Annotated in this window: 49 protein-coding genes and 2 pseudogenes (1 of these 51 running past the window's edge); 7 read left to right on the top strand and 44 right to left on the bottom strand. The window is 72.9% G+C overall.

Annotation, left to right across the window (positions count from 1 at the left end):
• The 8 genes from ACFQLX_RS08800 to rpsB all read right to left on the bottom strand — a co-directional run.
• Nucleotides 1-1645: the 5' portion of an ABC transporter permease gene (locus ACFQLX_RS08800; RefSeq protein WP_386413580.1), read on the bottom strand. The gene continues 29 nt to the left of window position 1, outside the view; 1645 of the gene's 1674 nt are visible here — the first part of the coding sequence; the start codon lies at nt 1643-1645; the stop codon falls past the left edge of the window.
• Nucleotides 1621-2712 carry a thiamine ABC transporter substrate-binding protein gene (locus ACFQLX_RS08795; RefSeq protein WP_386413579.1) on the bottom strand — a complete coding sequence of 364 codons (1092 nt, stop codon included), beginning with the start codon at nt 2710-2712 and terminating at the stop codon, nt 1621-1623. The genes ACFQLX_RS08800 and ACFQLX_RS08795 overlap by 25 nt, the downstream gene beginning before the upstream one ends.
• Nucleotides 2713-2931: 219 nt before the next feature.
• Complete coding sequence (gene rlmN, locus ACFQLX_RS08790; RefSeq protein ID WP_386413578.1) at nt 2932-4038, bottom strand: dual-specificity RNA methyltransferase RlmN; 1107 nt, start codon at nt 4036-4038, stop codon at nt 2932-2934.
• Nucleotides 4039-4156: 118 nt separating this feature from the next.
• Entirely contained in the window at nt 4157-5248 is a 1092-nt protein-coding gene (locus ACFQLX_RS08785) for a phosphatidate cytidylyltransferase (RefSeq protein WP_386413576.1), read from the bottom strand.
• A 165-nt stretch (nt 5249-5413) separates the two neighbouring features.
• Nucleotides 5414-5971, bottom strand: a complete 558-nt coding sequence (gene frr / locus ACFQLX_RS08780) for a ribosome recycling factor (protein ID WP_386413677.1) — start codon at nt 5969-5971, stop codon at nt 5414-5416.
• Between the two features lie 127 nt (nt 5972-6098).
• On the bottom strand, nt 6099-6860 hold the full coding sequence (pyrH, locus tag ACFQLX_RS08775; protein ID WP_386413574.1) for a UMP kinase: 762 nt from the start codon (nt 6858-6860) through the stop codon (nt 6099-6101).
• 195 nt (nt 6861-7055) lie between these two features.
• Nucleotides 7056-7892 carry a translation elongation factor Ts gene (gene tsf, locus ACFQLX_RS08770; protein WP_386413573.1) on the bottom strand — a complete coding sequence of 279 codons (837 nt, stop codon included), beginning with the start codon at nt 7890-7892 and terminating at the stop codon, nt 7056-7058.
• 105 nt (nt 7893-7997) lie between these two features.
• Nucleotides 7998-8930, bottom strand: coding sequence for a 30S ribosomal protein S2 (gene rpsB / locus ACFQLX_RS08765; RefSeq protein ID WP_386413572.1), 933 nt, complete (start codon nt 8928-8930; stop codon nt 7998-8000).
• Between the two features lie 397 nt (nt 8931-9327).
• Here rpsB and ACFQLX_RS08760 point away from each other — a divergent pair.
• A pseudogene (locus ACFQLX_RS08760) lies at nt 9328-9861 on the top strand (peptidoglycan DD-metalloendopeptidase family protein); the annotation flags it as partial.
• Between the two features lie 173 nt (nt 9862-10034).
• On the opposite strand, the gene ACFQLX_RS08755 reads toward ACFQLX_RS08760, so the two are convergent.
• From ACFQLX_RS08755 to proS, 17 genes are all read right to left on the bottom strand, one after another.
• Nucleotides 10035-10592, bottom strand: coding sequence for a TetR/AcrR family transcriptional regulator (locus ACFQLX_RS08755; RefSeq protein WP_386413675.1), 558 nt, complete (start codon nt 10590-10592; stop codon nt 10035-10037).
• Nucleotides 10593-10911: 319 nt separating this feature from the next.
• On the bottom strand, nt 10912-11748 hold the full coding sequence (gene whiG / locus ACFQLX_RS08750) for an RNA polymerase sigma factor WhiG (RefSeq protein WP_386413571.1): 837 nt from the start codon (nt 11746-11748) through the stop codon (nt 10912-10914).
• A gap of 305 nt (nt 11749-12053) precedes the next feature.
• Nucleotides 12054-13172: a DNA-processing protein DprA gene (gene dprA, locus ACFQLX_RS08745; RefSeq protein ID WP_386413674.1), complete on the bottom strand. Its 1119-nt coding sequence runs from the start codon at nt 13170-13172 to the stop codon at nt 12054-12056.
• Nucleotides 13173-13362: 190 nt separating this feature from the next.
• A complete protein-coding gene (locus ACFQLX_RS08740; protein WP_386413569.1) occupies nt 13363-14976 on the bottom strand; it encodes a YifB family Mg chelatase-like AAA ATPase in 1614 nt (537 codons plus the stop codon).
• Entirely contained in the window at nt 14976-15338 is a 363-nt protein-coding gene (locus ACFQLX_RS08735; protein ID WP_386413567.1) for a YraN family protein, read from the bottom strand. The genes ACFQLX_RS08740 and ACFQLX_RS08735 overlap by 1 nt, the downstream gene beginning before the upstream one ends.
• Before the next feature lie 147 nt (nt 15339-15485).
• Entirely contained in the window at nt 15486-15806 is a 321-nt protein-coding gene (locus ACFQLX_RS08730; RefSeq protein ID WP_386413566.1) for a DUF2469 domain-containing protein, read from the bottom strand.
• Nucleotides 15807-15997: 191 nt separating this feature from the next.
• Nucleotides 15998-16705 (bottom strand): signal peptidase I, encoded by a 708-nt coding sequence (gene lepB, locus ACFQLX_RS08725; protein WP_386413564.1) that lies wholly within the window; start codon nt 16703-16705, stop codon nt 15998-16000.
• A gap of 96 nt (nt 16706-16801) precedes the next feature.
• Nucleotides 16802-17692, bottom strand: coding sequence for a signal peptidase I (gene lepB, locus ACFQLX_RS08720; protein ID WP_386413563.1), 891 nt, complete (start codon nt 17690-17692; stop codon nt 16802-16804).
• The gene (gene lepB, locus ACFQLX_RS08715) at nt 17613-18620 is read right to left on the bottom strand and encodes a signal peptidase I (protein ID WP_386413562.1); all 1008 of its coding nucleotides are present in this window, start codon (nt 18618-18620) and stop codon (nt 17613-17615) included. Before lepB (ACFQLX_RS08715) ends, lepB (ACFQLX_RS08720) begins: the two co-directional genes overlap by 80 nt.
• Nucleotides 18613-19350 (bottom strand): signal peptidase I, encoded by a 738-nt coding sequence (gene lepB / locus ACFQLX_RS08710; protein WP_386413673.1) that lies wholly within the window; start codon nt 19348-19350, stop codon nt 18613-18615. Before lepB (ACFQLX_RS08710) ends, lepB (ACFQLX_RS08715) begins: the two co-directional genes overlap by 8 nt.
• A gap of 50 nt (nt 19351-19400) precedes the next feature.
• Nucleotides 19401-19751 (bottom strand): 50S ribosomal protein L19, encoded by a 351-nt coding sequence (gene rplS, locus ACFQLX_RS08705; protein WP_386413561.1) that lies wholly within the window; start codon nt 19749-19751, stop codon nt 19401-19403.
• A 160-nt stretch (nt 19752-19911) separates the two neighbouring features.
• A complete protein-coding gene (gene trmD, locus ACFQLX_RS08700) occupies nt 19912-20724 on the bottom strand; it encodes a tRNA (guanosine(37)-N1)-methyltransferase TrmD (protein ID WP_386413672.1) in 813 nt (270 codons plus the stop codon).
• Between the two features lie 29 nt (nt 20725-20753).
• On the bottom strand, nt 20754-21320 hold the full coding sequence (rimM, locus tag ACFQLX_RS08695; RefSeq protein ID WP_386413559.1) for a ribosome maturation factor RimM: 567 nt from the start codon (nt 21318-21320) through the stop codon (nt 20754-20756).
• Nucleotides 21321-21502: 182 nt separating this feature from the next.
• Nucleotides 21503-21742: an RNA-binding protein gene (locus tag ACFQLX_RS08690; RefSeq protein ID WP_386413557.1), complete on the bottom strand. Its 240-nt coding sequence runs from the start codon at nt 21740-21742 to the stop codon at nt 21503-21505.
• Between the two features lie 2 nt (nt 21743-21744).
• Nucleotides 21745-22188 (bottom strand): 30S ribosomal protein S16, encoded by a 444-nt coding sequence (rpsP, locus tag ACFQLX_RS08685; RefSeq protein ID WP_386413555.1) that lies wholly within the window; start codon nt 22186-22188, stop codon nt 21745-21747.
• A gap of 320 nt (nt 22189-22508) precedes the next feature.
• Complete coding sequence (locus ACFQLX_RS08680; RefSeq protein ID WP_386413554.1) at nt 22509-23099, bottom strand: hypothetical protein; 591 nt, start codon at nt 23097-23099, stop codon at nt 22509-22511.
• A 289-nt stretch (nt 23100-23388) separates the two neighbouring features.
• Nucleotides 23389-24804 carry a proline--tRNA ligase gene (gene proS / locus ACFQLX_RS08675; RefSeq protein ID WP_386413552.1) on the bottom strand — a complete coding sequence of 472 codons (1416 nt, stop codon included), beginning with the start codon at nt 24802-24804 and terminating at the stop codon, nt 23389-23391.
• 152 nt (nt 24805-24956) lie between these two features.
• Between proS and ACFQLX_RS08670 the strand changes: the two genes are divergently transcribed.
• Complete coding sequence (locus ACFQLX_RS08670; RefSeq protein ID WP_386413550.1) at nt 24957-25805, top strand: methyltransferase domain-containing protein; 849 nt, start codon at nt 24957-24959, stop codon at nt 25803-25805.
• 75 nt (nt 25806-25880) lie between these two features.
• On the opposite strand, the gene ffh is transcribed toward ACFQLX_RS08670, so the two are convergent.
• The 5 genes from ffh to nsdA all read right to left on the bottom strand — a co-directional run bounded on the left by ffh (nt 25881) and on the right by nsdA (nt 33680).
• Nucleotides 25881-27428, bottom strand: a complete 1548-nt coding sequence (gene ffh, locus ACFQLX_RS08665; RefSeq protein WP_386413548.1) for a signal recognition particle protein — start codon at nt 27426-27428, stop codon at nt 25881-25883.
• 118 nt (nt 27429-27546) lie between these two features.
• A complete protein-coding gene (locus ACFQLX_RS08660) occupies nt 27547-30099 on the bottom strand; it encodes a [protein-PII] uridylyltransferase (RefSeq protein ID WP_386413546.1) in 2553 nt (850 codons plus the stop codon).
• Between the two features lie 73 nt (nt 30100-30172).
• Entirely contained in the window at nt 30173-30511 is a 339-nt protein-coding gene (locus tag ACFQLX_RS08655) for a P-II family nitrogen regulator (RefSeq protein ID WP_386413544.1), read from the bottom strand.
• Nucleotides 30508-31872: an ammonium transporter gene (locus ACFQLX_RS08650; RefSeq protein WP_386413542.1), complete on the bottom strand. Its 1365-nt coding sequence runs from the start codon at nt 31870-31872 to the stop codon at nt 30508-30510. The genes ACFQLX_RS08655 and ACFQLX_RS08650 overlap by 4 nt, the downstream gene beginning before the upstream one ends.
• Nucleotides 31873-32210: 338 nt before the next feature.
• Nucleotides 32211-33680 carry a transcriptional repressor NsdA gene (gene nsdA / locus ACFQLX_RS08645; protein ID WP_386413540.1) on the bottom strand — a complete coding sequence of 490 codons (1470 nt, stop codon included), beginning with the start codon at nt 33678-33680 and terminating at the stop codon, nt 32211-32213.
• 485 nt (nt 33681-34165) lie between these two features.
• Between nsdA and ACFQLX_RS08640 the strand changes: the two genes are divergently transcribed.
• Nucleotides 34166-34852 carry a bifunctional DNA primase/polymerase gene (locus ACFQLX_RS08640; RefSeq protein WP_386413538.1) on the top strand — a complete coding sequence of 229 codons (687 nt, stop codon included), beginning with the start codon at nt 34166-34168 and terminating at the stop codon, nt 34850-34852.
• Nucleotides 34853-34933: 81 nt separating this feature from the next.
• Here the strand turns inward: ACFQLX_RS08640 and ftsY are convergent, their stop codons facing one another.
• The 4 genes from ftsY to ACFQLX_RS08620 form a co-directional block, all read right to left on the bottom strand.
• Nucleotides 34934-36148, bottom strand: coding sequence for a signal recognition particle-docking protein FtsY (gene ftsY, locus ACFQLX_RS08635; RefSeq protein WP_386413537.1), 1215 nt, complete (start codon nt 36146-36148; stop codon nt 34934-34936).
• A 106-nt stretch (nt 36149-36254) separates the two neighbouring features.
• The gene (gene smc, locus ACFQLX_RS08630; protein WP_386413535.1) at nt 36255-39824 is read right to left on the bottom strand and encodes a chromosome segregation protein SMC; all 3570 of its coding nucleotides are present in this window, start codon (nt 39822-39824) and stop codon (nt 36255-36257) included.
• Between the two features lie 283 nt (nt 39825-40107).
• The gene (locus tag ACFQLX_RS08625) at nt 40108-40314 is read right to left on the bottom strand and encodes a hypothetical protein (RefSeq protein ID WP_386413534.1); all 207 of its coding nucleotides are present in this window, start codon (nt 40312-40314) and stop codon (nt 40108-40110) included.
• Nucleotides 40315-40660: 346 nt separating this feature from the next.
• Nucleotides 40661-40948 (bottom strand): acylphosphatase, encoded by a 288-nt coding sequence (locus ACFQLX_RS08620; RefSeq protein ID WP_386413671.1) that lies wholly within the window; start codon nt 40946-40948, stop codon nt 40661-40663.
• Between the two features lie 153 nt (nt 40949-41101).
• Between ACFQLX_RS08620 and ACFQLX_RS08615 the strand changes: the two genes are divergently transcribed.
• Nucleotides 41102-41962, top strand: a complete 861-nt coding sequence (locus ACFQLX_RS08615) for a CAP domain-containing protein (protein WP_386413533.1) — start codon at nt 41102-41104, stop codon at nt 41960-41962.
• Between the two features lie 48 nt (nt 41963-42010).
• Here the strand turns inward: ACFQLX_RS08615 and mutM are convergent, their stop codons facing one another.
• The 8 genes from mutM to recG form a co-directional block, all read right to left on the bottom strand.
• Nucleotides 42011-42868 carry a bifunctional DNA-formamidopyrimidine glycosylase/DNA-(apurinic or apyrimidinic site) lyase gene (gene mutM, locus ACFQLX_RS08610; protein ID WP_386413531.1) on the bottom strand — a complete coding sequence of 286 codons (858 nt, stop codon included), beginning with the start codon at nt 42866-42868 and terminating at the stop codon, nt 42011-42013.
• Nucleotides 42869-42943: 75 nt separating this feature from the next.
• A complete protein-coding gene (rnc, locus tag ACFQLX_RS08605; RefSeq protein WP_386413530.1) occupies nt 42944-43687 on the bottom strand; it encodes a ribonuclease III in 744 nt (247 codons plus the stop codon).
• A gap of 21 nt (nt 43688-43708) precedes the next feature.
• Nucleotides 43709-43882 (bottom strand): 50S ribosomal protein L32, encoded by a 174-nt coding sequence (rpmF, locus tag ACFQLX_RS08600; RefSeq protein ID WP_003951102.1) that lies wholly within the window; start codon nt 43880-43882, stop codon nt 43709-43711.
• A 2-nt stretch (nt 43883-43884) separates the two neighbouring features.
• On the bottom strand, nt 43885-44490 hold the full coding sequence (locus tag ACFQLX_RS08595; protein ID WP_386413669.1) for a YceD family protein: 606 nt from the start codon (nt 44488-44490) through the stop codon (nt 43885-43887).
• Nucleotides 44491-44632: 142 nt separating this feature from the next.
• Nucleotides 44633-45793 carry a cell division initiation protein gene (locus ACFQLX_RS08590; RefSeq protein WP_386413529.1) on the bottom strand — a complete coding sequence of 387 codons (1161 nt, stop codon included), beginning with the start codon at nt 45791-45793 and terminating at the stop codon, nt 44633-44635.
• 40 nt (nt 45794-45833) lie between these two features.
• Nucleotides 45834-46313 (bottom strand): pantetheine-phosphate adenylyltransferase, encoded by a 480-nt coding sequence (gene coaD, locus ACFQLX_RS08585; protein ID WP_386413528.1) that lies wholly within the window; start codon nt 46311-46313, stop codon nt 45834-45836.
• A gap of 62 nt (nt 46314-46375) precedes the next feature.
• A complete protein-coding gene (gene rsmD / locus ACFQLX_RS08580) occupies nt 46376-46942 on the bottom strand; it encodes a 16S rRNA (guanine(966)-N(2))-methyltransferase RsmD (RefSeq protein WP_386413527.1) in 567 nt (188 codons plus the stop codon).
• 324 nt (nt 46943-47266) lie between these two features.
• The gene (gene recG, locus ACFQLX_RS08575; RefSeq protein WP_386413526.1) at nt 47267-49477 is read right to left on the bottom strand and encodes an ATP-dependent DNA helicase RecG; all 2211 of its coding nucleotides are present in this window, start codon (nt 49475-49477) and stop codon (nt 47267-47269) included.
• A gap of 236 nt (nt 49478-49713) precedes the next feature.
• Here recG and ACFQLX_RS08570 point away from each other — a divergent pair, with 236 nt between their 5' ends.
• Nucleotides 49714-51552, top strand: a complete 1839-nt coding sequence (locus ACFQLX_RS08570) for an HSP90 family protein (protein WP_386413525.1) — start codon at nt 49714-49716, stop codon at nt 51550-51552.
• Complete coding sequence (locus ACFQLX_RS08565; protein ID WP_386413523.1) at nt 51549-54449, top strand: tetratricopeptide repeat protein; 2901 nt, start codon at nt 51549-51551, stop codon at nt 54447-54449. Before ACFQLX_RS08570 ends, ACFQLX_RS08565 begins: the two co-directional genes overlap by 4 nt.
• A gap of 64 nt (nt 54450-54513) precedes the next feature.
• Here the strand turns inward: ACFQLX_RS08565 and ACFQLX_RS08560 are convergent, their stop codons facing one another.
• Nucleotides 54514-56175 carry a DAK2 domain-containing protein gene (locus tag ACFQLX_RS08560; RefSeq protein WP_386413521.1) on the bottom strand — a complete coding sequence of 554 codons (1662 nt, stop codon included), beginning with the start codon at nt 56173-56175 and terminating at the stop codon, nt 54514-54516.
• Nucleotides 56176-56416: 241 nt separating this feature from the next.
• Here ACFQLX_RS08560 and rpmB point away from each other — a divergent pair, with 241 nt between their 5' ends.
• Entirely contained in the window at nt 56417-56602 is a 186-nt protein-coding gene (gene rpmB, locus ACFQLX_RS08555) for a 50S ribosomal protein L28 (RefSeq protein WP_323377755.1), read from the top strand.
• A gap of 200 nt (nt 56603-56802) precedes the next feature.
• Here rpmB and ACFQLX_RS08550 read toward each other — a convergent pair.
• Nucleotides 56803-57032, bottom strand: a pseudogene (locus ACFQLX_RS08550) (ATP-binding protein); the annotation flags it as partial.

Here is a 57032-nt window from a genome sequence, read left to right as displayed (position 1 = left end):
GGCGTTCCAGCGCCAGCAGCGCGGCGGCGCAGACCAGCATCAGGATGGTGCTGAGCGCCATCGCCTGGCCGTAGTTGTACTCCCCCGCGCGTCCCAGCAGCCGTGCGACGGCCACCGGCAGCGTGGGGTTGTCGGCGCGGGCGATGAAGACGGTCGCCCCGAACTCGCCCAGCGAGACGGCGAAGGCGAAGCCCGCCGCCACCAGCAGTGCCCGCCGCACCAGCGGGAAGTCGACCTCCCGCCACACCCGCCAGGGCGAGGCCCCCAGTACTGCCGCCGCCTCGCGCAGCCGCCCGTCCACCGCGCGCAGCACCGGCAGCATGGTCCGTATGACGAAGGGGACGCCCACCAGGGCCTGCGCGAGGGGGACCAGGATCCACGCGGAGCGCAGGTCCAGCGGCGGCTTGTCCAGGGCGATCAGGAAGCCGAAGCCGACGGTCACCGCCGAGGTGCCCAGCGGCAGCATCAGCAGCGCGTCGAAGCCGCGCATCAGCGGCCCCGCCCGCCGGGCGACCGCGGCGGCTGCCAGCGAGCCGACGACGACGGCCACGAGGGTGGCGACCGCCGCGTAGGACAGGGAGTTGCCGACGGCCTCCAGCGGCGGCACGGCGAAGGTGCCGTCCGCCTCGCCCAGGCGCCGGTAGAAGCCCGTCCCGTAGCCGTCCGGGGTGGCGAAGGAGCGCTCGACCAGTACGGCGAGCGGCAGGAGCAGCAAGGCGGCGACGGTGGCGAGCACCCCCGCGAGCAGCGCGCGCTCGCCCGCGCCGCGCGGCGGACGCGCGGTCGCCTCGGGCGGGAGGAGGCGCAGGGCGCTCTCGCGCCGGCGCACCGTGCGGGCGTGCACGCCCAGGACGGCGGCGACGGCGGCGAACTGGACCACGCTGAGGACCGCGGCGGCCGGCAGGTCGAGGTAGTCGGCGGTCTGCCGGTAGATCTCCACCTCCAGCGTCGCGTAGTACGGGCCGCCGAGGATCTGCACGACCCCGAAGGAGGTGAAGGTGAAGAGGAAGACCATCAGGGCGGCGGCGGCCACCGCCGGGGCGAGCGCGGGCAGCGTCACCTGCCGCCAGGCGGCGAACCGCCCGGCGCCCAGCACCCGGGCGGCCTCCTCCTGGCGCGGGTCGAGCTGCGCCCACAGGCCGCCGACGGTCCGTACCACCACCGCGTAGTTGAAGAAGACGTGCGCCAGCAGGATCGCCCAGACGCTCGTGTCCAGGCGCACCCCCCACAGCCCGTCCAGCAGCCCGCCGCGCCCGAGCAGCGCCAGGAACGCCGAGCCGACGACGACGGTGGGCAGCACGAACGGCACGGTCACCACGGCGCGCAGCAGCCGCTTGCCGGGGAAGTCCAGGCGGGCGAAGACGTAGGCGCCGGGGAGCGCGATCAGCAGGGTGAGGGCGGTGGAGGCGGCGGCCTGCCAGAGCGTGAACCAAAGCACCTCGCGGACAACCCCGTCGCCGAGCACCGTGCCGAAGCGGTCGAGGTGCCAGCTGCCCCCGTCGCGCAGCCCGCGCAGCACGATCGCGGCGACGGGGTAGGCGAAGAACAGCGCGAAGAACGCGGCCGGCACGGCGACGAGGCCGAGCCGGACCGCGTTCGCGCGGATCGTCGTAGCGCGCGTCACCGTACGACGAGCGAGGTCCACGTCTTGATCCACTGCTCCCGGTTGCGGTCGATCGTCGCCGGCGCCAGGCTCAGCGGCTTGTCGATCGCGGTGCCGTACGTGGTGAACAGCTCCGGCAGCGCGGCGTCCTCGCGGGCCGGGTAGACGAACATGTTGAGCGGCATGTCCTCCTGGAAGGTCCGGCCCAGCATGAAGTCGATGAGCTGCTTGCCGCCCTCCTCGTTCTTCGCACCCGCCAGCAGGCCGGCGAACTCGATCTGCCGGAAGCAGGTGCCGGTGGACACCCCGGTCGGTGCCTCCTTCGGCTGCGGCTTCACGTCCAGGACGCCCGCCGGCGGGCTGGAGGCGTAGGAGACCACCAGCGGGCGGTCGCCCTTTCCGGCGCCGGAGAAGCGGTCGAAGTACGCCTGCTCCCAGCCGTCGACGACCTCGACGCCGTTGGCCTTCAGCTGCTTCCAGTAGTCCTGCCAGCCGTCCTCGCCGTACGCGGCGGCGCTGGCCAGCAGGAAGCCCAGGCCCGGGGAGGAGGTGGCGGCGTTCTCGGTGACCAGCAGGTTCTTGTACTGCGGCTTGACCAGGTCGGCGAAGGTCGCCGGCGGGTCCAGCTTCTTCTTCGCGAAGTAGGCGCGGTCGTAGTTGACGCAGATGTCGCCGAAGTCGACGGGGGTGACGCGGTGTTCGCCCTTGTCGAGCTGGAGCCGCTCGGGGATGGCGGCGAGGTCCTTCGCCTCGTACGGGGTGAAGATGCCGTTCTTCAGGCCCCGCGAGAGGAGGGTGTTGTCGATGCCGAAGAAGACGTCCCCCTGCGGGTTGCCCTTGGACAGGACGGCCTGGTTGACGGCGGAGCCGGCGTCGCTGCCCTTGAGGACCTTGACCTGGTAGCCGCTCTGCTTCTCGAACTCCTTCAGCACGTTCTTGGAGACGGCGAAGGAGTCGTGGGTGACGAGGGTGACGGTCTTCGGCTTCCCCGCTCCGTCGGTGCTCCCGCCGTCGTCGCCGCAGGCGGCGAGGCTGCCGGCGCCGAGCGCTACAGCCAGGGCGGTCACCGCGGTGCGGCGGGCTGTCCGGCCGCCTATCGGAAACTGCATCGTGCTGCCTTCCTGAGCGGGCAGGGAGGCAGCACGAAGAGAGAGGTGTGATCCGAACTTCCTACCCAGAATGACCTGGGCGAGGTTCGAGGGTCTGCGGCCCTGTCCGTGGTGGAACGGGTGTTCCGGGACTATGCCGCACTCTCAGCGCTGCGAGCGCTCCCCTGTCGGTTTGTACGACGAACGATAGCAGCGCCCGTGGCGGGCGCCGCCCACCCGCTACTTCTCCGCCGCCGCCAACTGCCCGCAGGCACCCTCGATCTCCTGCCCGCGGGTGTCGCGGACGGTGACCGGCACCCCGTGCGCCTCCAGGGCGGCGACGAAGGCGCGCTCGTCCTCGGGACGCGAGGCGGTCCACTTGGAGCCGGGGGTGGGGTTGAGGGGGATGAGGTTGACGTGGACGCGGTTGCCCTTGAGCAGCTTGCCCAGCAGGTCGGCGCGCCAGGCCTGGTCGTTGATGTCGCGGATCAGGGCGTATTCGATGGAGACGCGCCGACCGGACCTCTCGGCGTAGTCCCAGGCCGCGTCGAGGACCTCGCGGACCTTCCACCGGGTGTTGACCGGGACCAGCTCGTCGCGCAGCTCGTCGTCGGGAGCGTGCAGGGAGACGGCGAGGCGGCACTTCAGGCCCTCGTCGGCGAAGCGGTTGATGGCCGGGACCAGGCCGACGGTGGAGACGGTGATGCCGCGCTGCGAGAGGCCGAGGCCGTCGGGGGCCGGGTCGGTGATCCGGCGGATGGCGCCCAGGACGCGGTTGTAGTTGGCGAGCGGCTCGCCCATGCCCATGAAGACGATGTTGGACAGCCGCGCGGGCCCCCCGGGCACCTCGCCGTCGCGCAGGGCGCGCACGCCCTCGACGATCTGGTGGACGATCTCGGCGGTGGAGAGGTTGCGGGTCAGCCCCGCCTGGCCGGTGGCGCAGAAGGGGCAGTTCATCCCGCAGCCGGCCTGCGAGCTGATGCACATGGTGACCCGGTCCGGGTAGCGCATCAGCACGGACTCCACGAGGGTGCCGTCGAAGAGCCGCCAGAGCGTCTTGCGGGTGGTGTCGTCGTCGCAGGACAGGTGCCGCACGACGTTCATGATGTCCGGCATCAGCGCCTCGCGCAGCCCCTCGCGGGAGGCGGCGGGGATGTCGGTCCAGTCCGCGGGATCGGTGCTGTAGCGCCCGAAGTAGTGCTGCGACAGCTGTTTGGCCCGAAAGGGCTTCTCCCCCAGCTCGGCGACGGCCTCCTTCCGCTCCTCGGGCGAAAGGTCGGCAAGGTGCCGGGGCGGCTTCTTGGCCCCCCGCGGCACGGCAAAGGTCAGTTCTCCGGGCTTGGGCATGATCCGCCCATTGTCCCACAGCGGCCCCGTCCCGCCCGCCGCGCGCAGGCGGACGTGCATCGGCCCCGGCGGTACGTACCGCCGGGGCCGGGGGCGCGGGTGACGCGTCGGGCGGCGGCTACGTACCCGAGCCGACGAAGACGACCAGCAGGAGCCAGACCACCGGGGCCGTGGGCAGGAGGGAGTCGAGGCGGTCCATGATGCCGCCGTGTCCCGGGAGCAGCGCGCCCATGTCCTTGATGCCCAGGTCCCGCTTGATCATGGACTCGCCGAGGTCGCCCAGCGTCGCGCTCGCCGCGACCGCCAGACCCAGCAGCAGGCCCTGCCACCAGTGCCCGCCGTCGATCAGGAACTGCATGCACAGCGCACCGCCCACCATCGCGAACGACGCCGCGCCCAGCAGCCCCTCGCGGGTCTTGCCGGGGCTGATCCGCGGCGCCAGCTTGTGCTTGCCGAACTTGTAGCCCACGGCGTACGCACCGGTGTCGCTGACCACCGTCAGCACCAGGAAGGTGAACACCCGCCACGAGCCGTCCGTGTCGGCCGCCAGCATCAGCACCACGAAGGTGGCCAGGAAGGGGACGTAGAAAGCGGCGAAGACACCGGCGGTGACATCCCGGAGGTAGTCCTCGGGTGGGTCCGTCATCCGCCAGACCAGCACCGCGAGCGCGGTGAGCGCCATCGCCACCCACGCACCCTCGACGCCGCGCACGTACCCCGCGACGAGCATCGCCACGCCGCCGACGGCGAGCGGAACCAGCGGCGCGTTGACGCCCTTGCGCTCCTTCAGCCGCGAGGTCAGCTCCCACAGCCCGACGACCACGGCCGCGGCCACGACGCCGACGAAGACGGCCTTCACGACGAAGAGCGAGGCGATGATGACCGCACCGAGTCCCAGGCCGACCCCTATGGCCGCCCGCAGGTCACGGCCGCCGCGCTGGCGCTTCGGCTGCTGCGGTGCGGGCTCGCCGGACGGCGCCTCGGGCCGCTCAAAGCCACCGGGCGGCTGCCCGGCACCGCCGGGAGCGCCGTCCGCACCGGGACCGCCGCCGGGCCGATCCGGCTCGTACGGCTGCGGCTGCCCGTCCGGGATGCCGCCGTGCGCCGGTTCCCCGGCCGGGGGGCCCGACATCGCCGCGGGCGCGGGGTCGGGCTCGCTCGGATCCCAGTAACCGGGGCTCTTCGGAGGGCCCCAGGAGGAGTCGTTCAACTGAGGTGTCCCTCTAGTAGCTGTTCCGGTTGACGCTCTGGAGACGCCCGCCGGGCATCGGCCCGTACGGGCGCCGCGGCCCCGGCGCGAGGCCGGACCGCGGCGAACGGGCCGGGCCGGCCGCGGCGGATGGATCGCGCGGCGGTGGCCCGGCCCGTGAGGCCCTCAGACCTCCAGCAGTTCCGCTTCCTTGTGCTTGAGCAGCTCGTCGATCTGCGCCACGTACTTGTGCGTGGTGTCGTCGAGCTCCTTCTCGGCGCGGCGGCCCTCGTCCTCGCCCACCCCGCCGTCCTTGACCAGCTTGTCGATGGTCTCCTTCGCCTTGCGGCGCACGGAGCGGATCGACACCCGGGCGTCCTCGGCCTTGGTCTTGGCGACCTTGATGTACTCCTTGCGGCGCTCCTGCGTCAGCTGGGGGAAGGACACCCGGATGATGCTGCCGTCGTTGGAGGGGTTGACGCCCAGGTCGGAGTCGCGGATCGCCTGCTCGATGTTGCGCAGGGCGCTCTTGTCGAACGGCGTCACGACCGCCATCCGGGGCTCCGGCACCGAGAACGACGCCAGCTGGTTGATGGGCGTCAGGGCGCCGTAGTAGTCGGCGACGATCTTGTTGAACATCGCCGGGTGTGCACGGCCGGTGCGAATGGCGGCGAAGTCCTCCTTCGCGACCACGACGGCCTTCTCCATCTTCTCCTCGGCTTCGAGAAGGGTCTCTTCGATCACCATGTGCTCCTGGTCTCGCGGAGCGCGGACAGCCCGCTCCTGCACGCGTCTCCCCTGCACGGTGTCCGACCGGCAGGGCATTGTCCATCCCCCGGCGGCACGGACCAGGGGTCCGCGCCGGCGGGCTTCAGCTTCGTGGGCTGTCGTCGCTCACGAGCGTGCCGATCTTCTCACCCTTCACGGCGCGGGCGATATTGCCCTCCGTGAGCAGCTCGAAGACGAGGATCGGCAGCGTGTTGTCGCGGCACAGCGTGATGGCGGTGGCATCGGCCACCTTGAGGTCGCGGGTGATGACCTCGCTGTAGTCCAGGGCGTCGAACTTCACCGCGTCCGGGTTCACGCGCGGGTCGGAGTCGTAGACCCCGTCGACGCCGTTCTTGCCCATCAGCAGCATCTCCGCGTCGATCTCCAGCGCACGCTGGGCGGCGGTGGTGTCGGTGGAGAAGTACGGCATGCCCATCCCCGCGCCGAAGATCACGACGCGGCCCTTCTCCAGGTGGCGCACCGCACGCAGCGGGATGTAAGGCTCGGCGACCTGGCCCATCGTGATGGCGGTCTGCACGCGCGAGTCGATGCCCTCCTTCTCCAGGAAGTCCTGGAGGGCGAGGCAGTTCATCACCGTGCCGAGCATGCCCATGTAGTCGGAGCGGGCCCGGTCCATCCCACGCTGCTGCAGCTCGGCGCCGCGGAAGAAGTTGCCGCCGCCGAGCACGACGGCGATCTCGGCGCCGCCGCGGACGACCGCGGCGATCTCGCGCGCCACCGCGTGGACGACGTCGGGGTCCACCCCGAGTCCGGTGCCACCGGAGAAGGCCTCGCCGGAGAGCTTCAGCATGAAGCGCCGCGGCTTGTCCTTCTCGGAGTTGGCGTGGTCCGCTCCGTCATTCATATGGATCTCTCCTCGTGCACAAACCGAGAAGGCCATTGCCTGGGGTCCTCGTCAGACTCCTCGTAGGCAATGGCCTCCTCGTCATTCGGTCGTCGCACCGTCCGTGGCCTTGCGGGCCGCGGCCTTCGGGGTCTGGGCCCCGTCGGGCGCGCCGCCTTCCGACCCTATCGGGTGCCCGGCACCACGCAGGTACGCTCAGGCGCCGACGCGGATCCGGGCGAAGCGCTGCAGCGTGACGCCGGCCTCGTCCAGGACCTTCTGAACGGTCTTCTTGTTGTCGTGCGCGAACGGCTGCTCAAGGACGACGTGCTCCTTGAAGAAGCCGTTGACACGGCCCTCGACGATGCGCGGCAGCGCGGCCTCGGGCTTGCCCTCCTCGCGGGAGGTGGCCTCGGCGACGCGGCGCTCGTTCTCGACGATCTCGGCCGGGACCTCGTCACGCGTGAGGTACTTGGGCGCGAAGGCGGCGATGTGCTGCGCGACGGAGCGGGCGACCTCGGCGTCGGGCTTGTCCAGCTGGACCAGCACGCCGACCTGCGGCGGCAGGTCCGGGGAGGTGCGGTGCATGTACGCGGCCACGTAGCCGTCGGTGAACTGGGCGAAGCGGTCCAGGACGATCTTCTCGCCCAGGTTCGCGTTGGCCTCGTCCACGTACGCCTTGACGGTCTTGCCGGGCTCGATCTCGGAGGCGAGCAGCGCCTCCAGGTCGGCCGGGGAGGTCTCGGCGACGTGCTTGGCGAGGGCCTCGGCGACGGAGACGAACTTGTCGCCCTTGGCGACGAAGTCAGTCTCGCACTTCAGCTCAAGGAGGACGCCGGAGGTGTTGTCCTCGGCGATGAGGGAGACGACGGCACCGTTGGAGGCGTCGCGGCCCTCACGCTTGGCGACACCCTTCTGGCCCTTGACGCGGAGTACCTCGACAGCCTTGTCGACGTCGCCCCCGGCCTCGTCCAGCGCCTTCTTGCAGTCCATCATGCCGGCGCCGGTGAGCTCGCGGAGCTTCTTGACGTCAGCGGCGGTGAAGTTCGCCATGATCTTGGCTTTCTCTCTCGGAAGTCGGATCTACGTTGATCTACGCGGCGGACGGCGGGGGCCTGCGCGACCCCCGCCGTCCTGCCGTGCTCCGGAAGGCCTGGGTCAGGCCTGCTCGCCCTCGGCGGTCTCCTCGACGGCCTCGACGACCGCGCTGTCCGGGGTCTCGACGACCGCGGGGACCTCGACGTCACCGTCGGCGGGGACACCGAGAACGGCGTCGACGGCCTCGGTGGTCGCGGCGGCCTCGGTCTCGGCCTTCTTCTCGCCCTCGAGGAGGTCGCGCTCCCACTCGGCGAGGGGCTCGCCCGCGCCCTTCTCGGCCTTCACGTCGCCCTGCGCGGCACCGGAGCGGGCGATGAGGCCCTCGGCGACGGCGTCGGCGATCACGCGGGTGAGGAGGGTGACGGAGCGGATCGCGTCGTCGTTGCCCGGGATCTTGTAGTCGACCTCGTCGGGGTCGCAGTTGGTGTCGAGGATCGCGACGACCGGGATGCGCAGCTTGCGCGCCTCACCAACGGCGATGTGCTCCTTCTTGGTGTCCACGATCCAGACGGCGCTGGGCACCTTCTGCATGTCGCGGATACCGCCGAGGGTCTTCTCCAGCTTGATCTTCTCGCGGGAGAGGACCAGCAGCTCCTTCTTGGTGAGGCCGGAGGCGGCCACGTCCTCGAAGTCGATCTGCTCAAGCTCCTTGAGGCGCTGCAGACGCTTGTAGACGGTGGAGAAGTTGGTGAGCATGCCGCCCAGCCAGCGCTGGTTGACGTAGGGCATGCCGACGCGGGTGGCCTGCTCCGCGATGGCCTCCTGCGCCTGCTTCTTCGTACCGACGAACATGACGGAGCCGCCGTGCGCGACGGTCTCCTTCACGAACTCGTAGGCGCGGTCGATGTACGACAGCGACTGCAGCAGGTCGATGATGTAAATACCGTTGCGCTCCGTGAAGATGAAACGCTTCATCTTCGGGTTCCAACGGCGGGTCTGGTGCCCGAAGTGGACGCCGCTTTCCAGCAGCTCCCTCATCGTGACGACGGCCATAGCCGTACTCCTCGGTGTACTCGGTTGTCTGCCCTGGCCAGGTCGGCCCGGGCAATGCCTGACGCCCCGGTGACGACGTGCCCTCCCACTGATCGCGGGGAGACCGAGAGTCGCCTTGCCACGGTGTGTGTCGCGCCGGTGGCGGGGCGTGCGAAGTCGACCCGGGTGTCCCAGGTCGCCATCAGAAGTGTACGGGACGGCGGGGAGAGGTTTGACCAGGTGTGCGGGCGGGGGTAGCCGCTCGCCGCGCGGTCGTCCGTGGTGCGGGCGGGGCGGGCCGGTTGGCATCCGTCGGCCCACCCTTCCGGGTGACGGAGTTGTCCCCATCCGTTCACTTGTCCACAGGTTCGCGGCCTGACACCTGGCCGGGCGCGCCTCGTCCGGGAGGCTGGCCCGTATGCGAAATCCATGGAAGGGAAGGGCCGCCCGGCGCCGGAGCGCGGGGGCGGCGGTGCTGGTGCTGCTCGTCGCGCTGGCCGCGCACAGCAGTGCCGCGGCCGAGGCAGGCCGGGGATGGCGGCTCGGGAGGGAGGCGAAGGCTCCGCCGCCGGACGCCGCCGGCCGGGATCGGGCCGCGCGCCCCGGCGACCGCATCGGCCCGGCAGGCGGCCGGGCGTGGCCGGTCGCGGGCCCGGCGGGAGCAAGGCGCCCGGCACTGGGGCGGGGTTTCGAGCCGCCGGCGACTCCGTACGGGGCCGGGCACCGGGGCGTGGACCTGCTTGCCGCGCCCGGGCAGCCGGTCCGGGCGGCCGCGGCGGGGACCGTCTCGTTCGCCGGCCCCGTGGCGGGGCGCCCGGTGGTGTCGATCACACTGGCGGGCGACGGGGAGGCTCCGCTGCGTACGACGTACGAGCCGGTCCGGCCGGTCGTGGCGAAGGGTGACCGCGTCGAGGCGGGGGATGTCGTGGGGTACGTCTCGGCCGTGCCGTCGCACTGCCCGGCGACGTGTGTGCACTGGGGGCTGCGCCGGGGCGGGGCGTATCTGGATCCGCTCGCGCTGCTCCCTGCGTCGATGCTCCGCCGGGGGCCGTCGCGCCTGCTGCCCCTGACGGGGGTCCCCTTCGGCGCTCCCGCCACCGCGCACGCCGTCGGCAGCGGCGGCGTTCAGGGAGTGACGCCGTGGAGGGCGATGGCCACCGCCGTGTCGGCGACGGTCCGCGGATCCTCCGCCGCGCCGGGCCCCGTGCGGCGGACCGCCGCGTCCACCACGCCCTGGAGGAGCTGCGCCGCGAGGCGGGGTTGCGCGTGCCCCAGCTCCGCCAGCGCCTCGACCACCATCGCGACCAGTCCCCCGTGCGCCGCGCGGATCTTCTCGCGTGCTCCCTGGTCCAGCTCACCGGCCGAGATCGCGACCACGGCCCGATGGCGCCGGTCGCCCGCCAGCGCCAGTTGGCCGCGGACGTACGCCTCGACCTTCTGCTGCGGCGTGGAGCGCGCGGCCATCGCGGCCTCGATCTCCGCGGCCCAGAGGGGGAGGTCCACCGCGCACAGCTCCTCGACGACGGCGGCGCGGCTGCGGAAGTACTCGTACACCGAGGAGCGGGCCAGTCCGGTGCGCTCGGCCAGTGCGGGGAAGGTCAGCGCCTCCGTGCCGCCCTCGGAGAGCAGGCGGCGCGCGGCGTCCAGCAGCGCGGCCCGCTGCATGGCGCGGTGCTCGGCCACCGAGGCCGCTCTGATACGTGGCACGGGGTCACTCTAGGTCCTGTCCGGAGTTCCCCGTCGTCCGTGCGAAGCACGGGCGTCGCGGTGGCCGGCGCCTCCCCAAGCTCTTCGAGCAGGGGATACCCCAGCTCTGGACGTGCAGCGCCACAGGTCATGAATGGGGCATCCCCTGCTCAGTGGAGCATCCCTGCTCGAAGCAGCTTGGCGGGGGTCCCCCCTGCTCGAAGAGCTTGGGGGCCCGTGCCGGGCGCCGGGGCGCAGACGGGGAACTCCAGACAGGACCTAGGCCGGTCGGCGAACGGCGGGCCGCCTCACCGGGCTAACCGCCGAACACGGCCAGTTTGGCCCGCAGTTGCAGGACTGACTTGGTGTGGATCTGGCTGACCCGGCTCTCGGTGACGCCGAGGACCTGGCCGATCTCGGCCAGCGTCAGGCCCTCGTAGTAGTAGAGCGTGACGACCGTCTTCTCACGCTCCGGCAGGGTGTTGATGGAGCGGGCGAGGAGCCGGCGCAGTTCGCGGTCCTCGGCGACCTCCACCGGATTGTCCGCGGCGGTGTCCTCCAGTGTGTCCATCAGGCTGAGCCGGTCGCCGCTGTCGGAGCTGACATGCAGCAGCTCCTCCAATGCCACCACGTTGGCCAGGGACAACTGGCTGAAGACGCCGTGCAGTTCCTCCAGGGAGATCCCCATCTCCTCGGCGACCTCCACCTCGGAGGGGCTGCGCCGGAGGGAAGCCTCCAGCGTGCCGTAGGCCCGCTCGACCGCCCGTGCCTTCTGCCGCACCGAGCGGGGGATCCAGTCCAGCGCCCGCAGCTCGTCGATCATCGCGCCGCGGATCCGCGTGATGGCGTAGGTCTCGAACTTGATCGCCCGCTCGGGGTCGAACTTCTCGATCGCGTCGATCAGCCCGAAGACCCCGGAGGAGACGAAGTCCGCCTGCTCGACATTGGACGGCAGGCCGACGCTCACCCGGCCCGCGACGTATTTGACCAGTGGCGAGTAGTGCAGGATCAGCTGCTCGCGGAGTCGGCCGTCACCGGTCTCCTTGTACGTACGCCACAGGACCTCCAGCGAGGTGGGCACGGGGGGACGCGGGGGGCCGCACTGCGCGTCGGATGCCTCCGCGCGGTCGGACCCATGGATGTGCTGGGGCATGCGTCGCCTAGTGCCGTTCTGTTCCGAGGTGCCGCGATCCCGCGTCCCCGGCGCCCTGTCGGGAAAGGCGCCGGGAAGGACGCCGGGAAAACGGAATCCAAGTGAGCGTAGCGTGACGAAGTCGTCGCCGAGTGCGACTGTAGTGTCTTTCCGTGGCCGCAGATTCGTTCCGCTGCCCGCACCTGCGGGTTACCCGAGGCCGGTGCACGGCAGGTGGGCCGGGGGTGCGGGCGGGGGCGGGATGCGAGCGGAGTGCGGTCATCCCCTTCACCCTTTCACCGGAACACCGCAGGTCAAGGAACGCCTCACCACCTGATCGGGTGCTCTGCAGGCGGTGTCGAGAGCCGCCACCTGTCGCCCTGGCGTTCGACGAAGCCAAGAGACAGCAGCTCGTAAAGCCTGCCCAAGGCTTCGTCGCGCTCCGTGCCCGACTCCCGGGCGATCCATGTGGAATCCACAGTCCCCCGACCGGGTAGCACTTCGAGCACCTGTACAGCACCACGGGGCAGCCGGTCGCGCGGGGTGAGCGGCACCCGGTGCGCAGGCGCCAGATCAGCGCCGATCCGGCCGACCAGCTCGACCACCTGGGCCGCCTCGGTGACCACCTCCGCCCCGGTGCGGAGCAGCTCGTGCACCCCCGCCGAGACAGCGGAGGTGACGGGGCCCGGAACGCCCATGGTGATGCGGCCGAGATCACGCGCCTGCCGGGCCGTCGACAGCGAGCCGCTGCGCAGCGCCGCCTCCACGACCACCGTGCCCCGGGTGAGGGCGGCCAGCACCCTGTTGCGCATGATGAAGCGGCTGCGCGTCGGATGCTCGCCCAGGGGCAGCTCGGCGACGAGCAGTCCCTGCTGGGCGAGCCGGTCGATCAGCTCGGCGTTGCCCGAGGGATAGGCGCGGTCCACTCCGCAGGCCAGCACGCCCAGGGTGGCGCCCTGGGCGGCGAGCGCTCCCCGGTGGGCAGCGGCATCGATCCCGTACGCGGCGCCCGAGGCGACGATCCAGCCCGCGCGGGCGAGGGCGGCCGAGAGGGTGGCGGCGACATGGCTGCCGTACTCCGTGCAGGCCCGGGCGCCGACCACGGCGACCGAGCGCAGGGCCCAGAGTCTGAGGTCCGGCCTGCCCCGCACCCACAGGCCCAGCGGCCTGGCGTCGCCCAGGTCGTCCAGCTGGGTCGGCCACTCGCTGTCGCCCGGGCAGACGAAGCGCCCACCGGCCCGCTGGATCCGCTCCAGCTCCCGCCCCGGGTCCCGGGCCCGCTCCCGTGCCCGGGGACTGCCCACGCGGCGCCCCTCGGCGTAGGGCGGCTGCTTCTGCGAGCGCGTCAGGTCCCATGCCACGACCTCCGGCCCGTACTCGCGCACCCAGCGCCCCGCGACCCGGTCGCCCGGCTCGATCAGACAGCTGAGCGCTGCCCGCGCCATCCGCTCCGCGCACCCCGCACCGGTCACGGCACCGGCCGGGCCCGACCGCCCGTACGGCTGCCCGCCGGTCCCATCGCCCGGCAGCGCCTCCACCGCCCCGACTCCCGCCTCTCCCGGCGGCAGGGCGAACAACGTTTCCTCCACGACCCCTCCTCGCTCCGCACACCATCCGCGCACCACCCCGCGCCCCCTACACCCGCGCCCCGTACGTCACTCCCCTCGGCACCCCGGTGCGCAGCTCCAGGGCGAAGTTCACGTCCTGGGCCGTGGGGCGGTCGTGACCCGCCAGGTCGGCCAGCGACCAGGCGACCCTCAGCACCCGGTCCAGCCCCCGGGCCGTGAGCAGGCCCCGCTCCATGTCCGTCTCCGCCTCGTAGAGCGCGCCGGGAAGCGCGGGCCAGCGGGTCCGCAGCTCGTATCCGGGCACCTCGCCGTTGGTCCGCCACGGGGTCTCCGCCAGCCGGGCCGCCGCGCGCTCGCGCGCCGCCAGGACACGCTGCGCCACGGCCGCGGTCGTCTCGCCGCGCCGCCCGGCGCCGGTCAGCTCGCTGCGGCCCACCGGCGCCACGGTGATCCGCAGGTCGACGCGGTCCAGCAGCGGGCCGGAGAGCCGCGTGCGATAGCGGCGGACGGTCTCCGGCCGGCAGTCGCAGGGCTCGCCGCCCACCGAGCCGTACCGCCCGCAGGGGCAGGGGTTGGCCGCCAGGATCAGCAGGAACTTCGCCGGCATCGACATCATCCCGGCGGCCCGCGCCACGACCACATGACCGGACTCCAGGGGCTGGCGCATGGCATCCAGGACCTGCGGCCGGAACTCGGGGGCCTCGTCCATGAACAGGACCCCGCGGTGGGCCAGCGAGACCGCTCCCGGCCGCGGCAGCCCCACCCCGCCGCCGACGACCGCCGGCATCGAGGCGGAGTGGTGCGGGGCGCAGTACGGGGCTCGGGAGACCATCGGCTGTCCCGGCGGCAGCGTCCCGGCCACCGAGTGGACGGCCGTCACCTCCAGGGACTCCTTCTGCGTCAGCGGCGGCAGCAGCCCCGGCAACCGCTCCGCCAGCATCGTCTTGCCGGCGCCCGGCGGCCCCTTCAGAAAAACGTGGTGCCGTCCGGCCGCCGCCACCTCCAGCGCCATCCGCGCCAGCTCCTGGCCGGCGACGTCCGCCAGGTCGGGCGGGGCCTCGCCGCCCAGCAGCCCCGTGCCGAGGCCGGCGCCCGGCACCGAGAGGCCCGCCAGCAGCGGATCGGGCCGGGCCTCCTCGGCCTCGTCACGCTCCTCCTCGGGCGCCACCTCGTCGTTGAGCAGGGCGATGAGCTGGCGCAGGCTGCGCACGCCCAGCACGGACATCCCGGGGACCAGGGCGGCCTCCGCCGCCGTGCGCTCGGGGACGACCACCTGCTTGTACCCCGCGTCGGCCGCCGCCAGCACGGCCGGCAGCACCCCGCGGATCGCCCGCACCCGGCCGTCGAGCCCCAGCTCGCCCAGCATCACCAGATCGGAGAGCTGGGAGGGGGCGATACGCTCCGCCGCGCCCAGGACCGCGCAGGCGATCGCCAGGTCGAAGCCGCTGCCGCCCTTGGGGACGGAGGCGGGGCTGAGCCCGACCGTCAGCTTCTTCTGCGGCCAGCTCACCCCGGAGTTGACCACGGCGGCCCGCACCCGGTCGCGGCTCTCCGCGAGGCTGCGGTCGGGCAGGCCGACCAGGGAGAAGTTCGCGACGCCCGGCTCCAGGTCCGCCTGGACCTCGACGACCACCCCCTCGACCCCGACAAGGGTCACCGAGCACGTACGCGCGAACCCCATCAGGCCACGCCCCGCACATGCTCGACCAGGGCCGCTCCCCGCTCCGGCAGCAGCACGCCGACCAGGTCGATCCGCACGCCGCCCGCCGGCGGTCCGCCGTGGCGGCTCAGCCACTGCGCCGCCAGACGGCGCAGCCGCTCGGCCTTCTCCAGGGTCACGGCGGCCATGGGATGCTCGAAGCCGCTCTCGGAGCGGGTCTTGACCTCGCAGATCACCAGGGCGTCGCCGTCCAGGGCGACGAGGTCGATCTCTCCTTCGCGGCAGCGCCAGTTCCGGGCGAGGACCGTCATCCCCGCCGCTGTCAGCCTGCGCTCCGCCAGACGCTCACCGTAGCGCCCGATTGCCTGTGTCGCTTGTGTCACGCGGACCACCTCCGGACACGACGATGCCCGGCTGTCCCGCGAGTTTTGGATCTTGGTGGATAACGGGGGTGACGGAGTTTTCCACAGGGCGGCGGATCAGGTCTCCCCGCTACCGCCGCCCGGTGGAGCGGCGGCCCGAAACGGCCCCTACCCGCCCAGCTCGTTCGACGGAAGCTCCAGATCCGCCTTGTTCAGCTCCTCGATGTTCACGTCCTTGAACGTGAGCACCCGCACCTGCTTGACGAAGCGCGCCGGCCGGTACATGTCCCACACCCACGCGTCGGCCATCGAGACCTCGAAGAAGACCTCGCCCTGGACCGAGTGCACCTGCATCTCGTAGTCGTTGGTGAGGTAGAAGCGCCGCTCGGTCTCGATCACGTACTTGAACAGCCCGACGACATCGCGGTACTCCCGGTAGAGCTTCAGCTCCATCTCGGTCTCGTACTTCTCGAGGTCCTCTGCGCTCATCGCGCGTCCCCTTCCGCCGTCGTTCCCCCATTGTGCGACAGACCCGCCCCCGCACGAGTCGGAGCCGCCGAGCCGGGGACCCCGGCGGGCGCCCGTCACACGGCCCGACATACGGCACGGCAGGTCACGTCGGGTACACGGTCTCACGCGGGACCGACACCTCCACGAAGGTCTACCCGCCCGCAGCGCCGTCAGCCCGCGCGCCGGCGCCCCAGTCTGCGGGCCAGCGGCCCGTAGGCGGCGCCACCGAGGATCAGCACGGCGCCCACCGCGATCGCGCAGACCAGCGCCGTCAGGGGGCCCGGGGCGGAGATCCCGCCGGGCAGCCGGGCGAATCCCGTGGGCCGGGGCAGCATCCGCGCCTCTCCCATCGGCCAGACGGTCGCGTCCACCCGCGCCTCCACGGCGCCGGCCGGCACCGAGCCTCGCGCCTGGTCGGTGAGCCGGGAGGCGGAATCGACCGAGATGCTCCGGCGGTCACCGAGCAGGAAGAGGCGCCCCTTGTCGACCGTCGTGGAGAAGGACGTCGTCGCGGCACGCTCCTCGGCACTCAGATACGCCTCCTCGACCGGCTCGCCGTTCACGGTCAGCCGGCCCCCGTCGCTGCGCACCTCGTCGCCGCCGATCCCCACGACCCGCTTGACCTCGGGCGCGCTGCCCCAGGCCGCGTCGCGGAAGACCACGACATCGCCCCGCCGTATCTCACCGGCGGATATCCGCTCGGCGAGCACATGCTCGCCCGCGGCGACGGTCGGCTCCATCGAGCCGGTCGGCACCGTGTACGGACGGTAGACCAGCGCCGCCCAGGCGGAGCCGCCCAGGAAGAGCACACAGCCCAGCGCAACGGCCACATTGGACACCACGGTACCGACGCTGCGGCCGGCTGATCCTCGTACCATGCGCGGCACACTACCTACCGGTACGGAGATCGTCACCGTTCCGGCCCACCGCCTGCGCCCCGACCCGTCCCGGCGCGGGCGGCCCGCTATTCGGACTCAGCCCTCGCGGCCGGCCTTGGCGAGCAGGCGCCGCCGCCGGATCAGCACCAGCGGCACCGCGCCCACCAGCCCCAGCGCCGCCGGGGCCGCGCCCAGGGCGCTGCTTGCCGCGTCGCTGATCCCCGGCTGGTCGTAGGTGTCCGGGATCGGCAGCGTGCCCCAGCGGCTGATCGGCCAGGCGCGCGCGACGGCCCGTCCCACGACCTCGTCGTTGTCCACGAAGCCGCCGCCGGGCTGGTCCATGTGATAGCGGGAGTCGAGGGAGTCGTTGCGGTGGTCGCCCATCACCCAGATCTTGCCCGCGGGGACCTTGACCGGCCCGAAGGTCTTGTTCGACGCGTCGGGCCCGCAGGGCAGCGTGCCGGGGAACGTGACGTAGCCGGACTCGTCCAGCGCGACGCCGTTGACCTTCACCGGCCCCTCGCCCTTGCACTCCACCGTGTCGCCGCCGACCGCGATGACCCGCTTCACCAGATCCTGCCCCTCGGCGTACAGACCGACGAAGCCGAGGACCTTCTGGACCGGGCCCGGGTCCGGGGCCTGGCTGTCGGGCAGCCAGCCGCCCGGGTCGTGGAAGACGACGACCTCACCGCGCTCCGGCTCCGCGCCGAACCACGGCGTCAGCTTGTCGACCAGGATGCGGTCACCGCGCTGCAGGGTGTTCTGCATCGAGTCGGAGGGGATGGAGAACGCCTGCAGCAGGAAGGTCTTGATCAGCAGGGCGAGCACCAGCGCGATGCCGATGAGGATCGGCAGTTCCTTCCAGAACGACCGGTGCTTGGAGCGGGCCGGCTCCCCCTCCGCCGCCTCATCCGCCGCCGCGGGGTCGGGATCCACCGCCGGACGCTCGTCGAACTCGTCCTGCCCGGAGCGTGCGCCCACTGCCACGTCCCCCACATCCACTCCTCAAACTGTCGCGCCGCCTGCACCAGAGCCGGTGCAGGCCCACCACTCCCATAACGAGCGGGAGTTCCGCAGGAGTCGGGGGTTGTCCGACTACTTGCGGGCCGTTCGCGTACGAACCCCGCATCATGCCGGAGGACACCCTAGTAGCCCCGGCGTGCGGCTCCGGCACCGACGCGTAGGTGTCCGGATCCTCCAGCCGGCGCCAGTGCCCGACCGGCCACGCGATGGCCATGGCCTTGCCCACCACCAGATCCTCCGGCACCGTCCCCTGGTACGGACCCTTGAGGTGCGCCCGTGAGTCGGCGGAGTCGGAACGGTGGTCGCCCATCACGAAGATGCGTCCCTGGGGCACCTTCACGTCGAACTTCGTGAGGGAGGGTACGTCCCCCGGATACAGGTAGGGCTCCACGATCGGCGCCCCGTTGACCGTGAGGCGCCCCTGGGCGTCGCAGCAGCGCACCCGGTCGCCGCCCACGCCCACGACCCGCTTGATCAGGTCCTGGTCGCGGTCGGAGGGCAGCAGCCCGATCCAGGTGAGGCCCGCCTTGACCTGCTTGACGACCGGCGGGTCGTCGTTCTTCTCGAAGCCCGTCTCGCTCTGCAGCCAGTTGCCCGGGTCCTTGAAGACCACGACGTCGCCGCGGTGCGGCTCGGCGCCGAACCAGGGGGAGAACTTGTCGACGACCACCCGGTCGCCGATCTTGATGGTCTGCTCCATCGAGCCGGACGGGATGACGAAGGCCTGCAGGGCGAAGGTCTTCACCCCCAGCGCGATCAGCAGCGCCACCACGATGATGACCGGCACCTCGCCGGCCGCCGAGCGGCGCCGCCTGCGCCTGATCTTCCGCTCCCGCTGCCGCCGCTCCAGTCGGCCGCCCGGTATCGCCTCGACCCGGCCGCGGCTACCCATCCCACGGCCGCTCGATCGACGTCCAGCGCCCGGCCGGCCAGCCGATCCAGTCGGCACGCCCGATCACCCGGTCCACCGGGACGGTCCCACCGCCCGGCGCACCGAGGTAGTCACGAGAGTCCCGGGAATCGCTCCGGTGGTCCCCCATCACCCAGAGCCTCCCCTCCGGTACCACGATGTCGAACGGTACGCGCGACGGCGTATCCCCTGGATAAAGGTATCCGGACTCTTCCACTGCCACACCGTTCACTCTCAGCCGACCTGCGGTATCACAGCAGGTGACGCGGTCGCCGCCGATCCCGACGACGCGCTTGGCGAAGTCCGTCTCGACCGGTTCGGTCAGCCCCGCGAAGGCGCCGGCCTTGCGCAGCAGCCGGGTGAGGGGGTTGCCGCCGGATAGCTCCTCGGTGAAGGAGCCGGTGCCGTCGAAGACGATCACGTCGCCGCGGGCCGGCTCACCGCCGAAGACGTAGGCCAGCTTGTTGACCAGCACCCGGTCGCCGGGCCGCAGGGTGTTCTCCATCGATCCGCTGGGGATCAGGAAGGGCTGGACGACGAACAGGTTGACCAGCAGCGACGTCACCAGGCAGACGGCCGCCAGCGCCGCGGCGGGCCGCAGCAGCCGCGCGGTACGCGAAGAGCGCGACGGCGCCTCCCGCCCGCCGGCCACCGAAGGGGCCGAGGGAGGGGAGGCGCTGTCGCGCTCCGAAAGCTGTGCGTCCGTGTCCATCAAGGTGTGAGCCTAGGGCCTGCCCGTCCCGACCTCGCGGACCGGGCGGCTTACCTGTCGCGCTTCTCCTTGATCTTCGCGGCCTTGCCGCGCAGCTCACGGAGGTAGTACAGCTTGGCGCGACGGACGTCACCGCGGGTCACGAGCTCGATCTTCTCGACGACCGGGGTGTGCACGGGGAAGGTGCGCTCCACGCCGACGGAGAAGCTGACCTTGCGGACGGTGAAGGTCTCACGCACGCCGGAGCCCTGGCGGCGGATGACGACGCCCTTGAACTGCTGCACACGGGAGCGGTTGCCCTCGATGACGCGCACGTGGACGTTCACGGTGTCGCCGGGACGGAAGGCCGGGATGTCGTCGCGCAGGGAGGCTGCGTCGACGGTGTCGAGAAGGTGCGACATGGTGTCTGCTTTCTTCGCCGATGCCACAGGTCATCAGCGGCATAGGGTCCGCGCCGCCGCGCATGGGGCGGTTCGGATACTTCGGATTGAGGTGGCCGCCGCGTCGTACGGACGTCGTCCCCCTGTGGCAGGGGCGCCCGTCGGACGAGGGACAGCCTGGCTATTCTTCCACGCCCTCGCCCGTACGCCAAAATCGCCCGTCGTCACCGGGCTGCCAGCCCAGCACGCTGAGCATCTCGCGGTCCTTCCTGTCGTACGAGGCGGGGTCCGCGCCCGCGATCAGGTCCGGCCGGTTCAGGCTCGTACGCCGCAGCGCCTCGTCGCGCCGCCAGCGCGCGACCTTGCCGTGGTGGCCGCTGAGCAGCACCTCGGGGATGCCCCGGCCGCGCCACTCGGGCGGCTTGGTGTAGACCGGGCCCTCCAGCAGGGCGGCCATGGGGCCGGGGGCGAAGGAGTCGTCCTGGTGGGAGGCCGCGTTGCCCAGGACGCCGGGCAGCAGCCGGGCGACGGCCTCGACCATGACCAGCACCGGGGCCTCGCCGCCGGCGAGCACGTAGTCGCCGATGGAGACCTCGCGTACGTCGAGGCGCTCGCCGTACTCCTCGACGACGCGGCGGTCGATGCCCTCGTAGCGGGCCGGGGTGAAGACCAGCCAGGGCTTGGCCGACAGCTCCACGGCCAGCTCCTGGGTGAAGGGCTTCCCGCTGGGCGTGGGGACGACCACCACCGGTCGGCGCCCGGGGTCGGAGGCGAGGACCGAGTCCAGCGCCTCACCCCAGGGCTCCGGCTTCATGACCATGCCGGGGCCGCCGCCGTAAGGGGTGTCGTCCACGGTGTTGTGCCGGTCGTGGGTCCAGGAGCGCAGGTCGTGGATGCGCACGTCGAGCAGGCCGCGGGCGGCCGCCTTGCCGACCAGGGAGACGTTCAGGGGGGCCAGGTACTCCGGGAAGATCGTGACGACGTCGATCCGCATCGCCCCGTCCCCCCCTGTGGTGCCGCTGCTCACTTACCGCCGTCCTCCGTCTTTCCCGCCGCGCCGTTCTCCCCGTCGTCCTCCGCCGGTTCCGCCAGCAGCCCGGGGGGCGGGTCGATCACGGCCCGCTGCTCCGCCAGGTCGATCTCGGGCACGATCTCGGCCACGAAGGGGACCATGACCTCGCGGTCGTCCGGGGTCGTCACGATCAGCAGGTCGTGGCCGGGCAGATGGGCGATCTCCTTGATCCGGCCGACCTGCGTGCCGTCCACCGTCACCACGTCGAGGTCGACGAGCTGGTGGTCGTAGAACTCCTCGGGGTCCTCCGGCACCTCCTGCGGGTCCACCTCGGCGATCAGCAGGGTGTTGCGCAGCGCCTCGGCGCCGGTGCGGTCGTTCACCCCCTCGAAGTGCAGCAGCAGCCGGCCGCTGTGCACCCGGCCGGACTCGATGGTCAGGGGGCCGGTGGCCGCCGGGTCGGTGGCCAGTACGGCACCGGGCCCGAGCCGCAGCTCCGGCTCGTCGGTCCGTACCTCAACAGTGACGTCGCCCTTGATGCCATGGGCACGGCCGATCCGGCCGACTACCAGCTGCACGGTTCATCCTCGTGGGTCCGGGAGCGCGAGACTCGCTTGTACGACGACGGGCCGGGGCGGCTTGGCGTCTTGACCAAGCTTCCCCGGCCCGTGCCGGTGCTGCTACCGCTGCTGTCGGTCGGCGGTCGGAAAACCGCCGGTCGGCCGTCGGCCGAGACAGCCGCGGGTCATGCTGTGCCGTGTCAGCGGATCTGGTCCACGTCGACGAGGTCGACGCGGATACCGCGTCCGCCGAGCGCGCCGACGACGGTCCGCAGCGCGCGGGCCGTACGGCCGTTGCGGCCGATCACCTTGCCGAGGTCGTCGGGGTGCACCCGGACCTCCAGCACGCTGCCGCGACGCAGATCACGCCGGGCGACCTGCACCTCGTCGGGGTTGTCGACGATGCCCTTCACGAGGTGCTCGAGGGCTTCCTCGAGCATCCTCAGGCCTCGGTCGGCTCAGCCGCGGCGTCGGCGGCGTCGGCCGTCTCGGCCTTCTTCTCCGCCTTCTTCGCCTTGGGGGTCACGGCCTCGCCCTTGGGCTCGTCGCCCGCGGCCTTGGCAGCGGCCTCGAAGAGGGAGCGCTTGTCGGCCTTCGGCTCGGCGACGAGCATCGGGGCCGGGGCCGGCAGGCCCTTGAACTTCTGCCAGTCGCCGGTGACCTTGAGGATGGCCATCACGGGCTCGGTCGGCTGGGCGCCGACACTCAGCCAGTACTGGGCACGCTCGGAGTCGACCTGGATGAGCGAGGGGTTCTGCACCGGCTGGTACAGACCGATCTCCTCGATGGCCCGGCCGTCACGGCGGGTACGGGAGTCGGCGACGACGATGCGGTACTGGGGCTGACGGATCTTGCCCATCCGCTTCAGCTTGATCTTGACTGCCACTGGAGTGGTGTCTCCTGAACTTGACGTGGGTGGGCGCTCGGGATCGCTGCGTGGGGTTGCGGCATCCGAGATGCCCGATGGACGCGTCAGCCGGAGGAGAGAGGGGTCCTGTGCGACTGTCGAGTACAGCTGTCCATTGTGCCACAGCCCCACGGGGGCGATTGACCGGCCGTGGGGATCACCCCCGAGCACCGCACCCGGCGCCTGCGTATGCGGGCAGCACCGTATGGCCAGGCCGCCCTTGCGGGCGCCCGGCCTGGTGGGCGGCTTCGGTCCGTCGGTGCTCAAGCAGCTGCAGTCCCTGCTGGAGCGGTACGGAACTACGCCGCCGCCGCCGTCTCCGGAATGCGGAACGGTTTGCCGCAGCCGCCGCAGACGATCGGGGCCTGGGCCAGGACCGACGGGACGACCCGGACGTTGCGCCCGCAGTCGCAGACCGCCTTCACCCGGACCCCTCCCCCCGAGGAGCCGTGCCGGGCGGCCGGACCCCGGAAGGCGCGCGTGGTCTCGGCGGACGTCGCCGCCGAGTGCGCCTTCAGAGCGCGGTTGAGGCGCTCCATGGCCGGTCGGTACCGCTTCTTGGCCTCCGGGGTGAGGGCGACCAGCGAGAACCCGCTGCTCGCGTGTGGCTCCTCCACGTGCTCGAGCCCCAACTCCTCGGCCACGGCCAGGAATCGGCGGTTGTGATAGCGGCCGGCCCGCGAGGTGTCGCGGATCCCCCGGGCCGCCGCCACACCGTGGACAGCTTCGTGCAGGAGCCGTTCGAAGGAGAGCTCCCCACCGCAGGCGGACGAGGATTCTCCGATTAGCGCTTCAGGCGCGGCCAGGTCCGGCAGTTCCGGGTGGTGCCGTTGAATCTCGGCCCACGCGAATGCCAGCTCCGCTGCCAATACAGGTGGTGTCGTGCTCACGTCGTAAAGAACGACCGGGGATCCGGCGGTGTTCCGATTCCAGGCATCCGAAATGATTTGCCCCTACCGGCCAGTATCACTGCTGATGCGTCCGGACACGGGCAGGTGCGGAGAACTGCGGAGATTGCGAGTATGCGGGCAGGACTCACCGCAAGCCGTCGCATAACCGGCGCGTACGCCCCGGCGCGCGAAATCGACCGCGCGCCGGGGGTGGCTCGTTGGGTAGGACGGCTCGGACAGCTGTCCGGTTCCAGCTCCTCGCTCCGTACGAGCCGGGAGCACGAATCGCTCAGTACGAGCGCGCCACGATCGCCACCGTGCCCGGTGCGTCGTCCGCGACCGGGACCGAGCCGTCCTCGGCGACCAGGCACCGTACCGAGACGGACTGCTCGCCGAGCTTGGCCTCGCCCTGCGGACCCAGGTCGGCCCAGGGGATACGGGCCCAGCCGCCGCCCACGGCGACCTCGGCGGCCTCCGCCGGCGTCGCCACGTCGCTGGTGCGCGACTCGCGGCGCTCGCGCGACTGGGTCAGCAGCAGCTCCTGGTCCTCCTCCAGCGCCTTGGGCAGCAGCGCCTCCAGCTCCTCGATCCGCACGGGCGACTTGCCGCCGGCGATCCGCCGGGCGACCATCGCGGTGCCGTTCTCCAGGTCGCGCGGGCCGATCTCGACGCGTACCGGAACGCCCTTCAGCTCCCAGTCCACCGCCCGCCGGCCGAAGGGGGTGTCGGTGCGGTCGTCGATGTGGACGCGCAGGCCCGCGGCGGCGAGGCGGTCGCCGATCTCGCGGACCTTCGCCACCACGGCCTCGTCGCCCTTGATCGCCATGACGACGACCTGGATGTGCGCCAGCCGCGGCGGCACCCGCAGGCCGTTGTCGTCGCCGTGCGACATCACCAGCGCGCCGATCATGCGGGTGGTGGAGCCCCAGGAGGTCTGCCAGACCAGCTCCTGCCTGCTCTCCCTGGAGAGGTACGTGGTGTTGAACGCCTTGGCGAAGTTCTGGCCCAGCTCGTGGCTGGTGCCCATCTGCAGCGCCTTGCCGTCGCCCATCATCGCTTCCAGCGTGAGGGTGTTGATGGCGCCGGCGAAGCGCTCCTTGGCGGTCTTGCGGCCGGGCACCACGTCGATGGCGAGGACGTCGCGCATGAACGCCTCGTAGACGTTGCGGTGGATGTTCGCCGCGAAGTCGCGCGCGTCCTCGTAGGTGGCGTGGGCGGTGTGGCCCTCCTGCCAGAGGAACTCCGAGGTGCGCAGGAAGAGGCGCGGGCGCATCTCCCAACGCACCACGTTCGCCCACTGGTTGATCAGCAGCGGCAGGTCCCGGTGGCTCTGGATCCACTTGGAGAAGTACTCGTTGATGATGGTCTCGGAGGTGGGCCGGATGACGACCGGCTCCTCCAGCTCCTTGCCGCCGCCGTGTGTGACGACCGCCAGCTCCGGGGCGAAGCCCTCGACGTGCTCGGCCTCCCGGGTCAGGTAGGACTGCGGGATGAGGAGGGGGAAGTACGCGTTCTGCGTCCCCGTCTCCTTGATCCGCCGGTCCATGTCCTGCTGCATCCGCTCCCACAGGCCGTACCCGTACGGCCGGATCACCATGGTGCCGCGCACGGGGCCGTTGTCGGCCAGCTCGGCCTTGTTGATCAGGTCCTGGTACCAGCGCGGGAAGTCTTCCGCCTGGGGGGTGAGTACGGGTGCCTTAGCCATGGCGCAGATGCTACGACCATGGCCCGGTCTTTGCCGAATCGCCCCTGGACGACCGGGCGGATGGGGAGTTGTCTGGCATACGGGGGGAGGACCGGCACCGCTCCCGGAGCCGGGCGAACGCACGCTACGCAACCCACGTGGATTGGGGCGTTATGACCGTTGTCTCGAGACCTCCTGCGCTCGTACGGACCCATCCCTCCGCCGCCCACGCCCCCTCCCCCGCTCCGCGGCCGGCGGCGGGGAGCAGCCGGGCGCGGGACTGGGCGGAGATCCAGGAGCGCATGATGGTGCCGCTCTACGAGGCGGTCTACGACCGGCTCGACCTCGGCCCCGGCGCGCGGCTGCTGGGCCTGGGGTGCGGCTCGGGCCTCGCCCTGCTGCTGGCCGCCCGGCGCGGTGCGCAGGTCACCGGGCTGGACAGCGACCCGCGGCGGCTGGCCCTGGCCCGCGAGCGGCTGACCGCCGGGTCCGGCCGGGAGGCGTCCCACCGGGCCGCGCTGCCGGGCCGGGGGCTGCCCGACCTCCCCGGCGAAAGGGGCCGGCCCTTCACCGTGATCACGGCCTTCGAGCGGGTGCGCGCCTCCACGCTGGCGGAGGCGGCGGCGCTGGCCGAGCGGGGCAGTGCGGTGGTCCTGGCCTCCTGGGGGCCGGCCGAGCGCTGCGCGAGCACGCCGGTGCTGCGGCTCGGCGCCCGGCTGGCGGATCCGGCCGGCGCACCCGCGGCCTGGCGGGCGCCCGGGCGCGACGACCTGGAGGACCTCGCCCGGGCGGCGGGGCTGACGCCGGCCGGCTCGGGGCGGGTGGCCTGCCCGTTCGGCTACGCGGACACCGACAGCGCGGTACGGGGCCTGCTCTCCACCGGCTACTTCGACGCGGCGATCCGCGCGCTGGACGAGGCGCGGGTGGTCAAGGAGCTGACGGAGGCGCTCCATCCGTACCGCCGCGAGGGCGGCATGGTCTGGATGCCCAACGTCTTCCGCTATCTGATCGCCTCGGCCTGAGCGGCAGGGCGGTCGAAAACCCGCGGGGCCCGTACGCCGGGTACGGGCCCCGCGGAGTCGAGGGGAAGCCTCGACTCACATGAACTTCTTGAACTCGTCGGGCAGTTCGAAGTCGGCCGCGTCCTGACCGGCCGGCAGGCCGAAGGCGCCGCCCTCGGCGGCCGCCGTGCGCTTCTCCGCCGCGGCGCGCTCCTCCTCCTGGCGCTTCATCGGGTTGCCCGAGCGCTGCTTGCCCTTGGCCTTCTTCACGGGCTTGCCCTTGCGCTTGGCCGCGCCGCCGCCCATCCCGGGCATGCCCGGCATCCCCGGCATGCCCTTGCCCTGGGCCATCCGCGACATCATCTTGCGGGCCTCGAAGAACCGCTCCACCAGGCCCTTCACGGCCGAGACCTCGACGCCCGAGCCGCGGGCGATGCGGGCCCGGCGCGAGCCGTTGATGATCGTCGGGTCCTGGCGCTCGACCGGGGTCATCGACTTGATGATCGCGGAGATGCGGTCGACGTCGCGCTCGTCGATGTTGTTGATCTGGTCGCGGATCTGGCCCATGCCGGGCATCATCCCGAGCAGCTTGGAGATGGAGCCCATCTTGCGGACCTGCTCCATCTGCGCCAGGAAGTCGTCGAGCGTGAACTCCTTGGGGCCCTTCGCCAGCTTGTCGGCGAGCTTCTGGGCCTCGTCCTGGCTGAAGGTCTGCTCGGCCTTCTCGATGAGCGACAGGACGTCGCCCATGCCGAGGATGCGCGAGGCCATCCGGTCGGGGTGGAAGGCGTCGAAGTCGTCCAGCTTCTCGCCGTTGGAGGCGAACATGATCTGGCGGCCGGTGACGTGCGCGACGGAGAGCGCGGCGCCGCCGCGGGCGTCGCCGTCGAGCTTGGAGAGCACCACGCCGTCGAAGCCGACGCCGTCGCGGAACGCCTCGGCGGTGTTGACCGCGTCCTGGCCGATCATCGCGTCGACGACGAAGAGGATCTCGTCGGGGCTGACGGCGTCGCGGATGTCGGCGGCCTGGCGCATCATCTCGGTGTCGATGCCGAGGCGGCCCGCGGTGTCGACGACCACGACGTCGTACTGCTTGTCGCGGGCGTAGGCGATGGAGTCCGAGGCCACCTTCACCGGGTCGCCCACCCCGTTGCCCGGCTCCGGGGCGTAGACCGCGACGCCGGCGCGCTCGGCGACGACGCTCAGCTGGTTGACGGCGTTGGGGCGCTGGAGGTCGCAGGCGACGAGCAGCGGGGAGTGGCCCTGGCCCTTGAGCCAGTGGCCGAGCTTTCCGGCCAGGGTGGTCTTACCGGCGCCCTGCAGACCGGCGAGCATGATGACGGTCGGCGCGGTCTTGGCGAAGCGCAGGCGGCGGGTCTCGCCGCCGAGGATGGTCACCAGCTCGTCGTTGACGATCTTGACGACCTGCTGGGCCGGGTTGAGGGCCTTGGAGACCTCCGCGCCCAGGGCCCGGTCCTTGACCTGCTTGATGAAGGCCCGCACGACCGGCAGCGCGACGTCGGCCTCCAGCAGGGCGATACGGATCTCGCGCGCCGTGGCGTCGATGTCGGCCTCGGTCAGGCGGCCCTTGCCCCGCAGGGACTTGAAGGCTGCTTCGAGGCGATCGGAAAGTGTGTCGAACACGGCTGTCGTCGATCCTCAGCTCGGGGGGCTCTCGGTGGGTCGCCCTCCAGGGTATCCGGCCGGAGCGCGGCGCAGGTCCCTGCCCTGAAGGCGGCCGCTCCACGCGGCCGGAAGGCGGTCAGCGCAGCGCCTCCTCCACCCGCCGGGCCAGCTCCGCCGCGTCCATGTCCGCCAGCGGGGAGCCGTCGGGGTGCGTCACGTACACGGTGTCGACGGCGTTGGCGCCCAGAGTGCTCACGTGTGCGCTGCGTACATGCACGCCCGCGGCCTCCAGCGCCCGGCCGATGCGGTGCAGCAGCCCCGGCTCGTCCTGGGCCCGTACCTCGATCACGGTGGCGACCGAGGAGCCGCCGGAGGCGACCGTCACCCGCGGCGGGGGCGAGCCGGCCCCGCGCCGGCGTCCCGGCCGGTAGGCGCGCTCGCGCTCCGCCAGGCGCGCGGGGATGTCGAGGGTGCCCTCCAGCGCCCGTACGAGATCGGCGCGCAGCCGGGCCGCCTCCGGGAGCGAGCCGTACTCGGCGGCGACCCGCCAGGTCAGCAGGAGCATCCGGCTGGAGTCGCCGGTGATCAGCTCCGGGAGGTCCAGGGGGCGCAGCTCCGCGGTGCGTACCGTCAGCCGGTGCAGCGCCAGGACCCCGGCGACGCAGGGCAGCACGCCGGGCTGGTCGGGCAGCGCGATGCCCAGCTCCACGCCGACGGGCCGGGATGCCTCCTCCTGCCCCGTATCCCGCCCCGCATCCCGCCCCGCCTCCGGTCCGGTCGCGGCCTCCTGGCCGACCGGCTCCTCCGGGCGGGCCCGCAGCGCCAGTACGGGGACGCCGGTGCGCCAGGCCTCGATGGCCATCCGCTCCTCCTCGGCGCTGGGCTCCGCGGCGGCGGCCGGCGGCGGCTCGCCCGCTCCGGCCAGCACGGCGGCGGCGCGTTTGACCAGGTCGGCGACGAGGGAGGCGCGCCAGCTCGACCAGGCCGCCGGTCCGGTGGCCAGCGCGTCGGCCTCGGTGAGGGCGTGCAGCAGCTCCAGCGCGCCCAGGTCGCCGACGGCGTCGGTGACGACCCGCACGGTGGCGGGGTCGTCCAGGTCGCGGCGGGTGGCGGTCTCCACGAGCAGCAGATGGCGCCGTACGAGAAGGGCCAGCACGGCGGCGTCCCTGGGAGGGAAGCCCAGCCGCAGGGCCATGTCGTGGGCGATGGTCTCGCCCACGACGGAGTGGTCGCCGGGCCAGCCCTTGCCGATGTCGTGCAGCAGCGCGGCGACGAGCAGCAGGTCGGGGCGGCCCACCCGGCGGGTCAGCGCGGCGGCCCGCACGGCGGTCTCGACCAGGTGGCGGTCGACGGTCCAGCGGTGGACGGCGTTGCGCTGGGGGCGGCAGCGCACCCGCTCCCAGTCGGGCAGCAGGCGGGTGATGAGGCCCTCGGCCTCCAGCGCCTCCCAGACCGCGACGGCCGGCTCGCCGGCACCCAGCAGTGTCACCAGTTCCTCGCGGGCCTGGGCCGGCCAGGGCACGGGCAGCGCCCTGGCGTCGGCTGCGAGGCGGCGTACCGCGTGGCGGGAGAGGGGCAGGCCGGCCTGGGCGGCCGCGGCGGCGGCGCGCAGCAGGAGCTGGGGGTCGCGGTCGGGGCGGGCGCTGAGCGCGAGGACCGCCTCGCCGTCCTGCTCGACGACGCCGTCCGCGAGGGGTGTGCGCTCCCCGCCGCCCGGGCGGCGGGTGTCGCCGCGGCCCAGCAGGGCGCGCAGTCTGGGGCGGCCGGCGCGGGCGCGCAGCACCCGGTCGACCTCGCGCCAGGTGACGTCTCCGGCGTAACTGACCGTCCCCGCCGCCTCGTAGACCTCGCGCAGCAGGGTGTCGGCGTCGAGCAGCCCCAGGTCGGCGGCGACCTGGTCGTGCTCCTGGAGGGAGAGGCGGTCGGTGGCGCGGCCGGTGGCCAGGTGCAGGGCGTCGCGTACGTCCAGCAGCCGGGTGCGGGCGCGCTCCAGTCCCTCGCGGGGGGCGTCGGCCAGCCAGGAGGCCGCGACCGCGCGCAGGGCGGTGAGGTCGCGCAGTCCCCCGCGGGCCTCCTTCAGGTCCGGCTCCAGCAGGTAGCGCAGCTCGCCGTGGCGCTCGGCGCGGGCCTCGCCCAGCTCGCGCAGTTCGGGCAGGCGCTTGGGGGCCTGGTTGCGCCAGCCGGCCAGGACGCCGCTGCGCAGGGCGGCGGTCAGCGCGGTGTCGCCGGCCAGATGGCGGGCGTCGAGGAGGCCGAGCTGGACCTTGAGGTCCTCGGCGGCGGTGGCGAGTGTTTCGGGGAGGGTACGGACCGAGTGGTCCAGGGCCAGGCCCTGGTCCCAGACCGGGTACCACAGGGCGTCGGCGACGGCGGCGAGCGCGGGGCCCTTGCGGGAGCCGTCGTGGAGCAGCAGCAGGTCCAGGTCGCTGCGCGGGGACAGCTCGCCGCGTCCGTAGCCGCCGACGGCCACCAGGGAGATCCCCTTCAGGGGGCCGGCGCCGCCGTCCCCGGCGGCCGTGTGCAGCAGCGCCGCGAGCCAGCGGTCGGTGACCTGGGCCAGGCCCGCACGGCGCGGCGGCCCGGACCGGGCCCCCTCGGTGAGGAGGCTCAGCCGGGCCGCCGCGTAACTCGCGGGCTCCGCGGTCGATTTCACGGTCGACTCCGCGGTGGGAGGGTCGGATGAGGTCATGTCGTCCTGGCCCTGTGTCACCCGTCGTACTCCCGCCTGTCGTCGGATTTCCGCGCCCGCGCCCTGGACGCCGCTACAGCGCGTCGGGACCGCGCTCGCCGGTGCGGACGCGCACCGCCGTCTCGACGGGGACGACCCATACCTTGCCGTCGCCGATCTTCCCGGTGCGGGAGGCCTTCACGACCACGTCGACGAGCTGCTCCGCGTCATCATCCTCGGCCAGCACCTCTATCCGGACCTTCGGCACGAGATCGACCGTGTACTCCGCGCCCCGGTAGACCTCGGTGTGCCCGCGCTGGCGGCCGTAGCCGCTGGACTCGGTGACGGTCAGCCCGTGCACCCCGAAGGCCTGGAGGGCCTCCTTCACCTCGTCGAGGCGGTGCGGCTTGATGACTGCCGTGATCAGTTTCATGCGTCGACCTTCTTCGCGGTGTCCTTGACGGTGCTGTCGCTGGTTGCCGGCGCCGGGGCCGGGAGTGCGGCGGAGCCGCTCGCCGCACTGCCGACGCCGCTGCTGTCGTACGCGGTCTCGGCGTGCTCGCTGCGGTCGATACCGGCGACCTCGACATCCTCGCTGACGCGCATGCCGATCGTCTTGTCGATGAGGAAGGCGAGGATCGCGGAGGCGATCAGCGAGTAGGCCAGGACGGCGCCGACACCGGCCGCCTGCTTGCCGAGCTGGTCGAGCCCGCCGCCGTAGAACAGGCCCTTGGCGTCGGACTGCACGCCGCCGGTGGCGAAGAGGCCCACGAGCAGGGAGCCGACGACGCCGCCGACCAGGTGGACGCCGACCACGTCGAGGGAGTCGTCGTAGCCCAGCTTGTACTTCAGGCTGACGGCCAGGGCGCAGGCGACACCGGCGACCACGCCGATGGCGATGGCGCCCAGCGGGGAGCAGGAGCCGCCGGAGGGGGTGATGGCGACCAGGCCGGCGACCGCGCCGGAGGCGGCGCCCAGGGTGGTCATCGCGCCGTGGCGGATCTTCTCGTACGCCAGCCAGGCGAGCATCGCGGCGGCCGTGGCGACCTGGGTGTTGACGAACATCACCGCGCCGACGCCGTCGTCGTTGCCCAGCCAGGAGCCGGCGTTGAAGCCGAACCAGCCGAACCACAGCAGGCCGGCGCCGAGCATCACCAGCGGCAGGCTGTGCGGGCGCATCGGGTCCTTCTTGAAGCCGACGCGCTTGCCGATCACCAGGATCACGCCCAGGGCGGCGGCTCCGGCGTTGATGTGGACGGCCGTGCCGCCGGCGAAGTCGATGACGCCGAGGTCGAAGGCCCAGCCGCCGGTGCCCCAGACCCAGTGGGCGACGGGGAAGTAGACGACCGTGGCCCACAGGGCGACGAAGAGCGCCCAGGCGGTGAACTTGACCCGGTCGGCCAGGGCGCCGCTGATCAGCGCCGGGGTGATGATGGCGAACATCAGCTGGAAGACGGCGAAGACGTACACCGGGATGGTGTAGCCGTCCCAGAGCTGGACCAGGCCCAGGCCGCTGAGGCCGACGTAGTCGTTCTCCCAGCCGAAGAGGCCGGAGTGGTCGGTGCCGAAGGCGATGCTGAAGCCGTAGAGCACCCACAGGATGGTGACGATGCCCAGGCTGATGAAGCTCATCATCAGCATGTTGAGCACCGACTTGACGCGGACCATGCCTCCGTAGAAGAAGGCCAGGGCCGGTGTCATCACCATCACCAGGGCGGAGCAGATGAGCATGAATCCGGTGTTGGCGGCAGACAGGGTCGGGGCGTCTGCGGCCAGCGTGATGCCTGTTGGCATCGGCGTCTCCTCGTCGTCGTGCGGCCCGTGCGGGATGTGCCGGTGCGATCGTGCGGGAAAGGTGGGCCGGTTATGCGCCCTGAGGTTGACGCAGGGCGGTTTCAACCGCTGCCGCACGATGTTTCGCGGGCGTGACGAAGGCGCACGGGGTGTTACGAGGGGGTGAACTTCTCCGGACCGTCCGGCGTGGCGCGCGGCTTCGGGAGCCGCGGCACCGCGCGGGGTGTCAACCACTCGCGGCGGCAGGCTCGTTGACCTGGCGTGGGGGCGCCGTTTCGGGCTGTCCGACCTGCCGCCGCGAGCGGGGCTTGCGGGGTGGGGAGGGGGAGCCGGCCGGCTCAGGCGGTCTCGGGCAGCTCGTGCTGGACCCGGTCGGCGAGCGAGCGGACCGCGGCTACTCCGGTGAAGTCCCGCAGGGCCAGGTCCACGGTGGTGCGGATGCGGTTGTCGACCCGCTCCGAGCGCACCCGGTGGGCCAGTTGGATCGCCTCCCCCGTACGGGCCACGCAGCCCTCGGGCTCACGCTCCAGCAGGTGCACGCTGGCCATGCCCACCAGGTTCAGCGCATACGACCGGGCGTAGTCCGGCTGCTCGGCGAACAGCGCCACGGCCTTCTCCATCGGCGGCCGGGCGAGCGCGGCGTAGGTCGGGGAGCGGCCGGCGACGTAGGCGAGGTCGCGGTAGGAGTGGGCGCTCTCCGCGCTGAGTTCGGCCTCGCTGAAGAAGCCGATCCAGCCGGGCTCCTCGTCGCCGGCGTCGATGTCGGAGAAGCAGTCCTCGGCCATCCGCACCGCGCGGTGGCAGCGGTCGGGCTGGCCGAGGTTGGCGTAGGCGCGTGCCTCCATCGCATACAGCATGGATTGCGTACGGACCGTGGCGCCGTCCCGGCTGCCGTACTGCGCGAGGTGGATCAGCTCCAACGCGTCGTCCGGGCGGCGCAGATGGATCATCTGCCGCCCCATGCTGGAGAGCACGTACGCCCCCAGGGGCTTGTCGCCGGCCTCTTTGGCGGCGTGCAGGGCGAGCACGAAGTACTTCTGCGCGGTGGGATGCAGCCCCATGTCGAAGCTCATCCACCCGGCGAGCTGGGCGAGTTCGGCGGCGGCACGGAAGAGGCGGCGGCCGACGGCGGGGGGCTGGGGCTCCTGCAGCAGCTCGGTGACCTCGTGCAGCTGGCCGATGACGGCCTTGCGGCGCAGGCCGCCGCCGCACTGGTTGTCCCAGCGGCGGAACATCGTCGTGGTGGTCTCCAGCAGGTCCAGCTCGGGGCCGGAGAGTCTGTGCGGCCGCCCGGCGCCCGCGGGGGGCGCCTCCTCGCCGGGGAGCGCCGGGGCGGGGACGAGCCAGCGCTGCATGGGCTCGATGAGGGCGGGGCCGGCGGAGAGGGCGAGCGAGCTGCCGAGGAAGCCGCGGCGGGCCAGCATCAGGTCGCTGCGCGAGAACTCGCTCAGCAGCTGCACGGTCTGCTCGCCGGCCCACGGCAGGTCGACGCCGCTGCCGGCCGGGGTGTGGCGGGCGGAGCGCAGGCCCAACTCCTCGACGCCGACGGGGGATCCGAAGCGCTCGGAGAACAGCTCGGAGAGGATGCGCGGGATGGGCTCGCGCGGATTCTCGCCGTCGAGCCAGCGGCGCACCCGCGAGGTGTCGGTGCTGATGTGGTGGGCGCCGAGGGTCCGGGCACGGCGGTTGACCTGCCGCGCCAGCTCGCCCTTGGACCAGCCGCTGCGCATGAACCACGACGACAGCTGCTCGTTGGGGCGCTTGTCACCGCCCCCGCTGTGGCCACTGTCCACGGCACCTGCCCCCATCCTGCCCTCGCCCGGCTCCGGGCCGCTCGACCCGACTCGCCCCAACCCGGCCCCGACCGGCCGCGGCGGGCCGCATCAGGCACCGCCTTGACCGAACACGACCGAACGTGCGCCGCCCTGCCTCCGGCATAGTCATCTGACCCATACCAGCGGGACTCGTGTACCGAAAGTAATCCTACGATCACCTTCTCCGCGACCGCGATCCCGGAAACGCCACCATTCGCCACCCCCAGGGGTGAACATCAGCCTGGCTTACCACGGTTGACTTGACAAGGAGCGTTCCAGCGCCGGAAGCACGGAGGTGCGAAACGGCGCGAAACGTTCCGCGCGCCACCCCGGCCCGCCTCGGAACGCCCTCGCGGCGACGCTGCGTTACCGCGACGGTGCTGTAGGTGAGATGGCTGGGGGCAGCGGCGCACCAGGCTTCGCCGATGGCCGCGCGCGGGCGCAGTAACCATCGGCCGGGAAGACCCGTTGGAGGGGGCATGGGCTTCACAATCGGCGGCATCCGCGACATCCGCTCCGTCCGACGGGGCCGCTCCTTCGACGGCACGACGGTCGCCGAGTACACGGGGCTGTGGGGCTGGGACGTACGCCCCGGCGCCCGGCTGGTGCGCGGCGAGTGCTCCTGCGGCCTCGCCGGCTGCCTCTCCCCCGGCGACCATCCGCTCGCCGACGCGCCGGCGGTCCCCGCCGGCAGCACGCTGGACGCGGCGACCGCCGCGTGGGCCCGTACACCCGGGGCCTCGGTGCTGCTGCCGGTCGGCCGCTCCTTCGACGTCCTCGACGTCGACGCCCGCGCGGGCCGCCGCGCCCTGGTCCGCCTGGAGCGGATGGGGCTGCCGCTCGGCCCGGTCTCGGTGACGCCGGCCCCCGGCCCGGAGCTCCCCGGCGCGGCGCCGGGCGGGCGGGCGTACTTCTTCGTCGCGCCGGGCGCCGCCGCCCGGCTGCCGCAGCTGCTCTACCGCACGGGCTGGGACTACGCCGACCTGGACCTGCGCTGCCTGGGCCCCGGCGACCACATCCCCGCTCCTCCCAGCGACTACCGGGGCCTCGGCCCGGTGCGCTGGCTGCGCCCGCCGACACTGGACGCCTTCAGCCCCCCGGCGCTGCCGCAGGCGCGGCTGCTGCTGGGGACCCTGGCGTACGTGAGCCATCGCGCCGGGATCTGAGCCCCCGCCCCGTCCCGGACGTACGTGGGCCGCCGCACCTTCGAAGGTGCGGCGGCCCACGTACGTTTGGTGCTGGAGCGGTCAGTCGCCGATCAGGGCGTCGACGAACGCCTCCGGGTCGAAGGGCGCCAGGTCGTCCGGGCCCTCGCCCAGGCCGACCAGCTTCACCGGGACGCCCAGCTCCCGCTGCACGGCGACGACGATGCCGCCCTTGGCCGTGCCGTCGAGCTTGGTGAGCACGATGCCCGTGATGTCCACGACCTCGGCGAAGACGCGGGCCTGGACCAGGCCGTTCTGGCCGGTGGTGGCGTCCAGGACCAGCAGCACCTCGTCGACCGGGCCGTGCTTCTCCACGACGCGCTTGACCTTGCCCAGCTCGTCCATGAGGCCGGTCTTGGTGTGCAGCCGCCCGGCGGTGTCGATGAGCACCACGTCGGCGCCCTGGGAGATGCCCTCCTTGACGGCGTCGAAGCCGACGGAGGCGGGGTCGCCGCCCTCGGGCCCGCGCACCGTACGCGCGCCGACGCGCTCGCCCCAGGTCTGCAGCTGGTCGGCGGCGGCGGCGCGGAAGGTGTCCGCCGCGCCCAGGACGACGGACTTGCCGTCGGCGACGAGCACCCGGGCCAGCTTGCCGGTGGTGGTGGTCTTGCCGGTGCCGTTGACCCCGACGACCAGGACGATGCCGGGCAGCTCCGCACCGTCGGCGCTCACGCCGGGCTCGGTGTGCACCACCCGGTCCAGGTCGGTGCCGATGGTGCGCAGCAGCTCCTCGCGCAGCAGGGCGCGCAGCTCCGCGGGGTCGCGGGTGCCGAGCACCTTCACGCGCTCGCGCAGCCGCTCGACCAGCTCCTGGGTGGGGGCGACGCCGAGGTCGGCGGTGAGGAGGGTGTCCTCGATCTCCTCCCAGGTGTCCTCGTCGAGGTGGTCGCGCGAGAGCAGGCTGAGCAGGCCCTTGCCGAGGGCGTTCTGCGAACGGGAGAGCCGGGAGCGCAGCCGCACGAGCCGGCCGGCGGTCGGCTCCGGCACGTCGAGGGGAGGGCCGCTCACCTCGACGACCGTGTCGCCGTCCGGCAGCACCACCTCCTCGATGGTGCGCCGGACGTCTTCCTCGGCCGGTGGCGCCGCCTCGTCGCCCGTCTTCGGCTCGGCGGGGGCCGCGCTGCGGCCGGGGGTCAGGGTCGGGGTCTCGCGCGGCGGCGGAGGCAGCGCCTTCTTGCGACGCCCGCCGATGACGAGCCCGCTCGCGGCGCCCACCGCGACCACGGCGATGGCGATGATGAGGATGAGGATTTCCATAACGGGTCCAGTATCACCCGTGCGGGCACGAACGCGGCGTGCTGTCAGTGCCCGCCGATAGCCTGGAAGGGGCGGTGCCCCCGGGTGGGCGGGGACCGCGGCGGGGCTACTTCAGGCGCTGGCTGATCACCTTCGACACCCCGTCGCCCTGCATCGACACCCCGTAGAGCGCGTCCGCGACCTCCATCGTGCGCTTCTGGTGGGTGATCACGATCAGCTGCGAGGACTCCTGCAGCTCGCGCATGATGCGGATGAGGCGCTGCAGGTTGGTGTCGTCGAGGGCCGCCTCGACCTCGTCCATCACGTAGAACGGCGAGGGCCGGGCCTTGAAGATCGACACCAGCATCGCCACGGCCGTCAGCGAGCGCTCGCCGCCGGAGAGCAGCGAGAGCCGCTTGACCTTCTTGCCGGGCGGGCGGGCCTCGACCTCGACGCCGGTGTGCAGCATGTCGTCGGGGTCGGTGAGGAAGAGCCGCCCCTCGCCGCCGGGGAAGAGCCGGGAGAAGACACCCTCGAACTGCCGTGCCGTGTCGTGGAACGCCTCCGCGAAGACCTGCTCGACGCGCTCGTCGACCTCCTTGACGACCTGCAGCAGGTCGGTGCGGGTCTTCTTGAGGTCCTCCAGCTGCTCGGAGAGGAACTTGTGCCGCTCCTCCAGCGCCGCGAACTCCTCCAGCGCGAGCGGGTTGACCTTGCCGAGCTGCTGGTAGGCCCGCTCGGCGCCCCTCAGCCGCTTCTCCTGCTCGGCCCGTACGAAGGGGCGGGGCCGGTTGCGCGGATGCTCCGGGTCCTCGGGGAGCTCCTCGCCCTCGGCGGGCGGCGAGGCCGGGACGGGCTGCTCGGGCCCGTACTCGCCGATCAGCGCCACCGGCTCGACGCCCAGCTCCTCCATGGCCCGCGTCTCCAGCTGCTCGATCCGCATCCGCTTCTCCGCGCCGAGCACCTCGCCGCGGTGGACGGAGTCGGTGAGCTTGTCCAGCTCCTGGCTGAGCTCGCGGGCGGCGCCCCGCCGCCGCCCCAGCTCCTCCTCGTGCACGGCCCGCGCCCGCTCGGCGCCCGCGTGCTCGCGCTCGGCGCGCAGCAGCGAGACCTCCACGTGCGCCAGCAGGACCGGGGCGCCGCCGGCGACGGCCTCGGCGACGGCGGCCTCGTGGCGCTGGCGGGCCCGGCGCGCCTCGGCGCGGGCGCGGGCCTCGCCCTCGGCGCGGGCGGCCCGCGCGAGTCCGTCGGCGCGGCCGGCGAGCGCCTTGACCCGCTCCTCGTGGGTACGGGCCTGGAGGCGCGCCTCCATCTCCGTCTGCCGGGCGTTGGCGCCGTCGGCGGAGAGCCGGTCGCGCAGGGTGGAGTCGGGCTCGCCCTCCTCCCCGAAGGGGTCCGCCTCCTCCAGGACCGCGAGGCGCTCCCCCAGCTCGGCGGCCTCCTCGGTGGCCCGGGCGAGGGCCTCCTGCGCCTTGGCGACGGCGGCGGCCGTCCGCTCGGCCTCGCCGGCGGCGCCGCGCGCCTGGCCGCCGAGGCGGCCCAGTTCGCCGGCGGCGACGGCCTTCTCCCGCTCGGCTGCGCTGCGCCGGGCGCCCAGCTCCTCGACCCGGGCGGCGCAGGCGCGGCGTACCTCCTCGGCGGTGCGCCGGCCGTCCGCCAACGCGCCGCAGCGCAGGTCCAGTTCGGCCAGCTCGGCGGCGGCCTCGTCGACGGAGGCCTGCACCTCCAGCAGGCTCGGGGCGCCCGCGGAGCCGCCGGTGGCGCAGTGCGCGCCGAGCAGGTCGCCCTCGGCGGTGACGGCGGTCAGCTCGGGCCGTACGGCGATGAGGTCCTCGGCGTCCTCCAGCGTGCCGACGACGGCGGTGTCCTTCAGCAGGCGGCGCAGGGCCGGGAGGAGCTCCTCGGGGCCCGAGACGAGGGAGGCGGCCCAGCGGGCGCCGGCGGGCAGCTGCCCGTACGGGGCGGAGGGGGCGTGCGGTGCGCCGGCGAGCAGCAGGGTGGCGCGGCCGGCGTCCTGCTTGCGCAGCAGCCGCAGCGCCTCGGCGGCGCAGGCGGGTCCGGTGACGGCGACCGCGTCGGCGACCGCGCCCAGCGCCGCCGCCACCGCGATCTCGTGGCCGGGGGCGACGGTCAGCAGCCCGGCGGCCGGTCCCAGGACGCCGCCGAGCCGGCCGGCGGCGTCCAGCAGGGTCCCGGTGCCGTCCTTGCGGCGCAGTCCGAGCGCGAGCGCGTCGTGGCGGGCGCGGGTGGCGGCGCGGCGGCGCTCCGCGTCGGTGGCGGCCTCGCGGGCGGTGCCCAGCGCCGCCTCCGCCTCGGCCAGGGCGCCCTTCGCCGCCTCGTGCTGCGCGGTCAGCTCGGCGTCCTCGGCGCCCTGGCCGTCGACCTCGACCCGGAGCGTCTCGTACGCCTCCTGCGCCAGCTCCGCGCGCCGGCGCGCCTCGTCGCGGGCGGCGGCGAGGCGGTCGATCTCGGCCTGGGCGGAGGCGGCGCGGCCGCGGGCGGCGGTGACCTGGCCGCTGAGGCGGGCGAGCCGTTCGCGCCGGTCGGCGAGGGCGCGGGCGGCGTCCTTCAACCGGCGCTCCTCCTGCTGGAGTCGGCGCTCCAGTTCGGCGCGGTGCGCGACGGTGTCCTCCAGGGCGCGCTGTGCGGCCTCCAGGGCGGCTTCCAGCTCGGCCTCCTGTTCGCGGACGCGCTGCGCCTCGCGTTCCAGGTCCTCGGGGTCGCGGCCGCGCCGCTCCTCGACGGGGGCGGCGGTGGCGCTGCGTACCCGCGCCTCGGCGAGGCTGACGGTGCCGCGGACGCGCTCGGCGAGCTGGCCCAGCTCGTGCCAGGTGGTCTGGGCGCGGCGCAGGCGCGGGGCGAGGGCCTGGACCTCGGCCTCCAGCCGGGCCTCGCGTTCGCGGGCCTCGCGCAGCGCTGCCTCGGCGGTCTCCTTGCGCTCCTTCAGCGCGGCCTCGTCGGCGAGTTCGGCGGCCAGGGCGCGGCGCTGGCCGACCAGGTCGTCGGCGAGGAGGCGCAGCCGGGCGTCGCGCAGGTCGGCCTGGATGACGGCGGCCTTGCGGGCCACGGCGGCCTGCCGGCCGAGCGGCTTGAGCTGGCGTCGGAGTTCGTCGGAGAGGTCCTGGACGCGGGCGAGGTTGGCCTGCATGGAGTCCAGCTTGCGCAGCGCCTTCTCCTTGCGCTTGCGGTGCTTGAGGACGCCGGCGGCCTCCTCGATGAAGGCGCGGCGGCCCATGGGGTCGGCGTGCAGGACGGAGTCGAGCTGGCCCTGGCCGACGATGACGTGCATCTCGCGGCCGATACCGGAGTCGGACAGGAGGTCCTGGATATCGAGGAGCCGGCAGGTCTCGCCGTTGATCTGGTACTCGCTGCCGCCGTTGCGGAACATGATCCGGGTGATCGTCACCTCGGCGTACTCGATCGGCAGCGCACCGTCGGAGTTGTCGATCGTCAGCGAGACCTCGGCGCGGCCCAGCGGGGGGCGGCCGGTGGTGCCGGCGAAGATGACGTCCTCCATCTTGCCGCCGCGCAGGGATTTGGCGCCCTGCTCGCCCATCACCCAGGAGAGGGCGTCGACCACGTTGGACTTGCCCGAGCCGTTGGGGCCGACCACGCAGGTGATGCCGGGCTCGAAGCGCAGGGTGGTGGCGGAGGCGAAGGACTTGAACCCGCGCAGGGTGAGGCTCTTGAGGTGCACGCTGAGCTCTCCTCCGGCGGCGGATCCACGAGACGACGGTGCCGGAGACTCTATCGTTCCTGCCCGTTTCGCCAAGTAACGTCCCGGGCACATCAGGAGTAAGGGTCGCAGCCGGGGAGTGCGGGAAACAGGACCGGTCGGGCGGTACGGGTCGGGTAGTACCAGCCGGGTAACGGATAAGCGGTGCGGAAACGACGAAGGGACGCCGAAGCGTCCCTTGCAGCATCCTCAAGCGGTGATCGTGAACACGCTGGTCCTCGGCCGGCTCTCGCCGGCGTCCGGATCAGGTGAGCGCAGGCTCCGCCTGGGGTACGTCGACGCTGTCGAGCACCATGTCGCCGTGATGGGCGGCGGCGGCGAGCATGTCGTTCTCGGCCTGGATGCGGACGAGCTCCGACTCCAGATCCTGGACACGCTGCTGCAGCCGTCGCATCTCGGCGATCAGTCGCGGATCGGTGCCGCCGACGTAACCGAGAAGCGCCTTTGCCATGATTGATGGTCCTCCACACTGAGTGACCGACCGAGCGGTAGGGTCGTGAGGGATTGGCACCCGCGGTGTCCGGCTCAGCCACTCATGTGATCAGGTGGGACCTGAGCTGAGAGGCATCGCAAACAGCTAGGGTGCGCGGGGTTTCCAGCGTCTCACCAAATAGTTTGACGGTCAACACGATCACGCCCCGTATCCGTGGGCGCTGCCTCAGCGGGCGCGCTCCGGGGGCGTGTGGACCGATCAATCGATCGCAGCTTTCCATGACCGGGCCGACTTGGCAACCCGCAGGTCATGGCAGGTCGGCGGGTGGGGCCCAAGATCGGGGCGGGAAGCGCCCGGCAGGCGCTCAGCGGATCTCGAAAGTCGGATAAGCGCCGCGCGGTACGTCCCAGATCTCGGTGACGCCGTCGACCCTCCCGGGCGTGTCGGGACCCGTCAGCCACGTCAGCAGAAGCTCACAGGATTCCTTGGGCCCCTCGGCCACCACCTGCACCCTGCCGTCGGTGAGATTCGTCGCAAAGCCGGACAGTCCACCGATTTCCAGTGCGGTGGCGCGGGTGTACCAGCGGAAGCCAACTCCCTGGACGCGCCCGCGAATCCAGGCGGTGAGGCGGACGTCGGGGGCTTCGTTCAGTGCTTCGTTCACGCATCCACGCTATCCGGACGTTTCCGTCGGGCAGGTTGCGGGATCGCGCCATGGGCTAGAGTCACGGTTCGATGACATGTCGCTCGTGTGAGTGAAGGTCATTACTGCAATTGACGTCTAGTCGCGTGAGGGATGAGTCAGATGGGTCGCCATCGACGCGAAGCAGACGCTACCGGACCCGTTTCCGTGGCGGCGCACCAGGGGGGCCGTAACGCAGCGAAGGGCCAGCACCGCAGGCAGAGCGCGGCCCGGGTCGGGATGCTGGGGGCGTCCGCGGCGGTAGCCGTCGGCGCGCTGGCGCTCGGCGGCGGCCTCGTCACCGCGGGGTCGGACCTCGACGGCGGCGATACGGGCAGCCAGCGGCTCCGGGCGGATTCGGCGAACTCGCTGGAGACGCAGTCGGGCGGCCAGGAGCCGACCGCCTCCCCCACGCCGTCCGCCGAGCCCTCGACGAAGGTGCCGACGCCTCGGGAGAAGCCGGCCGCCGAGGTCCCCGTACCGAAGTCCTCGCCCACGACGAAGGCGCCGGCGCCCACCGCCGAGCCGAGCACGCCGGCGCCCGCGCCCACCCCCACGGCGAAGGCACCCGCGCCCGCGAAGCCGGCCCCGCAGCCCGCCGACAGCACGGCCGCCGCGGAGGCGGAGGTCCTGCGGCTCGTCAACCAGGAGCGCGCGCAGGCCGGCTGCCGCCCGGTGGAGGCGAGCGCCCCGCTGGCGAAGCTGGCCGGCGACTTCAGCGCGGACATGGCGGCCCGGGACTTCTTCGACCACACCGACCCCGACGGCGACGACCCCTGGGAGCGCGCCGAGGCGGCGGGCGTGACGGACCTGGGCGGCGAGAACATAGCCGTGGGCCAGGCGAACGCCCAGTCGGTGATGGATGCCTGGATGGACTCCGACGGCCACCGCGCGAACATCCTGAACTGCGAGTTCACCACGCTGGGCGTGGGCGTCCACTTCGGTGGCGGCGGCCCTTGGTGGACGCAGAGCTTCGGCTACTGAGCGCTTCGGCTGCTGAGCGGACCCCCGCGCCCCGCCTCCGGCCTCCCGTCAGGCCGGGCGCGGGGCGCGCTGGCAGCGGGGGCAGAAGTAGCTGGAGCGGTTCATCCACGGGCGGCGGCTGATGGGGGCGCCGCAGCGGCGGCAGGGCTCGTCCTCGCGGCCGTACGCGTCCAGGGAGCGGTCGAAGTAGCCCGACTCCCCGTTGACGTTGACGTACAGGGCGTCGAAGCTCGTGCCGCCCTGGGCCAGGGCCGCGGTCATGACGTCGCGGACGTGGGTGAGGAGCTCCGCCGTGCGGGGGCGGGTGAGCGTCGCCGTTTCGCGCTCGTAGTGCAGGCGGGCGCGCCACAGCGCCTCGTCGGCGTAGATGTTGCCCACGCCGCTGATCAGGGACTGGTCGAGGAGCGCGCGCTTGACCGTGGTGCGCTTGCGGCGCAGGGCCGCCGCGAACGCCTCGTCGTCGAACTCCGGGTCCAGCGGGTCGCGGGCGATGTGGGCGATGACGTCCGGCAGGCCGCCGGCGGTCTCCGGGTGCAGGGAGAGGCCGCCGAAGGTGCGCTGGTCGACGAAGCGCAGCTCGGTCCGTCTGTCGTCGGTGAAGCGGAGCCGGATCCGCAGGTGCTTCTCCTCCGGCGCGGACTCCGGCTGGACGAGGAGCTGGCCGCTCATCCCGAGGTGCGCCAGCAGTGCGCTGCCCTCGTCGGCGAGGGGGATCCAGAGGTACTTGCCACGCCGGCGCGGCTCACCGAGGGTGCGGCCCTTGAGCCTGGCGGCGAAGTCCGTGCCGCCGCCGGCATGGCGACGGACGGCACGCGGATGCCGTACCTCCGCCTCCCCCACGGTCCGCCCGGCGACCCACTGCGCGAGTCCGCGCCGTACGACTTCCACTTCGGGCAACTCGGGCATGGTCTCCTCCGGGAGTGCGGGGGCGGGACCCCCGGAGCGCGGCCTGCGCCGCGCACCGGGAACCCCGCGAGGGAACTACGCGGAGGTGGGCGTCTCGGCGGCTGCCGCCACCCGCGCGTCCGCCGCCGCGCGGATCTCGCGCCACGCGGTCTCCGCCGCCTGCTGCTCCGCTTCCTTCTTGCTGCGGCCAGTGCCAGTGCCGTACGCGACACCACCGACGCGAGCTGCAGCCGTGAAGGTCTTCTCGTGGTCCGGCCCGGTCTCCGAGACCAGGTACTCGGGCACGCCCAGGCCCTCCGCCGCGGTCAGCTCCTGCAGGGAGGTCTTCCAGTCCAGCCCGGCGCCCAGTCCGGCGGACTTCTCGATCAGCGGGTCGAAGAGCCGGTGGATCAGCTCCGAGGCCGCCGCCAGGCCCTTGTCCAGGTAGACCGCGCCGATGACCGCCTCCAGCGTGTCCGCCAGGATCGACGCCTTGTCGCGGCCGCCCGTGCCCTCCTCGCCCTTGCCGAGCATGACGAACGAGCCGAGGTCGAGACCGCGGCCCACGTCGGCGAGCGCACGGGAGTTGACGACCGCCGCACGCAGCTTCGCCAACTGGCCCTCGGGCAGCTCGGGGTGGGTGTTGTAGAGGGTGTCGGTGACGACCAGGCCCAGGACGGAGTCCCCGAGGAACTCAAGGCGCTCGTTGGTCGGCAGACCGCCGTGCTCGTAGGCGTAGGAGCGGTGCGTCAGCGCACGCACCAGAAGGGCGGACTCGAGCTGGTAGCCGAGCCGCCCTTCCAGAAGTGCGTGGGACGAGGCCTTGTTGTCGGATGACATATCAGCCGTATCCCTCGCCGATCAGACCTCGAGGACCTGACGCTTGTTGTAGGTGCCGCAGCTCGGGCACGCGATGTGCTGCTGCTTCGGCTCGTGGCAGCGCTCGCACGCCACCAGGGTCGGAACCGCAGCCTTCCACTGCGACCGGCGGTGGCGCGTGTTGCTGCGCGACATCTTCCGCTTGGGAACAGCCACGGCTACTTCTCCTGGTTCTCGTCGGCGCCGCCCGCGGCACCGCTCATGTCGATATCCTTCAAGGCCGCCCACCGGATGTCGGTGACCTCGTGCTGGTGGTCCGGGTCGTCCGCCAGCCGTGCTCCGCACTCGGAGCACAGACCGGGGCAGTCGTCCTGGCACACCGGCTGCAACGGCAGTGCGAGCACCACCGCGTCACGCAGCACGGGCTCGAGGTCGACCAGGTCGTCCTCGAGATAGTGCGTCTCCTGCTCGGACTCCTCATCGCCGGGCTCTGTGTCGAAGACACGGCCCCGGTGATCGGACTCCGGGTAGGAGTACATCTCCTGGAAGTCCACATCGATTTTCTGTTCGATGGGCTCCAGACACCTTACGCACTCACCCTTGACCGGTGCATGGGCGGTGCCTGTGACAAGCACCCCTTCCATGACCGACTCGAGCCGGATGTCCAGCTCGACGGGCGCGCCCTCCGGCACCCCTATGACCTCGATACCGAGATCCGCGGGGGCCGCCACGGAGCGGGTCAGCTTCTTCATTGCGCCGGGACGGCGGCCGAGCTCACGTGTGTCGAACACGAGAGGTGCGCGGTGATCCAGTCGGGCGTTCAGAGCTTTCCTGCTTTCATGCTCCCCGCCTGGTCAGGGGCAGGGAAGGGCGACGCGAACATTCAGGATACTGGACGATCGCGCAGAGACCCAATCCGGGTCGCGGCGGGCGGCAGGCCCCTCCCGCCGCGGGGGCGGACGCGGGTCAGCGCCCCTGCTCGTACTGCCGCAGCTGGTCGAGGTCGATCATGCTGGTGTCGAAGAGGCTGGTCTCGTCCAGCGCGCTGCCGCCCTGCGGGTAGGCGCCGGGCTGCTGGTGCTGCTGCGGGGCGCTGTGGTGGCCCTGCTGCTGCCAGTACGGCTCGGGCTGCTGCTGGTAGTTCTGGGCCGCCGACTGCGCGTACTGGGGGTCGCGCATGCCGTACGGGTCGTCCTGGACGCCGTAGTCCTGCGCCGGGTAGGAACCGGACTGGTAGCCGTCGGGCTGCTGGTAGCCCTCCTGGGGATAGCCGTCCTGCGGGTAGGCGCCGGGCTGCTGCTCGTAGTAGCGCGGCTGCTCCGGTACGGCGGCGGGCGCGGGCTGCTGCGCGGGCTCGGGGGCCTGCGCCTGCGCCTGCGGGGCCGGGTGGCGGTCCGCGGCCAGGTCGGCGAGGAAGCCCTCGTCGGAGAGCTGGTGCGGGATCGCGGGGCCCTCGTCCTGGCCGGCGATGTGGGCGGTCAGCTCCTCGATGGGCCTGGCCTTGCCCTCCAGCTTCTGCCGGCCGCGGCCGACCGCCTCCAGGGTCTTGGACAGCACGTTCTCGAAGGCCTGGAACTGGGCCTCGATGTAATCCTCGGCCCGGCGCCGCTGCTCCGCCGGGTCCGCGCCGGGCCCGGGGGCCTCCTCGAAGCCCTCGGCGTACCCCTCCTGGGGATAGGGCTCGCCGTGGCCGAGCAGCTTGGCGCGGCCGCGGTCGACGGAGCCGATGGTCTTGGTGAGGACGACCTCGAAGTTGGCGAGCTTGCTGTCGACGTAGTCGTCGGCATCGGCGCGGATCTCCGCGGCCTCCTGGCGGGCCTCGGTGAGGAGGCGCTCGGCCTGCTCCTGGGCGCGCAGCACCAGCTCCGTCTGCGAGAGCAGCTCGCCGCGCTCGGCGCGGGCCTGCTCGACGATCCGCTCGGCCTCCTGGCGGGCCTGCTCGGCCAGCTGCTCGTGGCCGCCGATCAGCTCCCGGGCCTGGGCGAGCGAGCCGGGCAGCGCCGCGCGCACCTCCTCCAGCATGCCGAGCAGCTCCGTGCGGTTGAGCACGCAGGATGCCGACATGGGCATGGACCTGGCGCCCTCGACGGCGGAGACGATCTCGTCGAGCCTCTTCTGTACGTCCATGGGGGAAGACTCTACGGCTTGGGCGTCCGCCCGCGTGCGGCTACTCCTGCGCCAGGCGTTCGCCCAGGGCCCGGGCCACGAGCGCGGGGACGTGCTGGGTGACGTCGCCGCCCCAGGCCGCGACCTCCTTGACCAGGCTGGAGGAGAGGAAGCTGTGCAGCGGGTTGGTGGGGATGAAGAGGGTCTCCACGCCCGAGAGGCCGTGGTTCATCTGCGCCATCTGCAGCTCGTAGTCGAAGTCGGAGACCGCTCGCAGGCCCTTGACGATGGCGGGGATGTCGCGCTGCTTGCAGAAGTCGACCAGGAGGCCGTGGTACGCCTCGACGCGGATGTTGCCGTACTCGGCCGTGCAGCGGCGGATGAGGTCGATCCGCTCGTCGACGTCGAACAGGCCCTTCTTGGACTTGTTGATCATCACGGTGACGTACACCTCGTCGTACAGCTTCGAGGCGCGGGCGATGATGTCGAGGTGTCCGTTGGTGATCGGGTCGAAGGACCCAGGACAGACTGCGCGGCGCACGTGCGCTTCCTTTCCATGGGGAGCGGCTGTGTTTTCCGGCTTCTCCGGCCGCTCCGGGACCGTCATGCGGCGGCGCGACCGTACCAGAGCGTGCCTTCGCCGTAGGTGCGGGACCGCAGCGGCTCGAACCCGTCCGGCCACGGGAACGCGCCGCCCCGGGTGCTGCGCTCCACGGTGGCGAGCGCGTCCTCGCTGAGCCAGCCCTGCGTGCGGAGTGTGAGCAGGATCTCCCGCACGGCGTCGTCCGCGACGGCGTACGGGGGGTCGAGGAAGACCACGTCGTACGGGGCGGGGGGCGGGCCTGCTGTCAGCACCTGCTCGGCCTTGGCGGCGCGGACCTCCGCGCCGGGGAGGGCTAGGCCGGCTACGTTGTCGCGGATCACTCGGGCCGCGCGGGGGTCGGCCTCCACCAGGAGGGCGTGGGTCGCTCCGCGGGAGAGGGACTCCAGTCCTACCGCGCCCGAGCCCGCGTAGAGGTCTAGTACGCGTTGGCCTTGCAGGGGGCCGTGGAGGGACTCCCAGGTGGAGAAGAGGCCTTCGCGGGCGCGGTCCGAGGTGGGGCGGGTGCCGGTGCCCGGGGGGACGGCGAGGCGGCGGCCTCGGGCGGTTCCGGCGATCACGCGTGTCATGGGTCCAGGGTAGTGGTGCGCTGGGGTGGGGACTCTCCGGTGTTCGTGAGGGGTGGGCTGCTTCGCGTTGTGGGGGCGGGCTGCTTCGCGTCGTTGGGGCGGGGCCTCTCCGCGACAACTCCGAAAAGCCATAGGGATTTACTGGCCATCGGTCGGTTTGCTGCTCTGTCGGGGGCCTGCGTTGCGGTGCGTCTTTTCGGAGTCGTCGCTCCGGGCCCCTCACACGGGCGGGTGGGTTCCTGGTGCGCTCGGGGGGCGTTCTCGATCCGGGTCCTCACGCGGGCTGCCGGGTTCCTGTTGCGCTCGGGGGTGCGTCGCTCCGGGTCAGCCCTTGTCCAGGTATTCCTCTCGTTCTGGGTTGAGGAGGGTTTGGAGGGCGCTGTGTAGTTCCGGGTAGGACGTGAGGTCCGGGTCCTGGGTGACCAGGGTGGTGGCCTCCTCGCGGGCTGCTTCGATCACCTCCTCGTCGTCGATCACCGTGAGCATGCGGAGGCTGGAGCGGGTTCCCGACTGGGCCTGGCCCAGGACGTCGCCCTCGCGGCGCTGCTCCAGGTCGATGCGGGAGAGTTCGAAGCCGTCGAGGGTGGAGGCCACCGCGTCCAGGCGGGTGCGGGCCGGGGAGCCCTCCGGCATCTCGGTGACCAGGAGGCACAGGCCGGGAGCGGAGCCCCGGCCCACGCGGCCGCGGAGCTGGTGGAGTTGGGAGACGCCGAAGCGGTCGGCGTCCATGACGACCATGACCGTGGCGTTGGGGACGTTCACTCCGACCTCGATGACCGTGGTGGCGACCAGGACGTCCACCTCGCCGGCGGTGAAGCGGCGCATCACCTCGTCCTTGGCGTCCGGCTGCATCCTGCCGTGCAGCACCGCCACGCGCAGGCCGGACAGCGGGCCCGCGCTCAGCTGCTCGGCGATGTCCACGACGGCCAGCGGGGGGCGCTTGTCCGCCAGGTCCTCCGCCGAGGGGGTCTCCTGCGACTTCCGCGCGGCCTCCGGCTCCTCGTCGCCGATGCGCGGGCACACCACGTACACCTGGTGGCCGGCGGCGACCTCCTCGCGGACCCGGTCCCAGGTGCGGGCGAGGAAGTGGGGCTTGTCGGCGGCGGGGACGACGTGGCTGGCGATCGGGGAGCGGCCGGCGGGCAGTTCGTCCAGGACGGAGGTCTCCAGGTCGCCGAAGACGGTCATCGCGACCGTGCGCGGGATGGGGGTGGCCGTCATGACCAGCAGGTGCGGGGTGTGCTTCCGGCTCTTGGCGCGCAGGGCGTCGCGCTGCTCCACGCCGAAGCGGTGCTGCTCGTCGACCACGACCAGGCCGAGGTCGTGGAAGAGCACCTTGTCCTCGATCAGCGCGTGGGTGCCGATGACGATGCCCGCCTCACCGGTGGCGATCTCCAGCAGGGCCCGGCGGCGGGCGGCTGCGCCCATCGAGCCGGTGAGCAGGGTCACCTTGGTGCCGTGCGCGGAGCCGCCGAGCAGGCCGCCCTCGGCGAGGTCGCCCATCATCTCCGTGAGGGAGCGCTGGTGCTGCTGGGCGAGCACCTCGGTGGGCGCGAGCAGCGCCGCCTGGCCGCCGGAGTCGACGACGGCCAGCATGGCGCGCAGCGCGACCAGCGTCTTGCCCGAGCCGACCTCGCCCTGCAGCAGCCGGTGCATCGGGTGCTCGGTGGCCAGGTCCGTGAGGATCTCGCCGGAGACGCGCTGCTGGCCCGCGGTGAGGGTGAAGGGCAGGCGGGTGTCGAAGTCGGCGAGGATGCCCTCGTCCGCCGGGCGGCGGGCGACGGCCGGGGCCTGGCTGTCGGCGAGGCGGCGGCGGGCCAGCGCGACCTGCAGGACGAACGCCTCGTCCCACTTCAGCCGGGCGCGGGCGAACTCGATGTCCGCCCTGCTGCGGGGCCGGTGGACCTTTCGCAGGGCCTCGGGGAGCGTGGTGAGTCCGCGCGACTCGCGCAGCGCCGCCGGGACGGGGTCGACGACGCCCTCCCAGCCGCCGGCCTCCAGGGTGTCGAGCACCACCTCCACCGCCTGGTCGAGCTGCCAGGAGGCGAGGCGGGCGCAGGCCGGATAGATCGGGATGATCTTGTTCGCCCACTCCTCGGCCGTCTCCGCGCCGCTCTGGGCGTCGAGGACCTTGAACTCCGGGTGGGAGAGCTGGCGTTTGCGGTTGAAGACCGTGACCTTGCCGGCGAAGAGGCCGCGGCTGCCGGGCAGCAGCTGCTTCTGCGGCTGGAAGGCGCCGCGGCCGAAGAAGACCAGGGTGAGGCGCCCGCTGCCGTCGGTGATGACGACCTCCAGGCGCTTGCCGCGGCCCGCGCCGAGCATGGTGGCCTTCTCCACCTCCGCGACCACCGTCACGTGCTCGTCCAGCGGCAGCTCGCCCAGGCGGGTCAGCTCACCGCGCTCGGCATACCTCCTGGGGTAGTGGTGGAGCAGGTCCCCGACCGTGTGCAGGTCGAGTTGCTCGCCCATCACCTTCGCCGTGGGCGCGCCGAGGGTCTTCTTCAAAGGCTCATCCAGCACTGACACAGCGTCCATTGCACACCATGGGTCCGACAAGGCGGTGGGCGCGCCGGTGGGGAGCGGTGGACTCGGCGGTTCGGAGCAGCGGGAAGGGGCCGGAAGTGGGCCCGTACCACCAGGAATTCACTGGTCAACAGCGTCGGGCGCCACCTAGGATGACGGCCACTCGATGCTCTGTTCGCGGTTGCCCCCGTGCGGGCCCGCCCGACCCGCGCCGCCCTTGCCCGGGCCCCGACGGCGCCTGTGACCCCATGACTGACGAGACAGTCCGCACCCCGCATACGTTCCAGGTCGATCTGCGCGGCCTGGTCGACCTCCTCTCCCACCACCTCTACTCCAGCCCCCGCGTCTACCTGCGCGAGCTGCTGCAGAACGCCGTGGACGCCATCACCGCGCGCCGCGCGCTCGACCCGGACGCCCCGCAGCGGGTGCGCCTGCTCGCCGGCGGCGGTGAACTGCGCGTCACTGACAGCGGCGTGGGGCTCACCGAGTCCGACGTGCACAACCTGCTGGCCACCATCGGGCGCAGCTCCAAGCGCGGCATCGACGACGCCACGGGGCTGGAGAGCGCCCGCTCCGAGTTCCTGGGGCAGTTCGGCATCGGACTGCTGGCCTGCTTCGTCGTCGCCGACCGCATCCGCGTGGTCAGCCGCTCCGCGAAGGACCCGGGCGCCGCGCCGGTGGAGTGGACGGCGTGCGAGGACGGCTCGTACACCGTGCGCACCCTGCCCGACGACGTCCACCCCGAGCCGGGCACGACCGTCCACCTGAGCGCCCGGCCGGGCTGCGCGGAGTGGCTGGGCGAGCAGCGGGTGCTCGAACTCGCCCGCGACTTCGGCTCCCTGCTGCCGTACGACGTGCAGGTGGGCGGGCAGGGGATCTCCGAACTGCCGGCGCCGTGGGCGCGGACGTACCCGAGCCCCGGTGCGCGGCGGGTGGAGCTGGCCGGGCACTGCCACCGCACCTTCGGCTTCACGCCGCTGGACGCCGTCGACCTCGACGTGCCGCTCGCGGGCGTGCGCGGGGTGGCGTACGTGCTGCCCTCGGCGGTCTCCCCCGCGCAGCGCGCCGGGCACCGCGTGCACCTGAAGGGGATGCTGCTCACCGACCGGGCGGACACCCTGCTGCCCGAGTGGGCCTTCTTCGTGCGCTGCGTGGTCGACACCGACAGCCTGCGGCCGACCGCCTCGCGCGAGTCGCTGTACGAGGACGAGACCCTCGCCGGGGTGCGCGAGGCGCTCGGCGGGCGCATCCGCGACTGGCTGGCGGAGCTGGCGGCGGGTGAGCCGCAGCGGCTGGCGGAGTTCCTGAGCGTGCACCACCTGGGCGTGAAGTCGCTGGTGCGGCACGATCCGGAGCTGCTGGCGGTGATGCTGCCCTGGCTGCCGTTCGAGACGACGGAGGGGCAGGTGACGCTGGCGGAGTTCGCGCGGCGGCACGGCGTGGTCCATTTCACGCGCACCGTCGAGGAGTTCCGGCAGGTCGCGCCCATCGCGCAGGCGCAGGGCATCGGTGTGGTCAACGGCGGCTACACCTACGACGCGGAACTGGTCGAGCTGCTCCCCCGGGTGCTGCCCGGCACCTCGGTGGCGGAGCTGGACGCGGACGTCGTCACCGCGCACCTGGACGCCGTGGACGCGGACGCCGAGCTGGCGCTCGCGGGCTTCCTCGCGGTCGCGCGGGCGCGGCTGGACCCGCTGGGCTGCGATGTGGCGCTGCGCTCCTTCCACCCGGTGACCGTTCCGGCGCTGCATCTAGACGACCGGGCCTCGCGGCACGAGCGGGCGCGCTCGCAGGAGGCCGAGCAGGCGGACGACCTGTGGGCCGGGATCCTCGGTTCGCTGCGCGGCAGCGCGCCGCGCACCCGGCTCGTACTGAACCACCTCAACCCGCTGATCCGCCGGATCGCGGCGCTGGGCGACGCGGAGCTGGCGGGCACGGCGACCGAGGCGCTGTACGGGCAGGCGCTGCTGATGGCGCAGCGCCCGCTGCGGCCGGCCGACTCGGCGCTGCTGAACCGGGCGTTCATGGGACTGCTGGAGTGGGCCACTCCGGCGCGCGGGGACCACGAGAAGGAGGGCGGGCGATGAGCGACCCGCAGGAGACCACCGACATCCGCCACGCGCTGTGGGAGCTGGACCAGGCGGACGAGGGCGCCGGGCGCAACGCCCGCGCCGAGCGGCTGCTGGAGCGGGCGGAGGCCACCGGGGACCGGCCGCTGCTGGTCAGCGCGCTGTTCACGCTGATGAAGGCGTACAACTACAGCTCCGAGAAGGACAAGGCCTTCGTCCCGTACGCCCGCGCGCTGCGGATGTGGGACGAGCGGCCCGAGGACTTCGACGACTACAACTCCTACCGGCTGCACTGGATGGCCAAGTGGGTCTCCAGCGGCATGCTCGACCAGCCGCACATCCCCCTCGCCGCCATCGAGAAGTGGCAGACGGAGATGGAGCACCGCTACCGGCTCGCCGGCTACTCCGAGCGCGCGGTGCGCCAGGGCGAGCACCGCATCGCCCGCCATCTGGGCGACGAGGAGCGCGCGCAGCGGGCCTTCGAGGCGTGGCTGGCCGCGGACCGCGACCGGATGGCCGACTGCCACGCCTGCGAGCTGCACGGGCAGGGCTGGTGGCAGCAGCAGCGCGGCCTGGACGCCGAGGCGCTGGTGACCTGGGCGCCGGTGCTGGCCGGTACCCACACCTGCCTGCACGAGCCGCATGCGACGCTGGCCAGCTCGCTGCTGCCGCTGGTGCGGCTCGGACGGCCGGACGAGGCGCGGGCAAACCATCTGCGCGGCTACCGGATGGTGCGCCCGATGGAGTCGATGCGCGGCTCGGTGGCCTCGCACATCGAGTTCTGCGCGCTGACGGGCAACGAGGCGCGCGGGCTGGAGATCCTCGCCGAGCGGCCGGCGTACCTGACGGACGACGGCGAGCCCGACAGCCTGATGGACTATCTCGCGGTCACCTCGATGCTGATGCGGCGGCTGACCGCCCTCGGCCACGGGGCGCAGAGCGTGACCGGCCCCGCGGGACGCGAGTGGACGGCGGCGGAGCTGGCGGGGCACGCCGAGCGTGCGGCACTGGACCTCGCCGCCCGCTTCGACGAGCGCAACGGCACCACGGCGGTCAGCGGGCGGGTGCGCCTGCGCATCGGGCGCGAGCCGCTGGTCGAGCGGCTTCCGCTCGGGGTGCGGGCGGCGCGTCTCGCGGCTCCCGAGACTCCCGTCGTACCTGAAGTCACCGCTCCGGTACGGGACTTCGCCGCCCTCCTGGCCGAGGCGCGGCGCCTGTCGGAGGCGCTGGACCCGGACGCGGACCGGGCGTGGGCGGCGGCCGAGGCGGCGGCTCGGCGCGAGGGGGCCGCGCCGGGCGTACTGGAGCGGGCGGAGTTCGCCGCGCACCGGGCGGCCGGTCCGCAGCTGCCCGACGCGGAGGCGGTGGAGCTGCTGCGCACGGCGGCCGGTCTGTACGAGGAGGCCGGGGAGAAGGAGCGGGCCGCGGCGACCCGGGGCCGCGCGGCCTACGCGCTGGCGCTCGCCGGCGACCTCGCGCAGGCCCTGGCGGAGTCCGCGGCGGCGCTGGCGGACGTACGGGCCCTGCACGAGGCGGCCCGGGACGACGGCGCGCAGGGCGCCCGCCACCTGGCCGGCGCGCTGCTCTCCCGGGCCCGGGTGCTCGCCACCCTGGTCCACCGCGAGGAGGAGGCCGGGGAGCCGCCCTCCCCCGAGGACGCCGCCCGCGAGAGCGCCGAGGTGCTCGGCGAGCTGCTGGCGCTCACCGCCCCGTACGGGGACGACGTCCACCTCGCCGCCCGCGCCTCCGAGGCGCACCTGCGGCTCGGCGACCTGGCCGCCCACAGCGGCGACCCGGCGGCGGCCGCCGCCGGCTACCGGCGCGCGGCGCAGGCCGCCCAGGGCGCGGGGCTGCACTGGCTCGCCGTGCAGCCGCAGGCCCAACTCGCCCAGGCGAGCGCCCAGTCGGGCGACCTGGAGAGCGCCGAGCAGGCCGCGCTCGCCGCGCTGGAGCACGGCGCCCGGCTGCTGACGCCGCTCGGGTACGGCCAGCTGCACAACCTGCTGGCCGAGGTCTACGCCGACACCGGCCGCCTCCCGCAGGCCGCCGAGCACACGCTGCAGGCCGCGCACTGGGCGGACGAGGCGGGGCTGAGCGAGGGGCCGGGCGCCTGGTCGCGCTTCCGGCTGGGCGGGCTGTACAGGCAGCTCGGACGGACGGAGGAGGCGGCCGCCGTACTGGAGGCGGCGCTGGTCGACCTCTCGGCGGCCGAGCACGGCGAGGGCGCGCTCGTCCAGACCCGCTGGTGGCTGGGTGAACTCCTGCTGGACCGCCAGGAGTTCCGCGAGGCGGCCGAGCACTTCCTGCTGGCGGCCGAGATCGCCAAGGACTGGCCCGAGCAGATCGACCACGCCCGGCTGGCGCATCTGGCCGCCGGTGCGCTGCAGAACGCCGGGATGCAGGAGGAGGCCGGTCGGGCCTTCGAGCGCGCCGGCGAGCTGTGGCGGACGCTCGGCGACACGGTGGGCCTGGTCAAGACGCTGCGGGCGCGGGCCTGGCTGGCCGCGCCCGCGGACGGCGACGAGGAGTCGCCGCTGATGGACGAGGCGGTCGCGCTCTGCGCGCAGGCGTACGGGGCCGCGGCCGACGACGCCGGGCGGGCGCTGTTCGCCGACACCCTGCTGCAGGCCGCCGAACTGCACTCGAACCGGGCGCAGACGGAGGCGGCCTACGAGCGGGCGCTGTCGTACGCGCAGCGGGCCATCGCCCTGCACCGCGAGGCCGGCGACGCCGCGGCCGCGTCCACCGCGGAGCTGGCCGCCGGCTGGATCGAGGTGAACGGCTGCCACAGCGAGGCGGCCGCGGCCCGGGCCCGGCGGGTCCTCGCGGCCGAGGAGGGCGCGCAGGACGGGCAGGCGGAGCAGCGCCGCGCGGAGGCGCGGGAGTTGCTCGAGTACGTGGGGGACGAGGAGTAGTCCCTCCCCTCGACCGCAGCGGGGCGCGTGCCGGTGACGGTACGCGCCCCGCTGTCCATGCTGTCTATTCCACCCCGATCAGCAGCGGCGCCGGCTGCTGCCCGCCCTCGTAGACCACCGTGTCGACCGCGAGGTGGTGCTGCCGTACGTGCTTGCGCAGCGCCTCCCCCAGCCCGGCCGGGGCCGCCGGGCCCAGGACCAGGGTGACCAGCTCGCCGCCCGAGGCGAGCATCCGGTCCAGGACGTCCGCCGCCGTACCGGCGAGCTCCGCGCCGATCACCGCCACATCGCCCTCGATCAGCCCGAGGACGTCGCCGCGCTCGCAGATGCCGGCGGAGGTCCACGAGCGTTCCTCGGCGAGCAGCAGCTCCGCGTACCGGGTGGCGCCGGCGGCGGCGGTCATCGCCACCACGTCCTCGTCGAAGCGCCGCTGCGGCTCGTGCACGGCCAGCGCCGCGAGCCCCTGCACGGCGGCCCGGGTGGGGATCAGCGCCACGCGCACCCCGGCGGTACGGGCCTGCTCGACGGCGATGGCCGCGGCGTGCCGCAGAGCGGTGTCGTTGGGCAGCAGGACCACCTCCCGCGCGCCGGTCGCGGCGAGGGCCGCGGCGATCTCCCCGCTGGCGGGCGGCTCACCGGTGGCGGCCAGTACGGTCGTCGCGCCGGCCTCCGTACACAGGCGGGCCAGTCCTTGGCCGGGGACGACCAGGACGACCGCGCGGCCCTCGCGCGGGGCCTCGGCCTTCGGGGAGCCGCCGCAGAAGTGCGTGACCTGGATCCGGTGCGGGCGCCCGGCCTCGGTGCCGGCCTCCAGGGCGGCGCCGGGGTCGTCGACGTGGACGTGCACCCGCCACAGGCCGTCGCCGCCGCTGACGACGAGGGAGTCGCCCAGGGCGTCGAGCCGCTCGCGCAGCCGCCGCACGGCGGTGGCGTCGGCGTCCAGCAGGTAGACCACCTCGTACGCCGGGCCGCCGTGCGCGGTGTGGGGGTCGCCGTCGGAGGCGGCCCGTGCGGCCGAGGCGGCGGTGGAGGTGACGGCGGAGGCGGCGGGCGCGGCGACCGGGATCAGCCGCAGCGCCGAGCCGCCGCCGTCCAGGGCGTCGGCCAGCGCGCCCAGCACCGTGACCAGTCCGCTCCCCCCGGCGTCCACCACGCCCGCCTCGGCGAGCGCGGCCAGCTGGCCGGGGGTCGCGGCCAGCGCCTCGCGGGCGCCGGCGTGGGCGGCGCGGGCGACGGCTGCGGGGGCGGGATCCGGGTCGGAGTCGGGGCCGGCCGGCCCGGCGGCGCCGGCCGCTCCCGCGGCGACGCTCAGCATCGTGCCCTCGACCGGATGCGCCACCGCCTCCCGCGCGGCCGGCGCCGCCCGCCGCAGCGCCTCGCCCAGCCAGCGGCCGTCGGCCGGTATGCCGTCCGCGCAGCCTGCCGCCATCCCCCGCAGCAGCTGCGCCAGGATCGTCCCGGAGTTGCCGCGCGCGCCGAGCAGGGCGCCGTGCGCCATGGCGTGCATCACATCGCCGAAGGCCGGTTCGCGCTCCCCGTAGGCGGCCCAGACCGCCTCGACGGCCTGCGCCGCGGACTCCACCGTCAGATAGAGGTTCGTCCCCGTGTCGCCGTCCGCCACCGGGAAGACGTTGATGGCGTCGATCTGCGTCCGGGTGCGGCCCAGGGCCTCCAGGGCCAGGGCGCACCAGGTCCGTACGGAAGAGGCGTCCAGCACCTCTGGCACCGGGGCCTCCTAGTGGGCGGTCTCGTGAACGGCGGGCGACGGTGTACAGGCGGCAGCGTAATGTGTGGGCCCGCCCCGACTGTGAGCCGGGGCACAGCCCGGGCACCTGGGCGGACGGTGATTTCGTACCGCCACCCGGCCCGTAGTATGCTTCTCAGGTTGCCCGGTACATCCCGGGCCATTCCGCTCCGGAAGTCTTCCGGGCGGCGAACCGTAATCATCTGAAGTCTTTGGAGTGACCGTGGCTGCCAACTGCGACGTCTGCGGCAAGGGGCCGGGCTTCGGCAACAGCATCTCCCACTCGCACCGCCGTACTCCCCGTCGTTGGAACCCCAACATCCAGACGGTCCGTACGGTCATCGGTGGGACGCCGAAGCGCCTCAACGCCTGCACCTCGTGCATCAAGGCCGGCAAGGTCTCGCGCTGACGCTGCGAGCGGCTTTCCGGTTGCTTTGAGCCGGTCCCCCTTCGGGGTGGACCGGCTCTTCTGTACGCCCGCGCACCCGGCGGTCCGTACGCAACACCCCTGATGCGGAACGCCTGATACGACCCTGATACGACAAATGCCGAAGACCCCGCCGCTCTCCGGAGCGGCGGGGTCTTCGGCATGACCGGACGGGCCGGATCTCAGCGCAGCCGCGCCATCAGCGCGTGCTCGACCAGCGTGATCAGCGAGGACTTCGCCTCCGAGCGCTGGCGGGCGTCGGTGACGATGATCGGTGCCTCGGGCCCGATCTGCAGGGCCTCGCGCACCTCCTCGGGGGCGTACGGCTGGTGGCCGTCGAAGCCGTTGAGCGCGATCACGAAGGGCAGGCCGGAGTTCTCGAAGTAGTCCACGGCCGGGAAGCAGTCCGCCA

The sequence above is a fragment of the Streptomyces polyrhachis genome, assembly GCF_042663125.1.
GTDB lineage: Bacteria > Actinomycetota > Actinomycetes > Streptomycetales > Streptomycetaceae > Streptomyces > Streptomyces polyrhachii.
The sequence above is the reverse complement of the archived record's forward strand: the minus strand, read 5'-3'. Positions and strand labels throughout refer to the sequence as shown.

Bases quoted from the DNA above. Each gene is read 5' to 3' on its own strand.
- ACFQLX_RS08795 (WP_386413579.1), bottom strand. From the start codon at position 2,712: ATGCAGTTTCCGATAGGCGGCCGGACAGCCCGCCGCACCGCGGTGACC.
- rlmN (WP_386413578.1), bottom strand. From the start codon at position 4,038: ATGCCCAAGCCCGGAGAACTGACCTTTGCCGTGCCGCGGGGGGCCAAG.
- pyrH (WP_386413574.1), bottom strand. From the start codon at position 6,860: ATGAATGACGGAGCGGACCACGCCAACTCCGAGAAGGACAAGCCGCGG.
- tsf (WP_386413573.1), bottom strand. From the start codon at position 7,892: ATGGCGAACTTCACCGCCGCTGACGTCAAGAAGCTCCGCGAGCTCACC.
- rpsB (WP_386413572.1), bottom strand. From the start codon at position 8,930: ATGGCCGTCGTCACGATGAGGGAGCTGCTGGAAAGCGGCGTCCACTTC.
- whiG (WP_386413571.1), bottom strand. From the start codon at position 11,748: ATGCCCCAGCACATCCATGGGTCCGACCGCGCGGAGGCATCCGACGCG.
- dprA (WP_386413674.1), bottom strand. From the start codon at position 13,172: ATGGCGCGGGCAGCGCTCAGCTGTCTGATCGAGCCGGGCGACCGGGTC.
- ACFQLX_RS08740 (WP_386413569.1), bottom strand. From the start codon at position 14,976: ATGGGGTTCGCGCGTACGTGCTCGGTGACCCTTGTCGGGGTCGAGGGG.
- ACFQLX_RS08730 (WP_386413566.1), bottom strand. From the start codon at position 15,806: ATGAGCGCAGAGGACCTCGAGAAGTACGAGACCGAGATGGAGCTGAAG.
- lepB (WP_386413564.1), bottom strand. From the start codon at position 16,705: ATGGTACGAGGATCAGCCGGCCGCAGCGTCGGTACCGTGGTGTCCAAT.
- lepB (WP_386413562.1), bottom strand. From the start codon at position 18,620: ATGGGTAGCCGCGGCCGGGTCGAGGCGATACCGGGCGGCCGACTGGAG.
- lepB (WP_386413673.1), bottom strand. From the start codon at position 19,350: ATGGACACGGACGCACAGCTTTCGGAGCGCGACAGCGCCTCCCCTCCC.
- rplS (WP_386413561.1), bottom strand. From the start codon at position 19,751: ATGTCGCACCTTCTCGACACCGTCGACGCAGCCTCCCTGCGCGACGAC.
- trmD (WP_386413672.1), bottom strand. From the start codon at position 20,724: ATGCGGATCGACGTCGTCACGATCTTCCCGGAGTACCTGGCCCCCCTG.
- ACFQLX_RS08690 (WP_386413557.1), bottom strand. From the start codon at position 21,742: ATGCTCGAGGAAGCCCTCGAGCACCTCGTGAAGGGCATCGTCGACAAC.
- proS (WP_386413552.1), bottom strand. From the start codon at position 24,804: ATGGCTAAGGCACCCGTACTCACCCCCCAGGCGGAAGACTTCCCGCGC.
- ACFQLX_RS08670 (WP_386413550.1), top strand. From the start codon at position 24,957: ATGACCGTTGTCTCGAGACCTCCTGCGCTCGTACGGACCCATCCCTCC.
- ACFQLX_RS08660 (WP_386413546.1), bottom strand. From the start codon at position 30,099: ATGACCTCATCCGACCCTCCCACCGCGGAGTCGACCGTGAAATCGACC.
- ACFQLX_RS08655 (WP_386413544.1), bottom strand. From the start codon at position 30,511: ATGAAACTGATCACGGCAGTCATCAAGCCGCACCGCCTCGACGAGGTG.
- ACFQLX_RS08650 (WP_386413542.1), bottom strand. From the start codon at position 31,872: ATGCCAACAGGCATCACGCTGGCCGCAGACGCCCCGACCCTGTCTGCC.
- nsdA (WP_386413540.1), bottom strand. From the start codon at position 33,680: ATGGGGGCAGGTGCCGTGGACAGTGGCCACAGCGGGGGCGGTGACAAG.
- ACFQLX_RS08640 (WP_386413538.1), top strand. From the start codon at position 34,166: ATGGGCTTCACAATCGGCGGCATCCGCGACATCCGCTCCGTCCGACGG.
- ftsY (WP_386413537.1), bottom strand. From the start codon at position 36,148: ATGGAAATCCTCATCCTCATCATCGCCATCGCCGTGGTCGCGGTGGGC.
- ACFQLX_RS08625 (WP_386413534.1), bottom strand. From the start codon at position 40,314: ATGGCAAAGGCGCTTCTCGGTTACGTCGGCGGCACCGATCCGCGACTG.
- ACFQLX_RS08615 (WP_386413533.1), top strand. From the start codon at position 41,102: ATGGGTCGCCATCGACGCGAAGCAGACGCTACCGGACCCGTTTCCGTG.
- mutM (WP_386413531.1), bottom strand. From the start codon at position 42,868: ATGCCCGAGTTGCCCGAAGTGGAAGTCGTACGGCGCGGACTCGCGCAG.
- rnc (WP_386413530.1), bottom strand. From the start codon at position 43,687: ATGTCATCCGACAACAAGGCCTCGTCCCACGCACTTCTGGAAGGGCGG.
- ACFQLX_RS08590 (WP_386413529.1), bottom strand. From the start codon at position 45,793: ATGGACGTACAGAAGAGGCTCGACGAGATCGTCTCCGCCGTCGAGGGC.
- rsmD (WP_386413527.1), bottom strand. From the start codon at position 46,942: ATGACACGCGTGATCGCCGGAACCGCCCGAGGCCGCCGCCTCGCCGTC.
- recG (WP_386413526.1), bottom strand. From the start codon at position 49,477: ATGGACGCTGTGTCAGTGCTGGATGAGCCTTTGAAGAAGACCCTCGGC.
- ACFQLX_RS08570 (WP_386413525.1), top strand. From the start codon at position 49,714: ATGACTGACGAGACAGTCCGCACCCCGCATACGTTCCAGGTCGATCTG.
- ACFQLX_RS08565 (WP_386413523.1), top strand. From the start codon at position 51,549: ATGAGCGACCCGCAGGAGACCACCGACATCCGCCACGCGCTGTGGGAG.